Source organism: Pseudomonas quasicaspiana, assembly GCF_021147825.1.
GTDB lineage: Bacteria > Pseudomonadota > Gammaproteobacteria > Pseudomonadales > Pseudomonadaceae > Aquipseudomonas > Aquipseudomonas quasicaspiana.
Genome location: NZ_JAGTPI010000043.1, coordinates 1 through 51807 on the forward strand (window position 1 = coordinate 1; position 51807 = coordinate 51807).

53 protein-coding genes and 4 tRNA genes are annotated in these 51807 nt (G+C 55.2%); 5 read left to right on the forward strand and 52 right to left on the reverse strand.

The window, feature by feature from the left end; all coding sequences use genetic code 11:
• Positions 1–175 precede the first annotated feature (175 nt).
• Entirely contained in the window at positions 176–4498 is a 4323-nt protein-coding gene (locus KDX30_RS21010) for a DEAD/DEAH box helicase (RefSeq protein WP_231677417.1), read from the forward strand.
• A gap of 391 nt (positions 4499–4889) precedes the next feature.
• Here KDX30_RS21010 and KDX30_RS21015 read toward each other — a convergent pair whose 3' ends face one another.
• Positions 4890–7028 (reverse strand): mechanosensitive ion channel family protein, encoded by a 2139-nt coding sequence (locus tag KDX30_RS21015; RefSeq protein WP_319946096.1) that lies wholly within the window; start codon positions 7026–7028, stop codon positions 4890–4892.
• A 229-nt stretch (positions 7029–7257) separates the two neighbouring features.
• Here KDX30_RS21015 and KDX30_RS21020 point away from each other — a divergent pair, with 229 nt between their 5' ends.
• From KDX30_RS21020 to KDX30_RS21030, 3 genes are read left to right on the forward strand one after another with little or no spacing between them, the layout of a single operon-like run.
• Positions 7258–9609: an FdhF/YdeP family oxidoreductase gene (locus KDX30_RS21020; RefSeq protein ID WP_231677418.1), complete on the forward strand. Its 2352-nt coding sequence runs from the start codon at positions 7258–7260 to the stop codon at positions 9607–9609.
• Between the two features lie 44 nt (positions 9610–9653).
• Positions 9654–10247 carry a TetR/AcrR family transcriptional regulator gene (locus tag KDX30_RS21025; protein WP_122398080.1) on the forward strand — a complete coding sequence of 198 codons (594 nt, stop codon included), beginning with the start codon at positions 9654–9656 and terminating at the stop codon, positions 10245–10247.
• Between the two features lie 30 nt (positions 10248–10277).
• Positions 10278–10757 carry a nuclear transport factor 2 family protein gene (locus tag KDX30_RS21030; RefSeq protein WP_027902657.1) on the forward strand — a complete coding sequence of 160 codons (480 nt, stop codon included), beginning with the start codon at positions 10278–10280 and terminating at the stop codon, positions 10755–10757.
• A gap of 214 nt (positions 10758–10971) precedes the next feature.
• Here KDX30_RS21030 and KDX30_RS21035 read toward each other — a convergent pair whose 3' ends face one another.
• Both KDX30_RS21035 and KDX30_RS21040 read right to left on the reverse strand, forming a co-directional pair.
• Positions 10972–11508 (reverse strand): single-stranded DNA-binding protein, encoded by a 537-nt coding sequence (locus tag KDX30_RS21035; protein ID WP_027898315.1) that lies wholly within the window; start codon positions 11506–11508, stop codon positions 10972–10974.
• Between the two features lie 9 nt (positions 11509–11517).
• On the reverse strand, positions 11518–12912 hold the full coding sequence (locus tag KDX30_RS21040; RefSeq protein WP_027898314.1) for an MFS transporter: 1395 nt from the start codon (positions 12910–12912) through the stop codon (positions 11518–11520).
• Positions 12913–13103: 191 nt separating this feature from the next.
• Here KDX30_RS21040 and uvrA point away from each other — a divergent pair, with 191 nt between their 5' ends.
• A complete protein-coding gene (gene uvrA, locus KDX30_RS21045) occupies positions 13104–15938 on the forward strand; it encodes an excinuclease ABC subunit UvrA (protein WP_099268178.1) in 2835 nt (944 codons plus the stop codon).
• A gap of 82 nt (positions 15939–16020) precedes the next feature.
• On the opposite strand, the gene bfr is transcribed toward uvrA, so the two are convergent.
• From bfr to birA, 49 genes are all read right to left on the reverse strand, one after another.
• Positions 16021–16485 (reverse strand): bacterioferritin, encoded by a 465-nt coding sequence (gene bfr / locus KDX30_RS21050; RefSeq protein ID WP_027898312.1) that lies wholly within the window; start codon positions 16483–16485, stop codon positions 16021–16023.
• Between the two features lie 154 nt (positions 16486–16639).
• On the reverse strand, positions 16640–18088 hold the full coding sequence (locus KDX30_RS21055; protein ID WP_231677419.1) for a catalase: 1449 nt from the start codon (positions 18086–18088) through the stop codon (positions 16640–16642).
• 181 nt (positions 18089–18269) lie between these two features.
• A complete protein-coding gene (rplQ, locus tag KDX30_RS21060) occupies positions 18270–18656 on the reverse strand; it encodes a 50S ribosomal protein L17 (RefSeq protein ID WP_008145500.1) in 387 nt (128 codons plus the stop codon).
• A 42-nt stretch (positions 18657–18698) separates the two neighbouring features.
• Complete coding sequence (locus tag KDX30_RS21065; protein WP_003176403.1) at positions 18699–19700, reverse strand: DNA-directed RNA polymerase subunit alpha; 1002 nt, start codon at positions 19698–19700, stop codon at positions 18699–18701.
• Between the two features lie 22 nt (positions 19701–19722).
• On the reverse strand, positions 19723–20343 hold the full coding sequence (gene rpsD, locus KDX30_RS21070; RefSeq protein ID WP_025262045.1) for a 30S ribosomal protein S4: 621 nt from the start codon (positions 20341–20343) through the stop codon (positions 19723–19725).
• An 18-nt stretch (positions 20344–20361) separates the two neighbouring features.
• A complete protein-coding gene (gene rpsK, locus KDX30_RS21075; protein WP_002555466.1) occupies positions 20362–20751 on the reverse strand; it encodes a 30S ribosomal protein S11 in 390 nt (129 codons plus the stop codon).
• Positions 20752–20781: 30 nt separating this feature from the next.
• Complete coding sequence (rpsM, locus tag KDX30_RS21080; RefSeq protein ID WP_027898310.1) at positions 20782–21138, reverse strand: 30S ribosomal protein S13; 357 nt, start codon at positions 21136–21138, stop codon at positions 20782–20784.
• Between the two features lie 130 nt (positions 21139–21268).
• Complete coding sequence (gene rpmJ / locus KDX30_RS21085) at positions 21269–21385, reverse strand: 50S ribosomal protein L36 (RefSeq protein WP_002555468.1); 117 nt, start codon at positions 21383–21385, stop codon at positions 21269–21271.
• 28 nt (positions 21386–21413) lie between these two features.
• The gene (secY, locus tag KDX30_RS21090) at positions 21414–22742 is read right to left on the reverse strand and encodes a preprotein translocase subunit SecY (protein ID WP_027898309.1); all 1329 of its coding nucleotides are present in this window, start codon (positions 22740–22742) and stop codon (positions 21414–21416) included.
• Positions 22743–23177: a 50S ribosomal protein L15 gene (rplO, locus tag KDX30_RS21095; protein ID WP_027898308.1), complete on the reverse strand. Its 435-nt coding sequence runs from the start codon at positions 23175–23177 to the stop codon at positions 22743–22745.
• A gap of 3 nt (positions 23178–23180) precedes the next feature.
• Positions 23181–23357, reverse strand: coding sequence for a 50S ribosomal protein L30 (rpmD, locus tag KDX30_RS21100; RefSeq protein WP_003186033.1), 177 nt, complete (start codon positions 23355–23357; stop codon positions 23181–23183).
• A gap of 2 nt (positions 23358–23359) precedes the next feature.
• Positions 23360–23860: a 30S ribosomal protein S5 gene (gene rpsE, locus KDX30_RS21105; protein WP_003186035.1), complete on the reverse strand. Its 501-nt coding sequence runs from the start codon at positions 23858–23860 to the stop codon at positions 23360–23362.
• A 3-nt stretch (positions 23861–23863) separates the two neighbouring features.
• Positions 23864–24214, reverse strand: a complete 351-nt coding sequence (rplR, locus tag KDX30_RS21110; RefSeq protein ID WP_027898307.1) for a 50S ribosomal protein L18 — start codon at positions 24212–24214, stop codon at positions 23864–23866.
• 10 nt (positions 24215–24224) lie between these two features.
• A complete protein-coding gene (gene rplF, locus KDX30_RS21115) occupies positions 24225–24758 on the reverse strand; it encodes a 50S ribosomal protein L6 (protein ID WP_027898306.1) in 534 nt (177 codons plus the stop codon).
• A gap of 12 nt (positions 24759–24770) precedes the next feature.
• A complete protein-coding gene (gene rpsH / locus KDX30_RS21120) occupies positions 24771–25163 on the reverse strand; it encodes a 30S ribosomal protein S8 (protein WP_027898305.1) in 393 nt (130 codons plus the stop codon).
• 213 nt (positions 25164–25376) lie between these two features.
• On the reverse strand, positions 25377–25682 hold the full coding sequence (gene rpsN, locus KDX30_RS21125; RefSeq protein WP_027898304.1) for a 30S ribosomal protein S14: 306 nt from the start codon (positions 25680–25682) through the stop codon (positions 25377–25379).
• Between the two features lie 13 nt (positions 25683–25695).
• Positions 25696–26235 carry a 50S ribosomal protein L5 gene (rplE, locus tag KDX30_RS21130; protein ID WP_004883677.1) on the reverse strand — a complete coding sequence of 180 codons (540 nt, stop codon included), beginning with the start codon at positions 26233–26235 and terminating at the stop codon, positions 25696–25698.
• A 20-nt stretch (positions 26236–26255) separates the two neighbouring features.
• Complete coding sequence (gene rplX, locus KDX30_RS21135; protein ID WP_002555478.1) at positions 26256–26570, reverse strand: 50S ribosomal protein L24; 315 nt, start codon at positions 26568–26570, stop codon at positions 26256–26258.
• An 11-nt stretch (positions 26571–26581) separates the two neighbouring features.
• Positions 26582–26950 carry a 50S ribosomal protein L14 gene (rplN, locus tag KDX30_RS21140; protein WP_002555479.1) on the reverse strand — a complete coding sequence of 123 codons (369 nt, stop codon included), beginning with the start codon at positions 26948–26950 and terminating at the stop codon, positions 26582–26584.
• 23 nt (positions 26951–26973) lie between these two features.
• Positions 26974–27240: a 30S ribosomal protein S17 gene (gene rpsQ / locus KDX30_RS21145; protein ID WP_002555480.1), complete on the reverse strand. Its 267-nt coding sequence runs from the start codon at positions 27238–27240 to the stop codon at positions 26974–26976.
• Between the two features lie 2 nt (positions 27241–27242).
• Positions 27243–27434 (reverse strand): 50S ribosomal protein L29, encoded by a 192-nt coding sequence (gene rpmC / locus KDX30_RS21150; protein ID WP_002555481.1) that lies wholly within the window; start codon positions 27432–27434, stop codon positions 27243–27245.
• Positions 27434–27847, reverse strand: a complete 414-nt coding sequence (gene rplP, locus KDX30_RS21155; protein WP_027898303.1) for a 50S ribosomal protein L16 — start codon at positions 27845–27847, stop codon at positions 27434–27436. The genes rpmC and rplP overlap by 1 nt, the downstream gene beginning before the upstream one ends.
• A gap of 12 nt (positions 27848–27859) precedes the next feature.
• Positions 27860–28546, reverse strand: coding sequence for a 30S ribosomal protein S3 (gene rpsC, locus KDX30_RS21160; protein ID WP_003176422.1), 687 nt, complete (start codon positions 28544–28546; stop codon positions 27860–27862).
• A 13-nt stretch (positions 28547–28559) separates the two neighbouring features.
• Positions 28560–28892 carry a 50S ribosomal protein L22 gene (rplV, locus tag KDX30_RS21165; RefSeq protein ID WP_027898302.1) on the reverse strand — a complete coding sequence of 111 codons (333 nt, stop codon included), beginning with the start codon at positions 28890–28892 and terminating at the stop codon, positions 28560–28562.
• A gap of 13 nt (positions 28893–28905) precedes the next feature.
• Positions 28906–29181, reverse strand: a complete 276-nt coding sequence (rpsS, locus tag KDX30_RS21170; protein ID WP_002555486.1) for a 30S ribosomal protein S19 — start codon at positions 29179–29181, stop codon at positions 28906–28908.
• A 16-nt stretch (positions 29182–29197) separates the two neighbouring features.
• Positions 29198–30022, reverse strand: coding sequence for a 50S ribosomal protein L2 (rplB, locus tag KDX30_RS21175; RefSeq protein WP_003317104.1), 825 nt, complete (start codon positions 30020–30022; stop codon positions 29198–29200).
• 14 nt (positions 30023–30036) lie between these two features.
• The gene (gene rplW, locus KDX30_RS21180; protein WP_002555488.1) at positions 30037–30336 is read right to left on the reverse strand and encodes a 50S ribosomal protein L23; all 300 of its coding nucleotides are present in this window, start codon (positions 30334–30336) and stop codon (positions 30037–30039) included.
• A complete protein-coding gene (rplD, locus tag KDX30_RS21185) occupies positions 30333–30935 on the reverse strand; it encodes a 50S ribosomal protein L4 (RefSeq protein WP_020290705.1) in 603 nt (200 codons plus the stop codon). The genes rplW and rplD overlap by 4 nt, the downstream gene beginning before the upstream one ends.
• A 12-nt stretch (positions 30936–30947) precedes the next feature.
• A complete protein-coding gene (rplC, locus tag KDX30_RS21190) occupies positions 30948–31583 on the reverse strand; it encodes a 50S ribosomal protein L3 (protein ID WP_027898301.1) in 636 nt (211 codons plus the stop codon).
• Positions 31584–31664: 81 nt separating this feature from the next.
• Positions 31665–31976 carry a 30S ribosomal protein S10 gene (gene rpsJ / locus KDX30_RS21195; RefSeq protein ID WP_003186070.1) on the reverse strand — a complete coding sequence of 104 codons (312 nt, stop codon included), beginning with the start codon at positions 31974–31976 and terminating at the stop codon, positions 31665–31667.
• A 140-nt stretch (positions 31977–32116) separates the two neighbouring features.
• On the reverse strand, positions 32117–33310 hold the full coding sequence (tuf, locus tag KDX30_RS21200) for an elongation factor Tu (RefSeq protein WP_027898300.1): 1194 nt from the start codon (positions 33308–33310) through the stop codon (positions 32117–32119).
• A gap of 32 nt (positions 33311–33342) precedes the next feature.
• Positions 33343–35445 (reverse strand): elongation factor G, encoded by a 2103-nt coding sequence (fusA, locus tag KDX30_RS21205; RefSeq protein ID WP_027898299.1) that lies wholly within the window; start codon positions 35443–35445, stop codon positions 33343–33345.
• 30 nt (positions 35446–35475) lie between these two features.
• Entirely contained in the window at positions 35476–35946 is a 471-nt protein-coding gene (rpsG, locus tag KDX30_RS21210) for a 30S ribosomal protein S7 (protein WP_002555493.1), read from the reverse strand.
• 122 nt (positions 35947–36068) lie between these two features.
• Positions 36069–36440: a 30S ribosomal protein S12 gene (rpsL, locus tag KDX30_RS21215; RefSeq protein WP_002555494.1), complete on the reverse strand. Its 372-nt coding sequence runs from the start codon at positions 36438–36440 to the stop codon at positions 36069–36071.
• A 204-nt stretch (positions 36441–36644) separates the two neighbouring features.
• Entirely contained in the window at positions 36645–40844 is a 4200-nt protein-coding gene (gene rpoC / locus KDX30_RS21220; protein WP_027898298.1) for a DNA-directed RNA polymerase subunit beta', read from the reverse strand.
• Between the two features lie 63 nt (positions 40845–40907).
• The gene (rpoB, locus tag KDX30_RS21225) at positions 40908–44981 is read right to left on the reverse strand and encodes a DNA-directed RNA polymerase subunit beta (RefSeq protein ID WP_027898297.1); all 4074 of its coding nucleotides are present in this window, start codon (positions 44979–44981) and stop codon (positions 40908–40910) included.
• Between the two features lie 219 nt (positions 44982–45200).
• Entirely contained in the window at positions 45201–45566 is a 366-nt protein-coding gene (gene rplL / locus KDX30_RS21230) for a 50S ribosomal protein L7/L12 (RefSeq protein WP_027898296.1), read from the reverse strand.
• 78 nt (positions 45567–45644) lie between these two features.
• Complete coding sequence (gene rplJ, locus KDX30_RS21235) at positions 45645–46145, reverse strand: 50S ribosomal protein L10 (protein ID WP_027898295.1); 501 nt, start codon at positions 46143–46145, stop codon at positions 45645–45647.
• A 195-nt stretch (positions 46146–46340) separates the two neighbouring features.
• Positions 46341–47036 carry a 50S ribosomal protein L1 gene (gene rplA, locus KDX30_RS21240; RefSeq protein WP_032626524.1) on the reverse strand — a complete coding sequence of 232 codons (696 nt, stop codon included), beginning with the start codon at positions 47034–47036 and terminating at the stop codon, positions 46341–46343.
• Positions 47036–47467 (reverse strand): 50S ribosomal protein L11, encoded by a 432-nt coding sequence (rplK, locus tag KDX30_RS21245; RefSeq protein WP_020290713.1) that lies wholly within the window; start codon positions 47465–47467, stop codon positions 47036–47038. Before rplK ends, rplA begins: the two co-directional genes overlap by 1 nt.
• 118 nt (positions 47468–47585) lie before the next feature.
• Positions 47586–48119, reverse strand: a complete 534-nt coding sequence (nusG, locus tag KDX30_RS21250; protein WP_020290714.1) for a transcription termination/antitermination protein NusG — start codon at positions 48117–48119, stop codon at positions 47586–47588.
• 9 nt (positions 48120–48128) lie between these two features.
• The gene (gene secE, locus KDX30_RS21255; RefSeq protein ID WP_027898161.1) at positions 48129–48497 is read right to left on the reverse strand and encodes a preprotein translocase subunit SecE; all 369 of its coding nucleotides are present in this window, start codon (positions 48495–48497) and stop codon (positions 48129–48131) included.
• Between the two features lie 46 nt (positions 48498–48543).
• A tRNA-Trp gene (locus KDX30_RS21260) sits at positions 48544–48619 on the reverse strand.
• 178 nt (positions 48620–48797) lie between these two features.
• Positions 48798–48873, reverse strand: a tRNA-Thr gene (locus tag KDX30_RS21265).
• A gap of 25 nt (positions 48874–48898) precedes the next feature.
• Positions 48899–48972 (reverse strand) — tRNA-Gly (locus KDX30_RS21270).
• 25 nt (positions 48973–48997) lie between these two features.
• Positions 48998–49082: transfer RNA gene (locus KDX30_RS21275), tRNA-Tyr, on the reverse strand.
• A gap of 143 nt (positions 49083–49225) precedes the next feature.
• A complete protein-coding gene (locus tag KDX30_RS21280; protein WP_099268176.1) occupies positions 49226–49663 on the reverse strand; it encodes a hypothetical protein in 438 nt (145 codons plus the stop codon).
• A gap of 7 nt (positions 49664–49670) precedes the next feature.
• Positions 49671–50420, reverse strand: a complete 750-nt coding sequence (locus tag KDX30_RS21285) for a pantothenate kinase (protein ID WP_231677420.1) — start codon at positions 50418–50420, stop codon at positions 49671–49673.
• Complete coding sequence (birA, locus tag KDX30_RS21290) at positions 50410–51372, reverse strand: bifunctional biotin--[acetyl-CoA-carboxylase] ligase/biotin operon repressor BirA (protein ID WP_231677421.1); 963 nt, start codon at positions 51370–51372, stop codon at positions 50410–50412. The genes KDX30_RS21285 and birA overlap by 11 nt, the downstream gene beginning before the upstream one ends.
• Positions 51373–51807: the final 435 nt, after the last annotated feature.

A 51807-nucleotide genomic window follows, 5' to 3' on the forward strand; every position in this document is an offset into this window, starting at 1 on the left:
CGATGAAGCTGGACGCGATTCACTTTCGATCGCGTCCAGCTTCATCGCGGGCAAGCCCAGCTCCCACAGGCGCAGCATTCCAGCTCAAAATGCCAGGGTTATAATTCTCGGCGCTCCCCCAGCCACCGATCAAAGGCGCTTGCATCTTCCCCGTGCCACCCTCATTAATTTGCCCATGAACCTCCCGCTTATTCCCGACCCGGCACTCGACGGTTTTCATCCGGCGGTCAGTGCCTGGTTCCGCAATACCTTCCCCGCGGTGACGCCCGCGCAGGCGCAGGCGTGGCCGTTGATCAAGGCCCGGCGCTCGACGCTGATTGCCGCGCCCACCGGCTCCGGGAAAACCCTGACGGCGTTTCTGGCTGTGCTTGATGATCTTGTGCATCGAGGCCTTGAGCACGGCGGCGAGTTACCCGAGCAGACCTTCGTGGTTTACGTCTCGCCGCTCAAGGCCTTGTCGAACGACATTCAGATCAATCTGCAAAACCCGCTGGCAGGCATCACGGAACAACTGCAGCGCATGAATCTGCCGCCGCTGCGTATCAGCACTGCCGTGCGAACCGGGGATACGCCGCAGAAAGATCGCGCCGCCATGCGCAAGACCGCGCCGCACATTCTGGTGACTACGCCAGAATCGCTTTACGTATTGCTCGGCTCCGACTCTGGCAGACGCATGCTGGCCAGCACGCGCACGGTAATTGTCGACGAGATCCACGCCATCGCGGCCAGCAAGCGCGGCAGCCACCTGGCGCTGACACTGGAGCGGCTGCAAGCCCTGTGCAGTGAACCGTTGCTGCGCATCGGATTATCGGCGACGCAAAAACCCATCGAGCAGGTGTCGCGCTTTCTGGTGGGCGCGGACCCGATAGAGCGTCCGTGCACCATCGTCGATATCGGCCATGCACGGCCGCGGGACCTGGGGATCGAAGTACCGCCCGTGCCCTTGGGGCCGGTCATGTCCAATGATGTCTGGGAGCTGGTGTACGACCGCCTTGCCGAATTGGCACGTGAGCACCGGACCACGCTGATTTTCGTCAACACCCGGCGCATGGCTGAACGCATGGCGCGACACTTGAGTGATCGCCTGAGCCGAGAAGCAGTGGCTGCGCATCATGGCAGCCTTGCCAAGGAGCAACGGCTCGATGCCGAGCAACGCCTCAAGCGCGGCGATTTGCAGGTGCTGATTGCGACGGCATCCCTTGAGCTGGGCATCGATATCGGCGATGTGGATCTGGTGTGTCAGATTGCTTCGCCGCGCTCCATCTCCGCCTTTCTGCAACGGGTCGGACGCTCCGGGCACCACGTTGGTGGCACGCCCAAAGGTCGGCTGTTTGCGACCTCCCGCGACGACCTGATCGAATGCACCGCGCTGCTCGATTGCGTGCGGCGTGGTGAGCTGGATATTTTGCAGATCCCCAAAGCGCCGCTGGACGTGCTCGCCCAACAGATCGTCGCTGAAGTCAGCTTGCAGGAATGGCACGAAGACGCGCTGCTGGAAATGTTTCGTCGAGCGTCGCCCTACGCCGGGCTGGACGCTGATCACTATCAGGCATTGTTGAGCATGTTGGCCGAAGGCTATAACGGAAGTCAGGGCGTGCGCGGCGCTTACCTGCATCGCGATGCCATGACCCGCACCTTACGGGGTCGACGCGGCAGCAAGCTGACCGCTGTCACCAGTGGCGGCACGATCCCGGACAACGCCGACTACAGCGTGATTCTTGAGCCGCAGGCGTTGAACATCGGCACCGTCAACGAAGACTTCGCGGTCGAAAGCATCGCCGGGGACATCTTCCAGCTGGGTAACACTTCGTACCGCATCCTGCGCATCGAGAGCGGCCGCGTGCGGGTTGAAGACGCACAGGGCCAGCCGCCCAACATTCCATTCTGGATGGGCGAAGCACCGGGCAGAAGCGATGAGTTGTCGTTTGCTGTGGCACGCCTGCAAGGTCAGATTGACGAACTGCTAGGCGCCCACCCCGGCGATCTACAGCCGTCCACTGACTGGTTGATCGACACACTCGGGTTGAATCTGGCGAGTGCCGAGCAACTGGTGGATTACCTGGCGCGAACTCGCTCGGTGCTGACTGCGCTGCCGTCGCAAGACACGTTGATCATGGAGCGTTTTTTCGACGAGTCCGGCGGTACTCAACTGATCATCCATACGCCGTTCGGCAGCCGAGTCAATCGTGCCTGGGGCCTGGCGTTACGCAAACGCTTCTGCCGCACGTTCAATTTCGAGCTTCAAGCAGCCGCCAGCGAAGACGCGATTGTGCTGTCGCTGTCCACCAGCCATAGCTTTGAGCTGGATGAAGTCTGGCGTTATCTGAGCGCCAACACAGCGGAACATCTGCTGATTCAGGCCGTACTCGATGCGCCGCTGTTCGGCGTGCGCTGGCGCTGGAATGCCGGAACTGCGTTGGCGCTGCCCCGCTACACCGGCGGACGTAAAGTCGCGCCACAATTGCAGCGTATGAAAAGCGAAGACCTGATCGCAACGGTTTTCCCCGATCAGATTGCCTGCCTGGAAAACATCGTCGGCGAGCGTGAAGTGCCGAACCATCCACTGGTGGAGCAAACCCTCGACGATTGCCTGCACGAGGCGATGGACGCTGAAGGATGGCTGACGCTGCTGCAGCGCATGGAAAAAGGCGAAGTCCGGCTGATTGCGCGCGACTTGCCCGCACCGTCACCGCTGGCTGCCGAAATTCTCAACGCGCGGCCCTACGCCTTTCTCGACGACGCCCCCTTGGAGGAGCGTCGCACTCAAGCCGTGCTCAATCGGCGCTGGAGTGATCCGCAATCTTCGGACGATCTCGGCGCGCTGGATGCCGACGCTATTGCAGCAGTCAACGAAGAGGCCTGGCCTCAACCACAGAACATCGACGAGATGCATGAAGCGTTGATGAGCCTGAGTTGTGTCAGCAACACGGAAGCCAGCGCGAATGGGAGTTGGCTGAAATGGCTTGAATCCTTGGCCCGCTCCGGCCGTGCCACGCGTTTCGAGGTCGGTGCCGATGAAGGGTTGTGGGTGCCCTTGGAACGCCTCACATGCCTGCGGGCCATTTATCCACAGTCGAACATGCACCCACCGCTAAGTGCCCTGCCCGGCTTTGATGATGCGTGGGACGCCGATGAGGCGATCGTTGAAGTGGTGCGCGCCCGCCTGAGCGGCTTTGGCCCGATGCCAACGCGGGACATCGCCGAGCCGTTGGCGTTGAGCGCCAGCAGCGTGGCTCAGGCGCTGGCTCGGCTGGAGAGCGAAGGCTACGTGCTGCGCGGACGCTTCAGCCCCGGAGCCACTGAGGACCAGTGGTGCGAACGGCATTTGCTGGCGAGGATTCATCGCTATACCGTCAAGCGACTGCGCGGGGAAATCGAGCCGGTCTCGTTACAAGACTTCATGCGCTTTCTATTCGACTGGCAGCATTTGTCCACAGCCACGCGCAGCCAGGGCCGAGCAGCGCTGCCGGAAATCATCAGTCAACTTGAGGGCTTCAGCGCTGCCGCAGGGGCCTGGGACAGCGACTTGCTGTCAGCCCGGATCAAGGATTACTCGTCACTCTGGCTCGATGAAATCTGCCGCTCGGGCAAGGTGGTCTGGACGCGACTGGCCGCCCACACTAAAACCGGCGCGGTGGCGTTGCGCAGCACTCCGATTGTTTTGCTGCCCCGCAGCCAGGTCAGCGTATGGAGCGGCTTGACCGAGCAGCCTGAGCCCGACGATTTGTCGCCCAAGGCGCAGAAAGTACATGCGGCACTGACCCAGCACGGCGCGATGTTTTTTGATGAACTGGTAAGCGAAGCGCATCTATTGCGCGCGGAACTTGAAATCGCGCTGCAAGAGTTGGTGGCTGCCGGGTTGGTGAATGCCGACAGCTTTGCCGGGCTCCGCGCCTTGATCACTCCGGCCAGCAAGCGCTCGGCGCACACCAGCCGACGTAATCGCGGAGCGTTTATTGGCGGCATGGACGATGCCGGGCGTTGGGCGTTACTGAAGCGTTCGACGCGTCCGCCTACTGTCGCCAGCAAGCGTCCGCAACCTGTAGACCCGCAAGTGCTGGAGCATGTCGCGATGACTCTGTTGCGCCGGTATGGCGTAGTGTTCTGGCGTCTGCTGGAGCGCGAAGCCGACTGGCTGCCGAGTTGGCGAGAATTGCTGCGCACCTTTCATCGGCTTGAAGCACGGGGTGAAATTCGCGGCGGGCGCTTCGTCAGTGGTCTGGCGGGCGAGCAATTCGCACTGCCTGAAGCCATCCCGGTGCTGCGCGAGATTCGCAAACGGCCACTGGACGGCAGCCTGATCAGCCTGAGCGCCGTTGATCCGCTGAATCTGCAAGGCACGCTGCTGCCAGGCAGTAAAGTGCCCGCGCTGGTGGGGAATCGGCTGGTGTATCGCGATGGTATTCCGGCTGCGGCAGTTATTGCAGGTAAACCACAGTATTGGCTGGCGCTGGAACCGGAAGCGATGGCGCAGGTGCGGGACAGGTTGTTGCGCTGACTTTGAAAAGCACCGATTGCCGTGGGAGCCAGGCTTGCCCGCGATGAAGTATGCCTCGTCAGGCAGCTACACCGCGGAGCCCTAATCGCGAGCAAGCTCTGCTTTCATCAAACATCACGTCAATAATGGATTTGAAACGCAGACATGGTAGGAGCCAACTTGTTGGCGAAGCGGAATTTCTGACGATGCAGGTCCGACGTATCGCCAACAAGTTGGCTCCTACAGGGTTATCCGTTTGTAGGAGCTCACGAGCACCGCGAGGCAGCGATGGCGGTGTATCAGGCAAACCGCCATCGCGACCTCGCGGTGCTCGTGCGCTCCTACAGGTCCACTGTTTGGCGCGAGACAGCGCGGTGTGATGAACACCTGGGCTGCTCACACAAGTCAGGGGTCAGCCGGGTTTCACCGGCGGGCTCTCCGAGCCATCAACGTTCACCACATTGCCTTTACCTGACGCCGGCTGCGCATCTCTGTCGACAGAAAGCTGCTGCACATGCCCCGCATTCGGGCTGATCACCGTCTGTGGATACGTTTGCGCGAAGCGAACGTCATCGGATTTATCCACAAGCTTTTTCAAACGCTCGTTGAACGCACGGCCCACGCTGTACTGCCCGCCTGAAGAGGTCCGGAACTGCGCCGTGAGCACCACGCCGTTGAGGTCCATGCGATCCACACCGAAAACTTCCAGCGGCCCTTGCAGATTGCTCTTGAGCAGTATGTCTTCGCTAATCGACTGGCCGGCTTCACGAATCAGGGACAGCGCGCTGTCGATGTCGGAATCGTAGGTGAACTGCACCGAGAAGAACGCGTAAGCAAATTGCCGGGACTGGTTAGTCACTGCCTTTATCTGGCCGAACGGCACAGAATGTACAAAGCCTTTGCCGTCACGCAGACGCACGGTGCGAATAGTCAGGCTTTCAACCGTTCCCGAATGGCCGGTGCTGAGTACCACCCAGTCGCCAATGGAGAAGGTGTCTTCAATGATGATGAACAGACCGGTGATGACATCCTGCACCAATTGCTGAGAGCCAAAACCAATCGCCAGGCCGACCACCCCCGCACCCGCCAGCAGTGGCGCGACGTTGATGCCCAGGTTGGCCATGGTGGTGATGGCGCAGATCACCACCAAAATGATTTTTATCGCATTACGCAACAGCGGCAGAATCGTCTTGATTCGCGTACTCGGCTGACGAGACGACCGATGATTGATCGGAGTTTTCAGTGCTTCCTGAATCGCGGTGTCGAGCACCACCCACAGCATCCAGGTGACCATGAAGATCAGACCAATGCTGCTCAGCGATTCACCGATGGCTCGTCCCAGGCTGTTGCTCTGGGCAAACTCGAACAGCGAAAAACCCCAGATCTGACCGAGGATCTCGATAAACGCGACCGCCAGAACAATCCGCGTCAGCCCGTGGGCCAGATTCAGCAACCGCGCCTTGTAGATATGCCCACCACGCCCTTCAACCGTCGTGGGTTTGAACAGGTGCTGGAAAACCGTACTCAAAAACACCGTAGCAATCAGCAATACCGTTGTGAACAACGCGCAACGCAAAGCCTTCTGACTGTCTTCCCCTGCACCAATCAGATTCACCGCGGAAACCAGAATCATCAGCAGAATCGGCAGATACCAAAGGTTTGAGAACACCTTCAGAGACTCTTGCAGTGCGGGTCGTGCCAGGCGGCTGCTTAGCGAGCGATTGCGTATGAGATGCGCGATAGGGCGACGCACCTTGATTACCAACATGCAGAACACGACTGATGCAAACAACCCGGTAAACACCGCAACGCTGGTAGTGACGTTATTGCCGATCTGGCGAGCGATCTGCGGACTGGTCAAGGCGTCGCTGAGGGCCGCCATGAAACCGATAACGAACAACGGCTTCGGGCTGAAGCGGCGAATCATTCGCACTGCGGCACGCTTGTGCCCGTAGTTGAACATGACGATCACGCACAACAACACTGACGTGGAGACAATGCCGCTACTGGTGGAGTAAGCCAGACACAGCGCCAAGGCACGCCCTACCGAAGCCGTCAGGAAGTGACTGGCATATAGCGTGAGCGGCAAGCTGATCAACGCGGGCAAGGTGTAGGGCAATACATAGCCAAGCAACGCCTGACTGCGTTCACGCACCTGGAAAAACGGGCGGCGGCTGAGACGCATGGCGACGAAACTGCCGAGCGTGGTCAATGCTGCGAAACCGCCGATCCACACCACCGAGAGCATCAGGAAGTCGCCGACAACGCCCCACTTGGAACGCGAGGTCGGCTTGTTGACCAGCTTGTCGAGCTCATCGGCCGCCCGGTCTGCGCGCAGGCGCCAGCTGTCGAGCAGTCGGCCATCCAGCGACAGGGTTTCCTGCACATCATCAATGCTGGAACTGAGGACGCCAAGCAAACCGCCCTGCACGAGAATTTCCGGTGCAGCAGGTGTCTCGGGAGTATCAGGTGCGGCATCTGCAGACGCAGCAGGAGCGGCAGCCGCTTGCTCGGCAGCCTGCACGTTGAAGCTGCCAGCAACGAGCAGCATGCAAAGCAGGACGATGGACTTGAAGTTCAACAAAACGCGGGGCACTCCTCGATGGTCAGGGCTCTGCCTGTCAGGCAATAGGAACTGATTCATATACGGCGGACAAGTTCGGTTTTCGCCTGTCAATCCCATGACAACCACTGGAGAAAGCACAGCGAACCTTCCATAGGCCCCCACGTCAGAGTTGCATAAGACGTTCAGCGCGGCTGTTCGGCAAGAGGAAACCCTGATGCTCATTCATCCCCGGACACGCTATAAACCTTACGAAATGGCAGCAGGCGGCTGGGGCTCCGCCATGTCGGTCATGCGTATTCTCTGGCGTGAACAGACACTGCTCAAAGCGACGGGTGCACTGACCCGGCAAAACAAGTCAGGTGGCTTCGCCTGTGTCAGCTGTGCGTGGGCCAAACCCGGCAAACCTCACGCGCTGGAGTTCTGCGAAAACGGAGCGAAAGCCACAGCCTGGGAATTGACCTCGCTGAAAACCGGCCCTGAGTTCTTCGCCCACCACTCAGTCACAGAGCTGCTGCAATTGCCCGATTACGACCTCGAGCAGCATGGCCGCCTGACCCACCCGATGCGCTATGACCCCAAAACTGACCATTACCGCGAGACCACCTGGGAGCAGGCTTATCTCGAGATAGGCACGCAGCTAAAAAACCTGGACCCGGACAGCGTCGCGTTTTATGCCTCAGGGCGCGCCTCCCTTGAGACCTCCTTCATGTACCAGCTCTTCGCCAGAGCTTACGGGACAAACAACCTGCCAGACAGCTCCAACATGTGCCACGAAAGCACCTCGGTGGGATTGCAGGAAAGCATTGGCGTCCCCGTAGGGACTGTGACGCTAGAGGACTTCAAGCAGACCGAGTGCATCTTTTTCTTTGGGCAGAATGTAGGCAGCAACAGCCCGCGCATGCTTCATGATCTGCAAGAGGCACGCAGTCGAAATGTGCCGATCATCACGTTCAACCCCATCCGGGAACGAGGACTGGAACGCTTCGTCAATCCGCAATCACCTGTCCAGATGCTCGGTCCAGACTCGACAGTGATCAGCACCCAGTACCATCAGGTAGCGATAGGCGGTGACATTGCAGCCGTCATGGGCATAGCCAAGGCATTGCTGGAAATCGACAAGACCGCACTGATCAAGGGCGAGCCTCCAGTGATTGATCAAACGTTCATCGGCCAACATACCGAAGGCTTCGCCGAATTTATCAATGCGGTACGTAACTGCGGATGGGACACTCTGAAGGAACGCTCAGGGCTCACTCGTGAGGCCATGGAGGCGGCGGCGACAGTTTATGCCGCCAGCGAACGGACCATCGTTGTTTACGGCATGGGCATCACTCAACACCGTAAAGGGGTTGAAGCCGTACAGATGCTGGTCAACCTGCTGATGCTGCGCGGTAACATCGGCAAACCCGGTGCTGGTATCTGCCCGGTGCGCGGTCATTCCAATGTGCAAGGTCAGCGAACCGTCGGCATCACTGAAGACCCAGGCAAGGTGCCTGTGGATAACATTGAGAAGTCGTTCGGGTTTCAGGTCCCGAAAAACAAAGGGCGTGCGACCGTGGAAACCTGCGAAGGCATCGTTGACGGCAGCGTGCGCGGTTTCATCGGTCTGGGCGGTAATTTTCTCCGGGCGATTCCCGATACCTCACGCATGGAACCTGCCTGGAAAAATCTGCAACTGAGCGTACAAATTGCCACCAAACTCAACCGCACCCATCTGGTTACGGCGAAAAACACTTGGCTGCTACCGTGCCTCGGCAAGATTGAGATCGACCGCCAGAACGGTCACGCACAAAGCTATAGCACCGAAGACAGCACTGGCTGCATTCATGGCTGGAAAGGCACCAGCGAACCGGCGAGCGAACAATTGCGCGCCGAGACCGCGATCATTGCGGGCCTGGCAGAAGCGACACTGACGGGAACAGAGCACATCGACTGGGATGCCTGGCGCAGTGACTACAGCAAGATTCGCCAAGCCATCGCGACCGTGTACCCGGAAATTTTTCATGATATGGAAACCCGGATGTGGCAAACCGGTGGCTTTCATAAACCGATACCGGCCATTCAGCGTGAATGGAAAACCGAGAGCGGGCGTGCCCATTTCATCACTCCACAATCCCTTGATGAAGACAGTGACGTCAGCCCGGGATCTGATTGCCATGATGTTCTGCAACTGATGACGCTACGCAGCAATGACCAATTCAACACCACGATCTATGGCTATGAAGATCGCTTTCGGGGCGTCAGCGGTACACGTTCGGTGATTTTCATGAATCGTAACGACATCGTGCGGCTCGGCTTTACCGCCGGTGACTGGGTTTTGCTAAAGACAGCAGTGGAACCGGAAACGCCACGAGAAGCCGGGCCAATGCAAATCATTGCCTACGACATTCCCGAAGGCTGCAGCGCGGCGTATTACCCGGAATGTAATCCGTTAGTGCCGCTTTGGCACTACGCGGAACGTAGCAAGGTCCCCGCCGCCAAATCCATCCCAATCACCCTTAGCCGTGCAGAGCCAGACTCTGTACAACGCAAACGGGCGATCCCGAAAACGGATCAGGTGGTTTAAGCGATACGTTTGACAGGGTAGAACGATCGTTCTACTCTTCAACCATGAATAAGACACCGACCACTGCTGTTCAGGACAAAATCCTGCAAACCGCCGAGCAACTGATCTACACCAACGGGATTCATGCCATGGGCATGGACTTGCTGGTACGTACTTCCGGCGTGGCACGCAAAAGCATCTACCGATATTACGCGACCAAGGAAGACGTGGCCGTGAACGCGCTTAGCGCGCGCGATGTTCGCTGGATGCATTGGTTTCGCACTGAGACCGATAAGGCCGCTAGCCCTGAAGCGCGCATTCTCGAAATGTTCACCGTGCTCAAAGGCTGGTTTGAATCAGAAGGCTTTCGTGGCTGCGCATTTATCAATACGGCGGGTGAGATCGGCGACGCTGAGGATCCAATCCGTCAGTTGGCAAAAGCCCACAAGCAGAAGCTGTTTGATTACGCACTGGAGCTCTGCCAGCAATTGAACATCGAACAGCCCGATGTGCTGGCCAAACAACTGCTGATCCTCATCGACGGCGCCATCACCCTCGCCTTGGTCATGGGCGACCACAACGCCGCAGACAGCGCCAGGGACATGGCGCAACTGCTCTTGAACGCCGTAACGAAAAACCCCGCGCCTACTGCAAGCTGATCCCCCCACTGTCCGTCCAGAGGTTTTGCCATGTCATCCAGCACTGAAACCCGCCCGCCTTTGCCGCCCTTCACCCGGGAATCTGCAATCCAGAAAGTCCGCCTGGCCGAAGATGGCTGGAATGGTCGCGATCCCGAAAAAGTCGCATTGGCTTACACACTGGATACTAAATGGCGCAACCGCACAGAGTTCGCGACCAACCGGGACGAAGCCAAAGCCTTCCTGACTCGCAAATGGGCGAAGGAACTGGACTACCGGCTGATCAAAGAATTATGGGCCTTCACCGATAACCGTATCGCCGTGCGCTACGCCTACGAATGGCACGATGACTCGGGCAACTGGTTCCGCTCATACGGCAACGAGAACTGGGAGTTCGACGCGAATGGCTTGATGGCCAACCGCTTCGCCTGCATCAACGACATGCCGATCAAAGAGTCGGAGCGCAAGTTTCACTGGCCGTTGGGTCGACGTCCGGATGATCATCCGGGGTTGTCTGAGTTGGGGTTGTAACAGAAAGCTCCGTTGCCCATGGCACCGCGCTGACTCTCCGCAAACATTGGACCTGTAGGAGCTGCCGAAAGCTGCGAAGCAGTTATCCTGAGACACCGCAATCGCAGCCTTCGGCAGCTCCTACAAGGTCGAATCTGTCATGAGCGCCCCAACAAAAAGCCCGCAGCGAATGAACGCTGCGGGCTTTTTCGTTTAGCCGGATGAAGCGAATTGGCTAGAACGGGATATCGTCATCAAAGCTGTCGAAATCGGCGGCCGGCTGTGGCGCTTGTTGCTGCGGAGCCGGACGGGATTCGCGCTGTGGCTGCTGCTGTGGCGCGGACTGCTGTGGACGCGACTGCTGAGGACGTGGAGCGGAATTCTGATAATTGCCGCCACCTTGCCCTTGAGGAGCGCCGTCGTTTTGTGGACGGCCGCCCAGCAGTTGCATGGTGCCTTGCATGTCCACGACGATTTCAGTCGTATAACGCTTGATACCGTCTTTTTCCCACTCGCGGGTCTGCAGCTTGCCTTCAATGTAGACCTGGGAACCCTTGCGCAGGTATTCGCCAGCGATTTCGGCGACTTTGCCGAACATCGACACACGGTGCCATTCAGTCTTTTCGACTTTCTGACCGGTCTGTTTGTCAGTCCACTGTTCGCTGGTCGCCAGACTCAGGTTGGTCACGGCATTACCGTTAGGCAGGTAGCGAACTTCGGGATCCTGGCCGCATGTGCCGACCAATATAACTTTGTTAACCCCACGGGCCATAACGTTCTCCTAGGCTTCGCACGCTTGGGTGGCTGGGTTGACCATCCGTTCCAGAGACGCGCGATCCAATAGTTTTGTATCCAATTTGATATAGATGGCTGCCTCCTCGGCAACCACCACTGCATCCGTTACGCCTTCCACGGCCTTCAGTCTGTCCGCCAGGCCCGCATCACGCAGGGCTTCAGGCGACAAGGGCAGACGCAGGCTCGTCACGTAAGGCGGTTCACGCATGGTCACTGCAACCGCTAGCCAGATGGCGGCCATCGCAGCCCCGCCAAGGAACACCACGTCGAGCCCGCCATGCTGGAACAACCAGCCGCCGAGTATCCCACCTGCGGCCGAACCAAGGAACTGGCTGGTGGAATAAACCCCCATCGCCGTACCTTTTCCGCCAGCCGGTGAGACTTTGCTGATCAATGACGGCAAAGACGCTTCCAGCAGGTTGAACGCGACGAAGAATACCACTGTCCCGATGACCAGTGCTCGTAACGTGTTCCCAAACTCCCAGAAGAATAGTTCAGTGAGCATCAATACGGTGACTGCACCGATGAGCACACGCTTCATCTGACGCTTTTTCTCACCATAAATAATGAATGGGATCATTGCGAAAAATGAAATCAACAGTGCCGTGAGATAGACCCACCAGTGCTCTTCTTTGGGCAAACCGGCTTTTGTCACCAGTGCCAGCGGCAAGGCCACAAAGCTTGACATGAGCATCGCGTGCAACACGAAGATACCCAAATCCAGTCGAAGAAGATCAGGATGACGCAAGGTCGGCCCTAACGCCTGACGCGCAACGCCCGATTCGCGGTGCTGCAAGGTGACGGTATTTTTTGGCACCACGAACGCGACAATGAAAATCCCCACCAAGGCCATCGCACCGGTTGCGAGAAACAGACCGGACAAGCCAAAGGCGCTGGTCAGGATCGGCCCGACCACCATGGCGATCGCAAACGAAAGACCAATAGTCATGCCGATCATGGCCATTGCCTTGGTGCGATGCTGCTCCCGGGTCAGATCCGAGAGCAAGGCCATGACCGCTGCGGAGATGGCACCGGCACCCTGCAGAATACGTCCGGCAATGATGCCCCAGATCGAATCTGCACTCGCTGCCAGGACGCTGCCCAAGGCGAAAATGATCAAGCCGAAATAGATAACCGGACGCCGTCCGATACGGTCGGAAATAATCCCGAAGGGAATCTGCAGGAACGCCTGGGTCAGGCCATAAGCGCCGATTGCGAGACCGATCAACGCCGGGCTGGCTCCCGCCAGGTCCATGCCATAGGTCGCAAGCACAGGCAGAACCATGAACATGCCAAGCATGCGAAACGCAAATACCAGCGCAAGACCGCCTGCTGCGCGGGTCTCGCCGCCGCTCATTCTCTCGCTGTGGGGATCGTGCATGGAAAAACCTCGTGTGAACCGGCGGCGATTCTACCAGTCCCATCGATTGACGGGGTATATCGCGACGCTATGACACGCCTAGATGACACAGTCTTCATTTACGGCTAAGACAGCTATTCATATAGTGTGCATCCATCCAGTGTTTTTTCCGTATACTCCTACGTTTTCGACGCCCGCCGTGCGAGGCCATTTTGGACAAGATCCTGATTCGTGGGGCTCGAACCCACAACCTGAAGAACATTGACCTGACCCTGCCACGCGACAAGCTGATCGTCATTACCGGGCTTTCCGGTTCTGGCAAGTCATCGCTGGCATTCGACACCCTGTACGCCGAAGGGCAACGGCGCTATGTCGAATCGCTTTCCGCGTATGCCCGGCAATTCCTTTCCATGATGGAAAAGCCGGACGTCGATACCATCGAAGGCCTGTCGCCGGCCATTTCCATCGAGCAGAAATCGACTTCACACAACCCGCGTTCGACCGTGGGCACGATCACCGAGATCTACGACTACCTGCGCCTGCTTTATGCTCGCGTTGGTCAGCCTCGCTGCCCGGATCACGACATTCCACTGGAAGCGCAAACCGTCAGCCAGATGGTTGACCTGGTAATGGCGCAACCTGAGGGCAGCAAATTGATGCTGCTGGCCCCGGTGATCCGTGAGCGCAAGGGCGAGCACTTGTCAGTGTTCGAAGAGCTGCGCGCACAAGGCTTCGTCCGCGCCCGGGTAGATGGCCGTCTGTGCGAACTCGACGAGTTGCCAAAGCTGGATAAACAGAAGAAGCATTCCATCGATGTGGTGGTCGACCGTTTCAAGGTGCGTGCCGATCTGCAACAGCGTTTGGCGGAGTCCTTTGAGACCGCGCTGAAACTGGCTGACGGTATCGCTTGGGTTGCGCCAATGGATGACGAGCCCGGTGAAGAGATGATTTTCTCTGCCCGCTTCGCCTGTCCGATCTGCGGCCACGCGATCAGCGAGCTTGAACCCAAACTGTTTTCCTTCAACAACCCGGCCGGCGCATGTCCGACGTGCGATGGCTTGGGCGTTAAGCAGTTTTTCGACATCAAGCGTCTGGTAAACGCAGAGCTAACCCTGGCTGAAGGCGCTATACGCGGCTGGGACAGGCGCAACGTGTATTACTTCCAGATGCTCGGTTCGCTGGCCAAGCACTACGATTTCAGCCTGGAAGTACCGTTCAAGGAACTGCCAGGTGATATTCAGAAAACCTTGCTCAATGGCAGCGGCTCGCAGAATGTCGACTTCCGCTATTTGAACGATCGCGGTGACATCGTCAAACGTGCTCACCCGTTCGAAGGCATCGTGCCCAATCTGGAGCGTCGTTACCGGGAAACCGAGTCGGCGACCGTTCGCGAAGAGCTGGCGAAGTTTCTCGGCACGCAGCCTTGCCCGGATTGCCGCGGCACACGCCTGCGTCGCGAGGCTCGTCACGTTTGGGTTGGCGAGAAGACACTGCCTGCCGTTACGAACATGCCAATCGGTGATGCGACCGACTATTTCGGTGAGCTGAAGCTGACAGGACGTCGTGGTGAAATCGCTGACAAGATTCTTAAGGAGATTCGCGAGCGTCTCGAGTTCCTCGTCAACGTCGGTCTTGATTACCTGACGCTGGATCGCAGCGCTGACACGCTCTCGGGCGGTGAAGCGCAGCGTATCCGGCTCGCCAGCCAGATTGGTGCGGGTCTCGTCGGTGTCATGTACATCCTCGACGAACCCTCGATTGGCCTGCACCAGCGGGACAATGACCGGTTGCTAGGAACGCTCAAACACCTTCGCGATATTGGTAACACCGTTATCGTGGTCGAGCACGATGAAGATGCGATTCGCCTTGCAGACTATGTGGTCGACATCGGCCCAGGCGCTGGCGTGCATGGCGGGCACATTGTCGCCGAGGGAACGCCGGACGAGGTCATGGCGCACCCTGACTCGCTCACGGGCAAGTACCTGTCAGGTCGGGTGAAGATCGCCGTCCCGGCCAAACGCACACCCCGCAACAAGAAGCTGTCACTGACCCTCAAGGGTGCTCGCGGCAACAACTTGCGCAACGTTGATCTGGAAATCCCCATTGGCTTGCTGACCTGCGTGACCGGTGTTTCAGGTTCGGGCAAATCGACGCTGATCAACAACACGCTGTTCCCGCTCAGTGCAACCGCACTGAACGGCGCCACGACGCTGGAAGCTGCGACCCACGACAGCATCAAAGGTCTGGAACATCTGGACAAGGTCGTGGACATCGATCAAAGCCCGATTGGTCGTACCCCTCGCTCCAACCCGGCAACTTACACCGGTCTGTTCACGCCGATTCGCGAGCTGTTCTCAGGGGTACCTGAGTCGCGCTCCCGCGGATACGGACCAGGGCGTTTCTCTTTCAACGTCAAGGGCGGCCGCTGCGAGGCGTGTCAGGGTGATGGCCTGATCAAGGTCGAGATGCACTTCCTGCCGGATATCTACGTACCGTGCGATGTGTGCAAGAGCAAGCGCTACAACCGCGAAACCCTTGAGATCAAATACAAGGGCAAGAGCATTCACGAAGTGCTTGAAATGACCATCGAAGAAGCACGCGAGTTCTTCGATGCGGTTCCAGCGCTGGCGCGCAAGCTACAGACCCTGATGGATGTGGGCCTGTCTTACATCAAGCTGGGTCAATCTGCGACTACGTTGTCTGGCGGCGAAGCTCAACGGGTGAAGCTGTCACGCGAGCTGTCCAAGCGCGATACCGGCAAAACGCTGTATATCCTTGATGAGCCGACCACAGGCCTGCACTTCGCAGATATCCAACAACTGCTGGACGTTCTGCATCGTTTACGCGACCACGGTAATACCGTGGTAGTCATCGAGCACAACCTTGATGTGATCAAGACTGCCGACTGGCTTGTGGACCTTGGTCCGGAAGGCGGCTCCAAAGGCGGACAGATCATTGCCGTAGGTACGCCGGAGCAGGTGTCTGAAATGGAGCAATCCTACACAGGTCACTATCTCAAGCCTCTGCTGCTCAGGGACAAAGCCTGACATTGTCAGGCCGCTAGAATCAAAAAGCCCCTGTCACGTAAAAGTGCAGGGGCTTTTTTATGCGGCTTGTCTGGCTACGAAATCAGAATTGCGACTGCAGGTAGTTTTCCAGGCCGATGGTCTTGATCAGACCCAACTGCTTTTCGAGCCAGTAGGTGTGATCTTCTTCGGTATCGTTCAACTGAACACGGAGGATTTCACGCGTTACGTAATCCTTGTGCAGCTCGCAGAGCTCAATGCCCTTGCACAGCGCAGCACGGACCTTGTACTCAAGACGCAGATCAGCAGCGAACATCTCTGGGACCGTAGTACCGACATCCAGATCATCCGGACGCATGCGCGGAGTGCCTTCGAGCATCAATATACGACGCATCAGAGCATCGGCGTGCTGTGCCTCTTCTTCCATCTCGTGATTGATACGCTCGTAGAGCTTGGTGAAGCCCCAGTCTTCGTACATACGCGAATGAACGAAATATTGGTCACGCGCTGCCAATTCGCCCACCAGCAGCGTATTGAGATAATCGATTACTTCCGGGTGGCCTAGCATCGCCCACGTCTCCTGCCTGAAAGTGCATAGTCTGAACCAACCGCTTGCGAAGGTCACTGTCCAAAGTGATAAAAATCGACAAAAAGCAGCGAAAAATCGGTGATCAGATACGAAAAACCGCCCAAATGAGGGCGGTTCCGTTTATCACTTAGACTTACATCAGCGATACGCTCAACGCTTTCGCAATACCCTCGCCGTAAGCAGCATCGGCTTTGCAGAAATGCTGCAACTGACGCTGCACCACATCGCTGGAAACATCGGCCATCGTGCCCGCAATATTGTTGATCAGCAGTGCTTTCTGGTCGGCACTCATCAGGTTGAACAACTTACCCGCCTGGCTGTAGTAATCGCCATCTTCACGATGATCATAACGATCAGCTGCGCCGCTAAGAGCCAGCGATGGCTCAGCATAATGCGGAGCCTGCTTCGGCGCATCTGAGTAGCTGTTAGGCTCGTAGTTTGGCCCTGAACCACCGTTAGTACCGAAAGCCATCGCACCATCACGCTGGTAGCTATGAACCGGATTCCGGGGTGCGTTGATTGGCAAGTGCTGGTGATTGGTGCCCACCCGGTAGCGGTGCGCATCGGCGTATGCGAAAACGCGCCCTTGCAGCATGCGATCCGGAGACAGGCCTACACCCGGAACCATGTTGCTTGGACCAAATGCCGCTTGCTCAACTTCAGCAAAATAGTTAAGCGGATTGCGATTGAGCTCAATCTCACCGACTTCAATCAGGGGGTACTCTTTCTGCGACCAGGTTTTGGTCACGTCGAAAGGATTCTCGTGATGGGCTGCCGCTTGAGCTTCGGTCATCAATTGAATGCAGACGGTCCACTTCGGGAAGTCGCCTTTTTCAATGGCGGTGAACAAGTCACGTTGAGCGTAATCAGGATCCGTTCCCGCAATGCGCGCAGCATCGGCAGGCGTAAGGTTCTTGATGCCTTGCTGGGTCTTGTAGTGCCATTTAACCCAGTGACGCTCACCAGCAGCGCTGATCAGGCTGTAAGTGTGGCTACCGAAGCCGTGCATGTGGCGATAACCATCCGGGATACCGCGATCCGAAAACAGGATGGTGACCTGGTGCAGCGCCTCAGGGGAATGAGACCAGAAGTCCCACATCATTTGCGCATTCTTCAGGTTGGTCTGCGGCTGGCGTTTTTGCGTGTGGATAAAGTCCGGGAATTTCAGCGGGTCACGGATAAAGAAAACCGGTGTGTTGTTGCCAACGATGTCCCAGTTACCTTCTTCTGTGTAGAACTTCAGTGCGAAGCCGCGAGGATCGCGCTCAGTGTCAGCAGAACCACGTTCACCACCGACAGTAGAGAAGCGCAGAAAAATCGGGGTCTGTTTACCCACGGTATTGAACAGATTAGCACTGGTGTATTGGGTGATATCGCGGGTGAGAGTAAAGGTGCCGTGAGCGCCAGAACCTTTCGCGTGCACACGACGCTCAGGGATGTTTTCACGATTGAAGTGGGCAAGCTTCTCAATCAGATGAAAATCATCAAGCAGTAACGGGCCACGAGGACCAGCGGAACGGGAATTCTGGTTATCAGCTACAGGTGCGCCGCTGGCGGTGGTGAGAGTCTTGGGTTGGCTCATTAATAATTCCTCTGGCATAAACGACCGGCTAATCGGCATGGCAGGGATTATTGTCCACTTCTGTTACACAGCGAAATTTATTAAATCTTAGTCTTCGATAGCCATAGACAATACGAAATCACCGAATCCTGAAAACAAAAAACCGGGCACTAGGCCCGGTTCTTCGTTTCAGACTGACGTCTTACTCAGCGGATACAGCTTCGCCGCCAGCAGGACGATCAACCAGCTCGACATACGCCATTGGCGCGTTGTCGCCAGTGCGGAAACCGCACTTCAGGATGCGCAGATAGCCACCCTCGCGGGTTGCATAACGCTTGCCCAGATCGTTGAACAGCTTACCAACGATTGCTTTCGAACGAGTACGGTCGAAAGCCAGACGGCGGTTAGCCAGACTGTCTGTTTTAGCCAAAGTGATCAGCGGCTCAGCAACGCGACGCAGTTCTTTAGCTTTCGGCAATGTAGTTTTGATCAGTTCGTGCTCGAACAGCGACACCGCCATGTTTTGAAACATGGCCTTACGGTGGGAGCTAGTCCGGCTCAGGTGACGACCACTTTTACGATGACGCATGGTTCATTCCTTACCAAACACAACGTTCGGTGATTACGACGATCAGGCAGTCGCCTTGTCGTCCTTCTTAAGACTTGCCGGCGGCCAGTTGTCGAGGCGCATGCCGAGGGACAGACCACGGGAGGCCAGGACGTCCTTGATCTCAGTCAAGGATTTCTTGCCAAGGTTTGGAGTCTTCAACAGTTCTACTTCGGTGCGCTGAATCAGGTCGCCGATGTAGTAAATGTTCTCCGCCTTGAGGCAGTTGGCCGAACGTACAGTCAATTCCAAATCGTCAACCGGACGGAGCAGGATCGGATCGATCTCGTCTTCCTGTTCGATTACCACTGGCTCACTGTCACCTTTGAGGTCGACGAACGCAGCCAACTGCTGTTGCAGAATGGTTGCAGCGCGGCGGATAGCCTCTTCAGGATCCAGAGTACCGTTGGTTTCCAGATCAATAACCAGCTTGTCCAGGTTAGTACGCTGCTCGACACGGGCGTTTTCCACCACGTATGCGATACGGCGAACCGGGCTGAACGAAGAGTCAAGCTGCAAGCGACCAATGCTGCGGCTTTCATCTTCATCGCTCTGACGCGAGTCTGCCGGTTCATAACCACGACCACGAGCTACGGTGAGCTTCATGTTCAGGGCGCCGTTAGACGCCAGGTTAGCGATTACGTGATCGGGGTTAACGATCTCGACATCATGATCCAGCTGAATATCGGCAGCGGTAACCACCCCCGAACCCTTCTTCGACAAGGTCAGCGTAACTTCGTCTCGACCGTGCAGCTTGATAGCCAGACCTTTAAGGTTCAACAGGATTTCAATTACATCTTCCTGTACACCTTCGATGGCGCTGTACTCATGGAGTACACCGTCAATCTCGGCCTCGACTACTGCACAGCCGGGCATGGAGGACAACAGGATGCGGCGCAGCGCGTTGCCCAGGGTATGGCCAAAACCACGCTCGAGAGGCTCGAGAGTAATCTTGGCGCGGGTTGGACTGACAACCTGCACATCAATGTGGCGGGGTGTCAGGAACTCATTTACCGAAATCTGCATGGATGCACCTATTTTCTAGCCCTTACTTGGAGTAGAGCTCGACAATCAGGCTTTCGTTGATGTCGGCGGACAGATCACTGCGAGCTGGAACGTTCTTGAAAACGCCCGATTTCTTCTCAGTGTCTACTTCTACCCATTCTACGCGGCCACGTTGGGCACACAGATCGAGAGCCTGGACGATGCGCAGTTGGTTCTTGGCTTTCTCGCGGATAGCAACCACGTCACCGGCACGAACCTGATACGACGGAACGTTTACGGTTTTGCCGTTCACGCTGATCGACTTGTGCGAAACCAATTGACGGGATTCAGCACGAGTCGAGCCGAAGCCCATACGGTATACAACGTTATCCAGACGGCATTCGAGCAGTTGCAACAGGTTCTCACCAGTAGCGCCTTTCTTGCCGGCAGCTTCTTTGTAGTAACCGCTGAATTGACGCTCGAGTACGCCATAGATACGACGAACTTTTTGTTTCTCACGCAGCTGGGTGCCGTAGTCGGACTGACGGCCACGGCGCTGGCCGTGGATACCTGGAGCTGCTTCGATGTTGCACTTGGATTCGATCGCGCGAACGCCGCTCTTCAGAAAGAGATCGGTGCCTTCACGACGAGCAAGTTTGCATTTTGGACCAATGTAACGAGCCATTTTCTACAGTCTCCTGGATTACACGCGGCGCTTCTTCGGCGGACGGCACCCGTTGTGCGGGATTGGCGTCACGTCGGTGATGCTGGCGATCTTATAGCCACAGCCGTTCAATGCACGGACAGCAGACTCACGACCTGGACCTGGACCTTTGACGTTAACGTCGAGGTTCTTCAGACCATATTCCAGCGCAGCTTGACCAGCACGTTCAGCAGCTACTTGAGCAGCGAACGGCGTGGACTTGCGAGAACCGCGGAAACCCGAACCGCCGGAGGTAGCCCAGGACAGCGCGTTACCTTGACGATCGGTGATGGTGACGATTGTGTTGTTAAAAGAAGCGTGGATGTGGGCGATGCCATCAACCACCGTCTTTTTAACTTTTTTACGAGGACGAGCAGCAGGTTTTGCCATGACTAAATTCCTGTCGTTGCGCTAATGCGATTACTTGCGGATCGGCTTACGCGGACCTTTGCGAGTACGCGCGTTAGTCTTGGTACGCTGACCGCGTACTGGAAGACCACGACGATGGCGCAGACCGCGGTAGCAGCCCAAGTCCATCAAGCGCTTGATTTTCATGTTGATTTCGCGACGCAGGTCACCTTCAGTGGTGAACTTCGCCACTTCGCCACGCAGTAGTTCAATCTGCTCGTCGCTCAGATCTTTGATCTTTGCCGCTGGGTTAACCCCAGTGGTTGCACAGATCTTGTGTGCAGTGGTGCGACCAACACCATAGATGTAGGTCAGCGAGATAACAGTATGCTTGTTATCTGGAATGTTAACGCCTGCAATACGGGCCATTCAGTGGGACTCCAATTGACAGCTACCTACGCCCCGGAAGCCAAGAAATAGGGCGCGAGATAATATCGCTGTAATAACAAATAATCAACCCAGCAGCGCACTAGCTGCTGGGCTTAAGCACAGATCACACTCAGCCTTGGCGCTGTTTGTGACGTGGTTCCGCGCTGCAAATTACTCGAACAACACCTTCGCGGCGAATAATCTTGCAGTTGCGGCACAGCTTTTTCACCGATGCACGAACTTTCATTACCAGCTCCTCGAACCTTATGGGTACATCAGCGCAACATGCCGCTGCCGTAGCCCTTCAGGTTGGCTTTCTTCATCAGGGATTCGTACTGGTGCGAAACGAGGTGCGATTGTACTTGGGACATGAAGTCCATCACAACCACTACCACGATCAGCAACGAGGTCCCGCCAAGGTAGAACGGTACGTTTGCTGCAACCACCAGGAACTGGGGCAACAAGCAGACGGCCGTCATATATAGAGCACCGAACATGGTCAAGCGGGTCAGAACGCCATCAATATAGCGCGCAGACTGCTCACCTGGACGGATACCCGGAATAAAGGCACCGGACTTCTTCAGGTTTTCCGCTACGTCTTTCGGATTGAACATCAACGCCGTATAGAAGAAGCAGAAGAAAATAATCCCTGCACTAAACAGCAGAATATTCAACGGCTGACCAGGAGCGATCGACTGCGAGATGTCCTGCAACCAGCCCATACCTTCAGACTGACCAAACCAGGCACCCAACGACGCCGGAAACAGCAAAATGCTGCTCGCGAAAATAGCCGGAATAACGCCAGCCATGTTCACTTTCAGCGGCAAGTGGCTAGTCTGCGCAGCAAAAACCTTACGGCCCTGCTGACGCTTGGCGTAGTGAACAGCAATACGACGCTGACCACGCTCAATGAACACCACGAAACCGATAATCGCTACTGCCAGCAAACCGATAGCAACCAGGGCGAAGATATTGATGTCACCCATGCGAGCAGACTCGAAAGACTGCCCGATTGCTCTCGGAAGACCGGCGACGATACCTGCGAAGATCAACATCGAGATACCGTTACCAACACCGCGCTCGGTAATCTGCTCGCCTAGCCACATCATGAACATCGCACCAGCCACAAAGGTGGTGACAGCAACGAAGTGGAAGCCTATGTCTGCAGAGAACGCGACGCCCTGACCGGCCAGACCAACGGACATGCCGATAGCTTGAACCAAGGCCAGGACAACGGTGCCGTAGCGGGTGTACTGGCTGATCTTGCGACGGCCAGCTTCCCCTTCCTTCTTCAACTGCTCCAGCTGTGGGCTGACGGCTGTCATCAATTGCATGATGATCGATGCCGAAATGTACGGCATGATCCCCAGTGCAAAAATACTCATCCGCTCCAGCGCACCGCCGGAAAACATGTTGAACAAGCTAAGAATGGTCCCCTCATTCTGTCGAAACAGGTCTGCGAGTCGCTCCGGGTTAATACCTGGAACCGGGATGTGTGCGCCTATTCGGTAGACGATAATCGCCAGGAACAGAAAACGCAGACGAGCCCAGAGTTCAGACATACCGCCTTTGCCGAGCGCAGAGAGAGCACCTTGCTTAGCCATTTATTCCTCGAACTTGCCGCCAGCTGCTTCGATAGCCGCACGCGCACCTTTGGTGGCTGCGATACCTTTGATGGTGACAGCGCGATTAACTTCGCCGGACAGCATGATTTTCACACGCTGTACGTTTTGGTTGATCACGTTGGCATCCTTCAGGGACTGCACAGTTACAACGTCGCCTTCCACTTTAGCCAGCTCGGACAAACGCACTTCTGCGCGATCCATGGCCTTCAGGGAAACGAAGCCGAATTTTGGCAGGCGACGATGCAGCGGCTGTTGGCCGCCTTCAAAGCCCGGAGCAATAGTGCCACCGGAGCGGGAGGTTTGACCTTTGTGGCCACGGCCACCAGTCTTACCCAAACCACTACCGATACCACGGCCCGGACGATGCTTTTCGCGACGGGAACCCGGCGCTGGACTCAGATCATTGAGTTTCATCGATTAACCCTCGACTCGCAGCATGTAGTAAGCCTTGTTGATCATCCCGCGATTCTCAGGAGTATCCAGCACTTCTACAGTGTGACCGATGCGACGCAGACCCAGACCTTTAACACACAGTTTGTGGTTAGGAATGCGACCGGTCATGCTTTTGATCAGCGTTACTTTAACGGTAGCCATGATCAGAAGATCTCCTTGACACTTTTGCCGCGCTTGGCAGCAATAGACTCAGGAGATTGCATAGCTTTCAAACCCTTGAAAGTGGCGTGAACCACGTTTACAGGGTTAGTCGAGCCGTAGCACTTGGCCAATACGTTCTGAACACCAGCAACTTCCAACACTGCGCGCATAGCGCCGCCAGCGATGATACCGGTACCTTCAGAGGCAGGCTGCATGTACACCTTCGAAGCGCCATGGGCAGACTTCATTGCGTACTGCAGAGTAGTGCCATTCAGATCAACCTGGATCATGTTGCGGCGAGCAGCTTCCATCGCCTTCTGGATCGCAGCAGGCACTTCACGTGACTTGCCACGGCCAAAACCAACACGCCCTTTACCATCACCAACCACGGTCAACGCGGTGAAAGTGAAGATACGGCCGCCTTTTACAGTCTTTGCAACGCGGTTAACTTGAACCAGCTTCTCAATGTAGCCTTCGTCGCGTTTTTGGTCGTTATTTGACATAACTTAGAACTCCAGCCCGCCTTCACGAGCAGCATCAGCCAGCGCCTTGACGCGGCCGTGGTACTTGAAGCCAGAACGGTCGAAAGCCACTTGTGATACGCCGGCGGCTTTCGCACGCTCAGCAACCAGCTGGCCAACCTTAGTGGCCGCGTCGATGTTGCCAGTGGCACCATCACGCAGTTCTTTGTCCAAAGTCGAGGCGCTCGCCAGGACTTTGCTGCCGTCGGCCGAAATGACCTGGGCATAAATGTGCTGCGAAGAGCGGTGCACGCAGAGACGCACGACTTCTAGCTCGTGCATTTTCAGGCGTGCTTTGCGAGCGCGACGCAGTCGGGTAACTTTTTTGACGGTCATTTGCTATGCCCTACTTCTTCTTGGCTTCTTTACGGCGGACGACTTCGTCTGCGTAACGCACACCTTTGCCTTTGTACGGCTCAGGACGGCGGAAGTCGCGGATCTCAGCGGCCACTTGACCAACCAACTGCTTGTCGATACCTCGGATGAAGATATCGGTCTGGTTGGGAGTCTCAGCGGTGATGCCTTCCGGCAGGTCGTAATCCACTGGGTGCGAGAAGCCAAGAGCCAGGTTCAGCACTGTGCCTTTTGCTTGCGCTTTGTAACCAACACCGACCAGCTGGAGCTTACGCTCGAAGCCTTGGCTTACGCCCTGGACCATGTTGTTAACCAGTGCACGAGTGGTGCCGGCCATTGCGCGAGTCTGTTGATCGCCATTGCGAGCAGCGAAACGCAGCTCACCAGCTTCTTCAACAATCTCAACGGACGAATGGATGTTCAGATCTAGAGTGCCTTTGGCGCCCTTCACCGAAAGCTGCTGGCCGACGAGTTTAACTTCGACGCCTGCTGGCAACTTAACGGGGTTCTTAGCTACGCGTGACATGCTTATCCCCCCTTAGAACACTGTGCAAAGCACTTCGCCGCCGACACCGGCAGCGCGCGCAGCACGATCCGTCATCACACCTTTGCTGGTGGAGACGATAGACACACCGAGACCGCCACGAACTTTTGGCAGATCATCGACGGACTTGTACTGACGCAGGCCTGGACGGCTTACGCGCTTCACTTCTTCGATGACTGGACGGCCTTCGAAGTACTTCAGCTCGATAGACAACAGCGGTTTTGTTTCGCTGCTGATCTGATAACCCGCAATGTAACCTTCGTCTTTCAGGACTTTGGCTACAGCAACCTTCACAGTGGAAGATGGCATGCTTACGACGGGCTTTTCAGCCATCTGGGCATTACGGATACGAGTTAGCATGTCCGCTAACGGGTCCTGCATACTCATGGGCTAGACGCTCCTAATACAAAATAATTAGCCTTGCGGCTACAGCTTATCGCCGAGAATTCCGGGCAAATGAAAAACACGGGCTCAGGCGAGCCGGCAATTCTAGGCGTACCCCGGAAATGAATCAAGCCCCAATAGGGGCTTGATTCAAATTCAGGCTTGATTCCGACCAATCGCTTGCACGATAAGCCGGAACTTCGCGTGAAAGGCGTATTACCAGCTGGCTTTAACCAGACCTGGCACATCACCACGCATTGCAGCTTCACGCAGCTTGTTACGGCCAAGGCCGAACTTGCGGTAAACGCCGTGCGGACGACCAGTGATGCGGCAGCGGTTACGCATGCGCGAAGCGCTTGCGTCACGTGGCTGCTTCTGCAGAGCTACGGTAGCTTCCCAACGCGCTTCTGGACTTGCGTTCAGATCAACGATGATTGCTTTGAGCGCTGCACGCTTGGTGGCGTACTTGGCAACGGTGAGCTGACGCTTCAGCTCACGGTTCTTCATGCTCTTCTTGGCCATTTTCCTACTCCAATCAGTTGCGGAACGGGAATTTGAAAGCACGCAGCAGAGCGCGGCCTTCGTCATCGTTCTTGGCAGTGGTGGTCAGGGTAATGTCCAGACCGCGGAGAGCATCGATCTTGTCGTAATCGATTTCCGGGAAAATGATCTGCTCTTTTACGCCCATGCTGTAGTTACCACGACCATCGAAGGACTTGGCATTCAGGCCGCGGAAGTCGCGAACCCGAGGCAGGGAGATCGAAAGCAGACGATCCAGGAATTCATACATACGATCGCGGCGCAGAGTCACTTTGACGCCGATCGGCCAACCTTCACGGACTTTAAAGCCAGCGATGGATTTCCGAGCGTAAGTCACAACGACTTTTTGACCGGTGATCTTTTCCAGGTCAGCAACAGCGTGCTCGATGACTTTTTTGTCGCCGATCGCTTCGCCCAGACCCATGTTCAGGGTGATTTTGGTAACGCGCGGAACTTCCATCACGTTCGCGAGCTTAAGTTCTTCCTTAAGCTTCGGAGCGATTTCCTTCCGGTAAATCTCTTTTAGTCGTGCCATGGTCTTCTACCTAGCAGTGTTCAAGCATCAACCGCTTTTTGGGTCGACTTGAAGACACGAATTTTCTTGCCATCTTCAACTTTGAAACCAACGCGGTCAGCCTTGTTGGTTGCGCCATTGAAAATAGCGACGTTAGAAGCGTGCAGTGGCGCTTCTTTCTCGACGATACCGCCCTGTACGCCCGACATCGGGTTTGGCTTGGTATGACGCTTTACCAGGTTGATCCCACCAACGACCAGACGGTCGTCAGCGAGAACCTTGAGCACCTTACCGCGCTTACCTTTGTCTTTGCCGGCGATCACGATGATCTCGTCGTCACGACGAATCTTTTGCATGTCGGATCTCCTTACAGCACTTCTGGGGCGAGCGAGACGATCTTCATGAACTTCTCAGTACGAAGTTCACGGGTCACTGGCCCAAAGATACGGGTGCCGATCGGCTCTTGCTTGTTGTTCAAAAGAACAGCAGCGTTGCCATCAAAGCGGATGATGGAGCCGTCAGCACGACGAACGCCATGGCGAGTGCGGACTACAACAGCAGTCATCACTTGGCCTTTCTTCACCTTACCGCGAGGAATTGCTTCCTTGACGGTAACTTTGATGATGTCACCGATACCAGCGTAACGACGATGGGAGCCACCCAGCACCTTGATGCACATAACGCGGCGTGCGCCGCTGTTATCGGCCACATCGAGCATGGATTGAGTCTGAATCATATAATTTCTCCGACCCCTAGTCCTTAGACTTCCACAGCGCGTTCGAGAATATCAACCAGTGCCCAAGACTTGGTCTTGGCTACAGGACGAGTTTCACGAATCGTGACTTTGTCGCCGATGTGGCATTGATTGGTTTCGTCGTGCGCGTGCAGCTTAGTCGAACGCTTAACATATTTACCGTAGATCGGGTGCTTAACGCGACGCTCGATCAGAACGGTGATGGTCTTGTCCATCTTGTCGCTGACAACACGGCCAGTCAGCGTACGGACGGTTTTTTCGGCTTCAGCCATGATTACTTACCTGCCTGCTGGTTGAGCACAGTCTTCACGCGAGCGATGTCACGCTTAACTTGCGAGAGCAGGTGAGACTGCCCCAACTGGCCAGTTGCTTTCTGCATACGCAGATTGAACTGGTCGCGCAGCAGGCCGAGCAGTTGCTCGTTCAGCTGCTGTGCTGATTTTTCACGAAGTTCATTCGCTTTCATCACATCACCGTCCGTTTAACAAAGGAGGTGGCGAGCGGCAGCTTTGCAGCAGCCAGGGCGAAAGCCTCACGCGCCAGCTCTTCAGAAACACCCTCGATTTCATACAGGACTTTGCCTGGCTGAATCTGGGCAACCCAGTACTCCACGTTACCCTTACCTTTACCCATACGAACTTCGAGGGGCTTTTTGGTTACAGGCTTGTCCGGGAATACACGGATCCAGATTTTACCGCCACGTTTAACGTGACGGGTCAGAGCACGACGCGCTGACTCAATCTGACGGGCAGTGAGACGACCACGAGCAACAGACTTCAGCGCATATTCGCCGAAGCTGACTTTGCTACCGCGCAATGCCAAGCCACGGTTGTGGCCAGTCATCTGCTTGCGGAACTTCGTACGCTTTGGTTGCAACATTTGGCGTACCCCTTACTTAGCAGCTTTTTTACGAGGCGCAGGTGCTTGTGGTTTCAGTTCTTCTTGGCGACCACCAATTACTTCGCCTTTGAAGATCCAAACCTTTACACCGATCACACCGTAAGTGGTGTGAGCTTCGTAGTTGGCATAGTCGATGTCGGCACGCAGGGTGTGCAAAGGCACACGACCTTCGCGATACCATTCAGTACGTGCGATTTCAGCACCGCCGAGACGACCGCTCACTTGGATTTTGATGCCTTTGGCACCAATGCGCATGGCGTTCTGTACAGCGCGCTTCATAGCGCGACGGAACATAACGCGACGCTCCAGCTGCTGAGCTACGCTCTGCGCAACCAACATACCGTCGAGCTCCGGCTTGCGGATTTCTTCGATATTGATGTGCACAGGCACACCCATTTGCTTGGTCAGGTCCTGACGCAGTTTCTCAACATCTTCACCTTTCTTCCCGATAACGATACCAGGACGAGCAGTGTGGATGGTGATACGTGCTGTCTGAGCCGGACGATGGATATCGATACGGCTTACGGACGCGCTTTTTAATTTGTCTTGGAGATACTCACGCACTTTCAGATCAGCGAACAAATAGTCCGCATAAGTCCGACCGTCTGCGTACCAGACGGAGGTGTGCTCCTTGACGATTCCCAGGCGAATGCCAATGGGATGTACTTTCTGACCCATCTCTTCGACTCCGTTACTTGTCAGCAACCTTGACAGTGATATGGCAAGACCGCTTGACGATGCGATCAGCACGGCCTTTGGCACGTGGCATGATGCGCTTCAGCGAACGCCCTTCGTTGACGAAAACGGTGGAGACCCGGAGGTCATCAACGTCTGCGCCTTCGTTATGCTCGGCGTTGGCTACAGCCGACTCCAGCACTTTCTTCAGGATCTCGGCAGCTTTCTTGTTGCTGAAAGCCAACAGGTTGAGCGCTTCGCCCACCTTCTTCCCGCGGATCTGGTCGGCGACCAAGCGGGTTTTCTGGGCGGAGATTCGAGCGCCCGACAACTTAGCGGCTACTTCCATCGTTCCTTACCCCTTAACGCTTGGCTTTCTTGTCTGCCACGTGCCCACGATAAGTGCGGGTACCGGCAAACTCGCCTAGTTTATGGCCGACCATGTCTTCGTTCACGAGAACTGGAACATGTTGGCGACCGTTATGCACAGCAATGGTCAGACCGACCATTTGTGGCAGGATCATCGAACGACGCGACCAGGTTTTCACCGGTTTGCGATCGTTCTTTTCCGCCGCCACTTCGATCTTCTTCAGTAGGTGAAGATCAATAAAAGGACCTTTTTTCAGAGAACGTGGCACTGTCGTATCCCTCTATTTACTTGCGACGACGGACGATCATTTTGTCGGTACGCTTATTACCACGAGTCTTCGCGCCCTTAGTCGGGAAGCCCCACGGCGATACCGGATGACGACCACCAGAGGTACGACCTTCACCACCACCATGTGGGTGATCAACCGGGTTCATGGCAACACCACGAACGGTTGGGCGAACGCCACGCCAGCGCTTAGCACCAGCTTTACCCAAGGAACGCAGGCTGTGCTCGGAGTTCGAGACTTCGCCCAGCGTTGCACGGCACTCGGAAAGCACTTTACGCATTTCACCGGAACGCAGACGCAGGGTCACGTAGACACCTTCACGAGCGATCAGCTGAGCCGAAGCACCAGCGGAACGAGCGATCTGTGCACCTTTACCTGGCTTCAATTCGATACCGTGAACGGTGCTACCAACTGGAATGTTACGCAGTTGAAGAGCGTTGCCCGGTTTGATTGGAGCCAAAGCGCCTGCAATCAGCTGATCGCCAGCACTCACGCCTTTAGGGGCGATGATGTAGCGACGCTCGCCGTCTGCGTAAAGCAGCAATGCGATGTGAGCAGTACGGTTTGGATCGTATTCGATACGCTCGACAGTGGCAGCGATGCCATCTTTGTCGTTGCGACGGAAATCGACCAGACGATAATGCTGCTTATGACCACCACCGATATGACGGGTAGTAATACGGCCATTGTTGTTACGACCACCAGACTTCGATTTTTTCTCGAGCAGCGGTGCGTGAGGAGCGCCTTTATGCAGCTCCTGGTTGACCACCTTGACCACAAAACGGCGGCCAGGGGAAGTCGGTTTGCATTTAACGATTGCCATGATGCACCCCTTCCTTACTCAGCACTGCTGCTGAAATCGAGATCTTGGCCTGGCTGAAGGGAGATAACTGCCTTCTTCCAGTCATTACGCTTGCCCAGACCGCGAGCAGTGCGCTTGCTCTTACCCAGAACATTCAGGGTAGTAACACGCTCTACTTTCACGCTGAACAGGCTTTCGACGGCCTTCTTGATTTCCAGCTTGGTTGCGTCAGTAGCAACCTTGAAAACGAACTGACCTTTTTTATCTGCGAGAACCGTAGCCTTTTCGGAAACATGCGGGCCAAGCAGAACTTTAAATACGCGTTCCTGGTTCATCCCAGCAGCTCCTCGAATTTCTTCACGGCCGACACAGTGATCAACACTTTGTCGTATGCGATCAGACTAACTGGATCGGAACCTTGTACGTCACGTACATCTACGTGCGGCAGGTTGCGAGCAGCCAGGTACAGATTCTGGTCAACAGCATCAGACACGATCAGGACGTCAGTCAGGCCCATGCCAGTCAGCTTGTTCAGCAGATCTTTGGTTTTCGGTGCTTCAACAGCGAAGTCCTGAACCACGACCAGACGATCAGTACGAACCAGTTCAGCAAGGATGGAGCGCAAAGCTGCGCGATACATCTTCTTGTTGAGCTTCTGAGAGTGGTCCTGAGGACGTGCTGCGAAAGTGGTACCGCCGCCACGCCAGATTGGGCTACGGATAGTACCGGCACGAGCACGGCCAGTACCCTTCTGACGCCATGGACGCTTACCGCCACCACGAACATCGGAACGGGTCTTTTGCTGCTTGGTGCCCTGACGACCGCCAGCCATGTAGGCTACGACTGCCTGGTGAACCAGTGTCTCGTTGAACTCGCCGCCAAATGTCAGTTCGGAAACTTCGATTGCTTGAGCGTCATTTACATTTAATTGCATGTCAGCTTCCCCTTAACCGCGAGCCTTGGCTGCTGGACGTACAACCAGGTTGCCGCCAGTAGCGCCAGGAACAGCGCCCTTGACCAACAACAGATTGCGTTCAGCGTCCACGCGCACTACTTCCAGGGACTGCACGGTCACGCGCTCAGCGCCCATATGACCGGACATTTTTTTGCCCTTGAATACACGACCAGGAGTCTGGCACTGGCCGATAGAGCCTGGGACGCGGTGGGATACGGAGTTACCGTGGGTGTTATCTTGCCCGCGGAAATTCCAACGCTTGATCGTACCCTGGAAGCCTTTACCCTTGGACTGACCGGTTACATCAACCAGTTGACCAGCAGCGAAGATTTCAGCGTTGATCAGGTCGCCTGCTTGGTACTCGCCTTCTTCAAGACGGAATTCCATGACGGCACGACCAGCGGCAACGTTCGCTTTAGCGAAGTGGCCAGCTTGAGCAGCTGTAACACGCGAAGCACGACGCTCGCCTACAGTGACTTGCACTGCACGATAGCCATCGGTCTCTTCAGTTTTGAACTGGGTGACGCGATTCGGCTCGATCTCAATGACCGTAACCGGAATGGAGACACCTTCTTCGGTGAAAATACGGGTCATACCGCATTTACGACCGACTACACCAATAGTCATGTTGTAAACCTCATGAGTGTACGGGGCTTTCACCCGCTATGGCCGCCCATTTCAGAGCGTTACACGACTAAGACCCAAGTCTTAGCCGAGGCTGATCTGCACTTCCACACCGGCTGCAAGATCAAGCTTCATAAGCGCGTCAACGGTTTTATCCGTTGGCTGGACGATATCCAGAACGCGTTTATGAGTACGGATCTCGTACTGGTCGCGCGCGTCTTTGTTGACGTGCGGGGAAACCAGAACGGTGAACCGCTCTTTACGTGTCGGCAGTGGGATTGGACCACGCACCTGAGCACCAGTACGTTTCGCGGTTTCCACGATTTCCTGGGTGGATTGGTCGATCAGGCGATGGTCAAAAGCCTTCAACCTGATACGGATTTGCTGGTTTTGCATTGGATTCAGACTCCAGATTGCTGTTCCCACCGAGCGCAATACGCCCGTTAAAAGGAGGCGCAATTCTATAGACGAGGTAACGGGGTGTCAACCCAATAAAAAAAGCCCCCGCAAGCGGAGGCTTTTTTTCAAATCATTGCTTACGCGATGATTTTGGCTACGACGCCAGCGCCGACGGTACGACCGCCTTCACGAATTGCGAAACGCAGACCATCTTCCATTGCGATTGGCTTGATCAGGGTAACGCTAACTTTCACGTTATCACCTGGCATAACCATCTCAACGCCTTCCGGCAGTTCGCAGCTACCAGTTACGTCGGTAGTACGGAAGTAGAACTGTGGACGGTAGCCTTTGAAGAAAGGAGTGTGACGACCGCCTTCTTCTTTGCTCAGAACGTAGATTTCAGCTTCGAACTGAGTGTGCGGCTTAACAGTGCCTGGCTTAACCAGAACCTGACCACGCTCAACGTCGTCACGCTTGGTGCCACGCAGCAGAACGCCACAGTTCTCACCAGCACGACCTTCGTCCAGCAGCTTGCGGAACATCTCAACGCCAGTGCAAGTAGTTTTAGTGGTATCACGCAGACCCACGATCTCTACTTCTTCCTGGATTTTGACGATACCACGCTCAACACGACCAGTAACAACAGTACCGCGACCCGAGATCGAGAATACGTCTTCGATTGGCATCAGGAACGGCTTGTCGATAGCACGAACTGGTTCTGGGATGTAGCTGTCCAGAGTCTCAACCAGTTTCTTGACGGCAGTGGTGCCCATCTCGTTGTCGTCTTGGCCGTTCAGAGCCATCAGAGCAGAACCGATGATGATCGGGGTGTCGTCGCCCGGGAAGTCGTAAGTGCTCAGCAGATCGCGCACTTCCATCTCAACCAGTTCCAGCAGCTCTGCGTCGTCAACCATGTCAGCCTTGTTCAGGAAGACAACGATGTACGGAACGCCAACCTGACGGGACAGCAGGATGTGCTCGCGAGTCTGAGGCATCGGGCCGTCAGCAGCCGAACAAACCAGGATAGCGCCGTCCATCTGAGCAGCACCAGTGATCATGTTTTTTACGTAGTCGGCGTGACCTGGGCAGTCAACGTGCGCGTAGTGGCGAACGGCCGAATCGTATTCAACGTGAGCGGTGTTGATGGTGATACCACGTGCTTTTTCTTCTGGCGCGCTGTCGATTTTATCGAAATCGACTTTAGCCGAACCGAAAACTTCGGAGCAAACGCGAGTCAGAGCAGCAGTCAGAGTGGTTTTACCGTGGTCAACGTGACCGATGGTGCCAACGTTGACGTGCGGTTTGTTACGTTCAAATTTTTCTTTAGCCACGACAGTGAACTCCTAGCCTAAAGGGGCTGAAATCAGCCTTGTTTTTTAACGATAGCTTCGACGACATTCGACGGAGCTTCGGAGTATTTGGAGAATTCCATGGAGTAGCTCGCGCGACCCTGAGACATGGAGCGAACGTCGGTCGCATAACCGAACATCTCACCCAACGGTACTTCGGCGCGAATCACTTTGCCAGAAACCGTATCTTCCATACCCTGGATCAGACCGCGACGACGGTTCAGGTCACCCATCACGTCGCCCATGTAGTCCTCAGGTGTAACAACTTCAACCTTCATGATCGGCTCAAGTACAACACCGCCACCTTTGGTAGCCAGTTGCTTGGTCGCCATGGAGGCTGCCACCTTAAACGCCATCTCGTTGGAGTCGACGTCGTGGTAAGAACCATCGAAAACGGTAGCCTTCAGGCCGATCAGCGGATAGCCGGCAACAACACCGTTCTTCATCTGCTCTTCGATACCCTTCTGGATAGCAGGGATGTATTCCTTAGGAACAACACCACCCACTACTTCGTTTACGAATTGCAGACCTTCCTGACCTTCGTCAGCAGGAGCAAAACGGATCCAGCAATGGCCGAACTGACCACGACCGCCGGACTGACGAACGAACTTGCCTTCGATCTCACAAGCCTTCGTGATTTTCTCACGATAGGAAACCTGTGGTTTACCGATGTTGGCTTCAACGTTGAACTCACGGCGCATCCGGTCAACCAGGATGTCCAAGTGCAACTCGCCCATGCCAGAGATGATCGTTTGACCAGTCTCTTCATCAGTTTTTACGCGGAAAGACGGGTCTTCCTGAGCAAGTTTGCCCAGAGCGATACCCATTTTTTCCTGGTCATCCTTGGTCTTAGGCTCAACGGCAACCGAAATAACCGGCTCCGGGAAGTCCATACGAACCAGAATGATTGGCTTGTCAGCCGAGCAGAGGGTATCACCAGTGGTGACGTCCTTCATGCCGATCAGAGCCGCGATGTCACCAGCGCGAACTTCTTTGATCTCTTCACGTGTGTTCGCGTGCATTTGCACCATACGACCAACACGCTCTTTCTTGCCTTTAACCGAGTTGATCACGCCGTCGCCGGAGCTCAACACGCCCGAATAAACACGAGCAAAGGTCAAAGTACCCACGAATGGGTCAGTAGCGATCTTGAACGCCAGAGCCGAGAACGGCTCGTTGTCGTCTGCGTGACGCTCCATTTCAACAGTCTCGTCATCCGGGTCGGAACCCTTGATGGCAGGAATGTCTACAGGCGCAGGCAGGTACTTGATCACTGCGTCGAGAACCAGGGGAACACCCTTGTTCTTGAAGGAAGAACCGCAAACTGCCAGAACGATTTCGCCAGCGATAGTACGCTGACGCAAAGCGCCTTCGATTTCCGCGATGGTGAGCTCTTCACCTTCGAGGTATTTGTTCATCAGCTCTTCGTTGGCTTCAGCGGCAGCCTCAACCATGTTGCTGCGCCACTCGTCAGCCAGCTCTTGCAGCTCAGCCGGGATAGCTTCGCGACGAGGGGCCATGCCCTTGTCAGCGTCATCCCAGTAAACAGCTTCCATGGTCATCAGATCGATCTGACCCTGGAAATTGTCTTCAGAGCCGATAGCCAACTGGATTGGCACCGGAGTGTGACCCAGACGCTGTTTGATCTGACCGATCACGCGCAGGAAGTTCGCACCAGCACGGTCCATCTTGTTCACATAAACAAGACGTGGAACGCCGTATTTGTTGGCTTGACGCCATACGGTTTCCGACTGAGGCTCAACACCCGAAGTACCGCAGAACACAACGACCGCGCCATCGAGTACGCGCAGAGAGCGCTCTACTTCAATAGTGAAGTCAACGTGACCCGGGGTATCGATGATGTTGAAGCGATGTTTTTCGAACTGCTTGACGGAGCCAGCCCAGAATGCCGTCGTAGCAGCGGAAGTAATGGTAATACCCCGCTCCTGCTCTTGCACCATCCAGTCCATGGTCGCGGCGCCATCATGCACCTCGCCCATTTTGTGGTTTACGCCAGTGTAAAAAAGGACGCGCTCGGTGGTGGTGGTTTTACCAGCATCCACGTGAGCAACGATACCGATGTTACGGTAGCGGTTAATCGGAGTAGTACGAGCCATAAAGCCCTCGCAAAATTAGTGACGCTGAAATTAGAAGCGGTAGTGCGAGAAAGCTTTGTTAGCTTCAGCCATACGATGCACGTCTTCACGCTTCTTAACTGCAGCACCTTTACCTTCAGCGGCGTCCAGCAGTTCGCCAGCCAAACGCAGAGCCATAGACTTCTCACCGCGCTTGCGCGCGAAGTCTACCAGCCAGCGCATTGCCAATGCATTACGACGGGACGGACGAACTTCGACCGGAACCTGGTAAGTAGCACCGCCTACACGGCGCGACTTCACTTCGACCAGCGGAGCGATGGCGTCGAGAGCTTTCTCGAAGATTTCCAGGGGATCGCTGTTCTTGCGTTCTTTAACCTTTTCCAGCGCGCCATAAACGATACGCTCGGCAACGGCTTTTTTGCCGCTTTCCATCACGTGGTTCATGAACTTGGCCAGAATTTGGCTTCCGTATTTTGGATCGTCAAGCACTTCGCGCTTGGCTGCTACGCGTCTTCTTGGCATGGATAAGCCCTCAAACGGTCTTCAGGTAGCTCGGGACCACCACTCACTCTGGAGTGCGCCCGACCTTACTCTTATCGACTCAGAAAAATAGAAATCTGCAATTTGTCACAGGAAGCCAAATACTACTTAGGCTTCTTGGTACCGTACTTCGAACGACCCTGGTTACGACCTTTAACGCCGGAAGTATCCAAAGAACCGCGAACGGTGTGATAACGAACACCTGGCAAGTCTTTTACACGACCGCCACGAATCAGTACCACGCTGTGCTCTTGCAGGTTGTGACCTTCACCACCGATGTACGAGGAAACCTCGAAACCGTTGGTCAGGCGCACGCGGCATACTTTACGCAGTGCCGAGTTAGGTTTTTTCGGCGTGGTGGTATACACACGAGTGCATACGCCACGACGTTGCGGGCAGTTCTGCAGCGCAGGTACGTCGGATTTCTCGACGATACGCTTACGCGGCTGACGTACCAGCTGGTTGATAGTTGCCATCTACTAGCTCCACTGTTGTCTTGCGACGCTATTGTCTTGCAAGAAAAGCAAAATGGCAGAACGCGAGTCCCGCCAAATTTAGGGGTACAAGAGTCTAAAGAGGATCCTGTCCCCAGTCAAGACAAAGCCCCGACGTCCTTTCTCGTCAAGCGACAGAATTTACCTGCCACTTGATGAGATTGGAGGCCGAGGCCTTACTCTTTTTTAGTTACCGCTTGAGTTCAACGCTTCAGTCAATGCTGCTTCGACTTCGCTAGCGCTCACACGCAACGGTTTGTCGACTTCACGGCGACGCTTGCGCTCGCTGTGATAAGCCAGACCTGTACCAGCCGGGATCAAACGACCCACAACCACGTTTTCCTTCAGACCGCGCAGATAATCGCGCTTGCCTGTTACTGCTGCTTCGGTCAGTACACGGGTTGTCTCTTGGAAAGACGCCGCGGAGATGAACGACTCAGTGGACAACGAAGCCTTGGTGATACCAAGCAGTACACGGGTGAACTTGGAAACGAATTTCTCTTCCGCGTTCAGACGCTCGTTCTCGACCAGTACGTGAGTCAGCTCCATCTGATCACCTTTGATGAAGGTGGAATCGCCAGACTCGGAGATTTCAACTTTACGCAACATCTGACGCAGAATGGTCTCGATGTGCTTATCGTTGATCTTCACGCCCTGCAGACGGTAAACGTCCTGGATCTCGTTAACGATGTACTTGGCCAGCGCACTTACACCCAGCAGACGCAGGATGTCGTGTGGATCGCTAGGACCGTCGGAGATAACTTCGCCGCGGTTAACCTGTTCGCCTTCGAAGACGTTCAGGTGGCGCCACTTCGGAATCAGCTCTTCGTACGGATCGCTACCATCGTTCGGGGTAATAACCAGACGACGCTTGCCTTTGGTTTCCTTACCGAACGCAATGGTACCGCTGACTTCTGCAAGGATCGACGCCTCCTTCGGACGACGAGCTTCGAACAAGTCGGCAACACGCGGCAGACCACCGGTGATGTCTCGAGTTTTCGAAGTTTCCTGCGGGATACGAGCGATAACATCACCGATCGCAACCTGCACACCATCCGCCACACCAACGAGTGCGTTAGCTGGCAGGAAGTACTGAGCAGGAACGTCAGTACCTGGAAGCAACAGATCCTTGCCATCAACACCAACCATTTTCACAGCCGGGCGAATATCTTTGCCCGCTGCCGGACGGTCTTTGGCATCCAGAACTTCAATGTTGGTCATACCGGTCAATTCGTCTGTCTGACGCTTGATCGTGATGCCCTCTTCCATGCCCACGTAGGTCACGGTACCTTTCATTTCGGTGACGATTGGGTGAGTGTGCGGATCCCACTTGGCCACGATCGAACCTGCGTCGACCTTGTCGCCTTCCTTCACCGAAATCACTGCACCGTAAGGCAGTTTGTAACGCTCACGCTCACGACCGTAGTCATCAGCGATGGCCAGCTCGCCCGAACGGGACACAGCTACCAGGTGGCCGTCTACTCGCTCAACGTGCTTCAGGTTGTGCAGACGGACTGTACCGCCATTTTTCACCTGAACGCTGTCAGCAGCAGAGGTCCGGCTTGCCGCACCACCGATGTGGAATGTACGCATGGTCAGCTGGGTACCCGGCTCACCGATGGACTGGGCAGCAATAACGCCGACCGCTTCACCGATGTTTACCTGGTGACCACGAGCCAGATCACGGCCGTAGCACTTGGCGCAGATGCCGTAACGGGTTTCACAGCTGATCGGCGAACGAACGATTACTTCGTCGATGCTGTTCAGCTCGATGAACTCAACCCACTTCTCGTCTACCAGCGTACCGGCAGGCACGATGACTTCGTCGGTGCCAGGCTTGAATACGTCACGGGCGATTACTCGACCCAGTACGCGCTCACCCAATGGCTCAACAACGTCGCCGCCTTCAATGTGTGGAGTCATCAGCAGACCGTGTTCGGTACCGCAGTCGACTTCGGTAACAACCAGATCCTGAGCAACGTCAACCAGACGACGAGTCAGGTAACCGGAGTTAGCTGTCTTCAAGGCGGTATCCGCAAGACCCTTACGAGCACCGTGAGTCGAGATGAAGTACTGAAGTACGCTCAAACCTTCACGGAAGTTCGCGGTGATAGGCGTCTCGATGATCGAGCCGTCCGGCTTGGCCATCAGACCACGCATACCCGCCAACTGACGAATCTGTGCAGCCGAACCCCGTGCACCGGAGTCAGCCATCATGTACATCGAGTTGAAGGATTCCTGATCAACTTCGACGCCGTGACGGTCAATAACGCGCTCTTTGGACAGGTTCGACATCATCGCTTTCGAGACTTCGTCGTTCGCCTTGGACCAAAGGTCGATTACCTTGTTGTACTTCTCGCCCTGAGTTACCAGGCCCGAGGCGTACTGACTTTCGATCTCTTTAACTTCTTCGGTAGCTGCGTCGATGATGCGAGCTTTCTCATCAGGGATAACGAAGTCGTTAACACCAATGGAAACACCCGAAATAGTCGAGTAGGCAAAACCGGTATACATCAACTGGTCAGCGAAGATAACGGTCTCTTTCAGACCAACCACGCGGTAGCACTGGTTGATCAGCTTGGAGATCGCCTTTTTCTTCATTGGCTGGTTGACCACGTCATAAGACAGGCCGGCCGGAACCACCTGGAACAGCAGCGCACGGCCGACAGTGGTGTCGACAATACGGGTGTTCTTGACGCTGCCACCATCACGATCATTGATCGTTTCGTGGATCCGGACTTTAACCTTGGCATGCAGCGCGGCTTCGCCGGCACGGAATACGCGGTCAACTTCCTGCAGATCCGCGAACACACGACCTTCGCCTTTGGCGTTGATCGCTTCACGAGTCATGTAGTACAGACCCAATACAACGTCCTGCGAAGGAACGATGATTGGCTCACCGTTAGCTGGCGACAGAATGTTGTTGGTCGACATCATCAACGCACGCGCTTCAAGCTGGGCTTCCAGCGTCAGCGGTACGTGTACGGCCATCTGGTCGCCGTCGAAGTCGGCGTTGTACGCAGCACAGACCAGAGGGTGCAGCTGAATAGCCTTACCTTCGATCAGTACCGGTTCAAAAGCCTGGATGCCCAGACGGTGAAGCGTTGGCGCACGGTTCAGAAGCACCGGGTGTTCGCGGATGACTTCTGCGAGAACGTCCCAGACTTCCGGCAGCTCGCGCTCAACCATCTTCTTGGCAGCTTTGATAGTCGTGGCAAGGCCACGCATTTCCAGCTTGCCGAAAATGAAAGGCTTGAACAGCTCGAGAGCCATTTTCTTCGGCAGACCGCACTGGTGCAGACGCAGGGTCGGACCAACGGTAATTACCGAACGACCCGAGTAGTCAACACGCTTACCGAGCAAGTTCTGACGGAAACGACCCTGCTTACCCTTGATCATGTCAGCCAGGGACTTCAGAGGACGCTTGTTCGAGCCAGTAATGGCGCGACCGCGACGGCCGTTGTCGAGCAGAGCATCGACAGCTTCCTGCAACATACGCTTTTCGTTGCGCACGATGATGTCCGGAGCAGACAGATCAAGCAGGCGCTTCAAACGGTTGTTACGGTTGATCACTCGACGATACAGATCGTTGAGGTCAGAAGTCGCAAAGCGACCGCCGTCCAGCGGAACCAATGGACGCAGATCTGGCGGCAGAACCGGCAGAACGGTCAAAACCATCCACTCAGGCAGGTTGCCCGAACCCTGGAAGGCTTCCATCAGCTTCAAACGCTTGGACAGCTTCTTGATCTTGGTTTCGGAGTTGGTTTGCGGAATTTCTTCGCGCAGACGACCAATCTCGTGTTCAAGATCGATAGCGTGCAGGAGCTCGCGAACAGCTTCAGCACCCATGCGGGCGTCGAAGTCATCACCGAACTCTTCCAGAGCTTCGAAGTACTGCTCATCATTCAGCAGCTGACCTTTTTCAAGGGTGGTCATGCCTGGATCGATTACGACATAGCTCTCGAAATAGAGAACACGTTCGATATCACGCAGGGTCATGTCCATCAGCAAGCCGATACGGGACGGCAGCGACTTCAGGAACCAGATGTGGGCAACAGGCGATGCCAGTTCGATGTGAGCCATACGCTCACGACGGACCTTGGCCAGTGCAACTTCAACGCCGCACTTCTCGCAGATCACACCACGGTGTTTCAGGCGCTTGTACTTACCGCACAGGCACTCGTAATCCTTGACCGGACCAAAGATCTTGGCGCAGAACAAGCCGTCACGTTCAGGTTTGAACGTACGGTAGTTGATGGTTTCCGGCTTTTTAACTTCACCGAACGACCACGAACGGATCATCTCAGGCGATGCCAATCCAATACGGATTGCATCGAACTCTTCGACTTGACCCTGGTTTTTCAGCAAATTCAGTAGGTCTTTCAAGGCCTTTCCTCCTGGCGGAGCAGAGGGCAGTCATACCGACCCACCCTCGATTCGCGTCACGTGTTATTCGGTTTCCAGATCGATATCGATGCCGAGCGAACGGATTTCTTTGATCAACACGTTGAAGGACTCGGGCATGCCCGGCTCCATACGGTGATCGCCATCCACGATGTTTTTGTACATCTTGGTGCGGCCGTTCACATCGTCCGACTTCACTGTGAGCATTTCCTGCAGAGTGTAGGCCGCGCCGTATGCTTCCAGCGCCCACACCTCCATCTCCCCGAAACGCTGACCACCGAACTGAGCCTTACCACCCAGCGGCTGCTGGGTAACGAGGCTGTAAGAACCAGTGGAACGCGCATGCATCTTGTCGTCCACCAAGTGGTTCAGCTTCAGCATGTACATGTAGCCAACGGTAACCGGACGCTCGAACTTGTTGCCGGTGCGACCATCGAACAGCTGCATCTGGCCGCTCTCTGGCATATCTGCCAGTTTGAGCATTGCCTTGATTTCAACTTCCTTGGCGCCGTCGAACACAGGCGTAGCCATTGGCACACCATTACGCAGGTTCTTCGCCAGATCCAGGATTTCTTTATCGCTAAAGTCTTCCAGCTTCTCTTGACGGCCACCGATCTCGTTATAGATCTCGGTCAGGAACTTACGCAGTTCAGCAACTTTACGCTGCTCTTCGAGCATGCGGTTGATCTTCTCGCCCAAGCCCTTGGCCGCCAAGCCCAGGTGAGTTTCGAGAATCTGACCAACGTTCATACGCGAAGGAACGCCCAACGGGTTGAGAACGATGTCGACCGGGGTGCCATTGGCATCGTGCGGCATGTCTTCAACCGGCATGATCACAGAGACCACACCTTTGTTACCGTGACGACCGGCCATCTTGTCGCCCGGCTGGATGCGACGACGGATTGCCAGGTAAACCTTGACGATTTTCAGAACGCCTGGAGCCAGGTCATCGCCCTGCTGCAGTTTGCGTTTCTTGTCTTCGAACTTGTCATCCAGAAGACGGCGACGGTCAACGATGTAAGCCTGAGCCTTCTCGAGCTGCTCGTTCAGAGCATCTTCAGCCATGCGCAGTTTGAACCACTGGCCGTGCTCAAGACCGTCGAGAACTTCGTCGGTGATGTCCTGACCTTTCTTCAAGCCAGCGCCGCCTTCGACCTTACGGCCAACCAGAGCGGAACGCAGACGTTCGAAAGTAGCGCCTTCAACGATACGGAACTCTTCGTTCAAGTCCTTGCGGATCTCGTCCAACTGAGTTTTCTCGATAGAGAGTGCGCGAGCGTCACGCTCCACACCATCACGGGTGAAGACCTGAACGTCAATGACAGTACCCTTGGTACCGGTAGGTACACGCAGGGAGGTGTCTTTAACGTCGCTTGCCTTCTCACCGAAGATAGCACGCAGCAGTTTTTCTTCTGGAGTGAGTTGGGTCTCGCCTTTAGGCGTGACCTTACCTACCAGAATGTCGCCAGCACCAACCTCAGCACCTACGTAAACGATACCGGCTTCGTCCAGTTTGTTCAGTGCAGCTTCACCCACGTTCGGGATGTCTGCAGTGATTTCTTCAGGGCCAAGCTTGGTGTCACGCGCCACACAGGTCAGTTCCTGAATGTGGATCGTGGTGAAACGATCTTCCTGAACAACACGCTCGGACAGGCAGATGGAGTCTTCGAAGTTGAAGCCGTTCCATGCCATGAACGCGATGCGCATGTTCTGACCCAGAGCCAGCTCACCCATATCGGTGGACGGACCATCAGCCATGATGTCGCTACGCTCAACACGATCACCCTTGCTCACCAGCGGACGCTGGTTGATGCAGGTGTTCTGGTTGGAGCGGGTGTACTTGGTCAGGTTGTAGATGTCGACACCAGCTTCACCGGTTTCAACTTCATCATCAGCAACACGAACCACGATACGGCTTGCATCAACAGAGTCGATCACGCCGCCACGACGAGCCACGACGCAAACGCCGGAGTCGCGAGCCACGTTGCGCTCCATGCCAGTACCTACCAGCGGCTTGTCAGCACGCAGAGTAGGAACAGCCTGACGCTGCATGTTGGAACCCATCAACGCACGGTTGGCGTCGTCGTGCTCGAGGAACGGGATCAGCGAGGCCGCAACCGAAACTACCTGCTTCGGCGATACGTCCATCAATGTCACGTCTTCTGGAGCCTTGACGGTGAACTCGTTCAAGTGACGTACGGCAACCAGCTCGTCGATCAGGACCTTCTTGTCGTTCATTGCCGCAGAAGCCTGAGCAATGACGTGATCGGCTTCTTCAATAGCTGAGAGGAAAACGATTTCGTCAGTTACCAGAGCGTCTTTAACAACACGGTACGGACTTTCAAGGAAGCCGTACTGGTTGGTGCGCGCATAAGCAGCCAAGGAGTTGATCAGACCGATGTTCGGACCTTCCGGCGTTTCAATCGGGCATACACGACCGTAGTGAGTCGGGTGTACGTCACGAACTTCAAAGCCAGCACGCTCACGAGTCAAACCACCAGGGCCGAGTGCAGAGACACGACGCTTGTGAGTGATCTCGGAAAGCGGGTTGTTCTGGTCCATGAACTGCGAAAGCTGGCTGGAACCGAAGAACTCTTTAACAGCAGCGGCAACTGGCTTGGCGTTGATCAGGTCCTGAGGCATCAGGCCTTCGCTTTCTGCCATAGACAGACGCTCTTTGACTGCACGCTCAACACGCACCAGGCCAACGCGGAACTGGTTTTCAGCCATCTCGCCAACACAACGAACACGACGGTTACCCAAGTGGTCGATGTCGTCGACGATGCCTTTGCCGTTACGGATATCAACCAGCGTCTTGAGAACGGCGACGATATCTTCTTTGCACAGAACACCCGAACCTTCGATCTCGGTACGACCGATACGACGGTTGAACTTCATCCGGCCAACAGCAGAGAGGTCATAGCGCTCTGGACTGAAGAACAGGTTGTTGAACAGAGTCTCTGCTGCGTCCTTGGTAGGCGGCTCGCCTGGACGCATCATGCGGTAGATCTCAACCAGCGCTTCGAGTTGATTGCTGGTGGAATCGATCTTCAGCGTGTCGGATACAAACGGACCACAGTCGATATCGTTGGTGTACAACGTTTCGATGCGAACAACCTGAGCCTTGGCGATTTTTGCCAGGATTTCAGTGTTCAGCTCGGTGTTGCACTCAGCAATGATTTCGCCAGTAGCCGGATGCACGATGACCTTGGCAGTGGTGCGACCCAGGACGTAGTCCAGAGGCACTTCCAGTTGCTTGATACCGGCTTTTTCCAGCTGGTTGATATGACGAGCCGTGATACGGCGACCTTGCTCGACAATAACCTTGCCTTTGTCATCCAGAATATCCAGGACGGCAATTTCACCGCGCAGGCGCTGAGGAACCAGCTCCAGACTGAGGTTCTCACCATGAACGTGGAACACGTTGGTGGTGTAGAACGCATCCAGAACCTGTTCTGTCGTGTAGCCGAGCGCGCGAAGCAATACCGACGCAGGCAGCTTGCGACGACGGTCGATACGGACGAATACACAGTCCTTTGGATCGAACTCGAAGTCCAGCCACGAACCGCGGTAAGGAATGATGCGAGCGGAATAAAGCAGCTTGCCGGAGCTGTGCGTCTTGCCGCGGTCGTGGTCGAAGAACACGCCCGGGGAACGGTGCAGCTGGGAAACGATAACGCGCTCGGTACCATTGATAACAAAGGTACCGTTCTCAGTCATCAGGGGGATTTCACCCATGTAGACTTCTTGCTCTTTGATGTCCTTGATCGCTTTGTTCGACGATTCTTTGTCGAAAATGATCAAACGGACTTTTACTCGCAGAGGTACAGCGTAAGTCACACCGCGCAGCACGCACTCTTTGACATCAAATGCCGGTTCGCCCAAGCGATAACCTACATACTCCAGCGCAGCATTGCCGGAGTAGCTGATGATCGGGAAAACGGATTTGAAGGCTGCATGCAGACCGACGTCGCGGAACTGATCTTTGGTAGCTCCCGCTTGCAGGAATTCGCGATACGAATCCAGCTGGATGGCCAGGAGATACGGCACATCCATTACGTCCGGCAACTTGCTAAAGTCCTTGCGGATACGTTTTTTCTCAGTATATGAGTAAGCCATCAGCGTTCCCCAGCTTGGTCACCTGCTTGTTTGGCTCCTCCCGACGGGAGCAGCCAGAAAATCGTGCAAACCCCTTGGTTTGCGCCACCATTACCGGTGGTTTTACACGCTATGAATGCCGGCCGAGCCAGTCATCTATAACGGAAAAAGGCCGGTGGCAAGAGCCACCAGCCATCAGCCTTTCGCTTAACGCTTGGGCTGGACACTCAAAGTCGATACTTACTTCAGCTCGACTTTAGCGCCTGCTTCTTCCAGCGTAGCTTTGGCTTTGTCAGCAGCGTCTTTCGCAACTGCTTCCAGAACCAGAGCTGGTGCGCCGTCAACTACAGCCTTGGCTTCTTTCAAGCCCAGACCGGTCAGCTCACGTACAGCCTTGATGACGTTAACTTTCTTCTCGCCAGCTTCCAGCAGCATGACGTTGAATTCAGTTTGCTCTTCAACAACAGCGGCAGCAGCAGCTGGACCAGCAGAAGCAGCAGCGGCAGTAACACCGAACTTTTCTTCGAATGCTTTGATCAGCTCAACAACCTGCAGAACGGACATTTCGCCAACTGCGTTGAGGATATCGTCTTGAGAGATAGACATGAATCTAATTCCTGAATTGGGGGACGGCCTACGCGACCATCGAAATAAACAAAAATACGCGAAAGGAGGTACGGAGCCTTAGGCTGCGGTAGCTTCTTTTTGGTCGCGAATAGCCGCCAGAGTACGAGCCAACTTGCTGGTAGCGCCTTGAATCACGCTCATCAGCTGGGAAATTGCTTCGTCACGGGTCGGCAAGGTTGCCAGTACGTCGATCTGATTAGCTGCGAGGAACTTGCCCTCGAACGCAGCTGCCTTGATCTCGAACTTATCCTGACCCTTGGCGAACTCTTTGAACAAACGGGCAGCAGCGCCAGGATGTTCGTTGGAGAACGCAATCAGGGTCGGGCCGGTGAACGCATCGTTGAGGACACTGAAATCAGTACCTTCAACAGCGCGCTTGAGCAGGGTGTTACGTACAACACGTACGTAAACGCCAGCTTCACGAGCCTCTTTACGGAGTCCGGTCATTGCGCCTACTGTCACGCCACGGGCATCAGCCACGACAGCAGACAGAGCGACTTTGGCAGCCTCGTTGACTTCAGCGACGATGGCCTTCTTGTCTTCGAGTTTAATTGCCACGGGTTTAACTCCTGCTTGTTACCGTTTCATCTGACCTGAGCCAAATGTCGTTTTGGTGTCTGATTCGGTAAGGAACCGGGAGCACCATCTGCGTAGGCTTGTATTTTAAGACTTGCGCCGCCTACGGTCTTGGATAGCCCCCGCCAGGCAGGGACCCCAATTTTTTCATTGGTGCGGCGCGCGCACCAATTTGTCTTACGCGTCCAGGGAACCCTGGTCGATCACCAGGCCTGGGCCCATAGTGGTGCTCAAGGTTACGCGCTTAACGTAGATGCCTTTCGAAGAAGCAGGCTTGATACGCTTAAGATCAGCGATCAGAGCTTCAACGTTTTCTTTCAGTTTGACTGCGTCGAAACCGACCTTGCCAACTGAAGTGTGGATGATGCCGTTTTTGTCGGTGCGATAACGAACCTGACCAGCCTTGGCATTCTTGACGGCGTTAGCAACGTCAGGAGTAACAGTGCCGACTTTAGGGTTAGGCATCAGGCCGCGAGGACCGAGGATCTGACCCAACTGACCAACAACACGCATCGCGTCCGGGGAAGCGATAACGACGTCATAGTTCAGGTCGCCGCCTTTCATTTCGGCAGCCAGATCGTCCATACCAACGCGATCAGCGCCAGCAGCCAGAGCGGCTTCTGCAGCAGGACCCTGGGTGAACACAGCAACGCGAACAGTCTTGCCAGTGCCGTGCGGCAGCACAGTAGCGCTACGAACAACCTGGTCAGATTTACGCGGGTCTACGCCGAGGTTTACAGCAACGTCAACGGACTCGCTGAACTTGACGGTCGACAGCTCGGCCAGCAGGGTAGCTGCGTCGGTGAAGCTGTAAGATTTGCCCGGCTCGATTTTAGCCGCGATAGCTTTTTGGCGCTTAGTCAGCTTAGCCATTACACACCCTCCACGTTAAGGCCCATGCTACGAGCGGAACCGGCGATGGTACGCACGGCCGCTTCCATGTCAGCAGCAGTCAGATCCGCATTTTTTGCTTTAGCGATATCTTCCAGCTGTGCACGAGTCACGGTGCCAACTTTAACGGTGTTCGGACGTGCCGAACCGCTAGTCAGACCAGCAGCTTTCTTCAGCAGAACCGAAGCAGGGGTGCTCTTTGTTTCGAAAGTGAAGCTACGGTCGCTATAGACAGTGATGATCACTGGAGTCGGCAGACCTGGCTCAAGACCCTGAGTACGGGCGTTGAAGGCCTTGCAGAATTCCATGATGTTCACGCCGTGCTGACCCAGGGCCGGACCAACTGGCGGGCTTGGGTTAGCTTGAGCAGCTTTCACTTGCAGCTTGATGTAAGCGGTAATTTTCTTGGCCATGAGGCACTCCAATTACGGGTTCAAACGCCAATAAAGGCTCCCCGGTTACTTGCACGTTTATCCCAGTGACGAAAAAACCCCACAGCCTACGGCTACGGGGTATGGGATTCTCGCTCAGCTAGACCTTTTCGACCTGACTGAACTCCAGCTCCACCGGAGTAGAGCGACCGAAAATGAGCACTGCAACTTGAATGCGGCTCTTCTCGTAATTAACTTCTTCGACAGTGCCATTAAAATCTGCGAACGGACCGTCTGTGACGCGAACGACTTCACCCGGCTCAAACAGAGTCTTGGGTTTAGGCTTGTCACTACCATCAGCCACGCGACGAAGAATCGCGTCAGCTTCTTTATCTGTGATTGGAGCAGGCTTGTCAGCCGTGCCGCCAATGAAGCCCATGACACGAGGGGTATCCTTGACCAAGTGCCAAGTACCTTCATTCATGTCCATTTGGACCAGCACATAACCTGGGAAGAATTTACGCTCGCTTTTGCGCTTCTGGCCGTTACGCATCTCCACCACTTCTTCAGTGGGAACCAGAATTTCGCCGAAGCCATCTTCCATGCCAGCCAGCTTCACACGCTCGATCAACGAGCGCATTACATGCTTTTCGTAACCCGAATAAGCATGCACTACGTACCAACGCTTAGCCACGGGACACCCTTAGCCAACAATCAAGGAAACAAGCCAACCGAGCAGGGAATCAAGCCCCCACAACAGCAACGCCATAACCAGAACAACAGCCACAACAATCAACGTGGTCTGAGTGGTTTCTTGGCGAGTCGGCCAAACGACTTTGCGAATTTCAGCACGAGCCTCCTTTGCCAAAACAAAGAAAGCCTTGCCTCTAGCAGTCTGCAAACCAACAAATGCAGCAACCCCAGCCAGCACAAGCAGGACCAGGACGCGATACAAAATAGGTTGAGCTGAGTAGTATTGATTACCGACAACTCCAACCACTATCAGAGCGACCACAACCAGCCACTTGAGCAGATCGAAGCGAGATTCTTGGGCTTCAGCCTTGAGAGTCATCTACGGTAATCCTGTGAAAAGAAAGCCAGATACAATCTAGTGAATCTGGCAGGTCAGGAGGGAATCGAACCCCCAACCTACGGTTTTGGAGACCGTCGCTCTGCCAATTGAGCTACTGACCTAAAAGCAAAATCAGGCCGACCAATATGCCAGCCCAACAAGAATTTTTCAACAGCCTTTTGGCTTTGCCTTCACACCCAACAGGGATAAGCAGTGAACACCAAACCAACTGATCGCCTTGAAATGACAGCAAACCGATCAGTAAAACAAAGGCAGATATTTGCATATCTGCCTTTATAATGGAGCTCTTGAGCGGATTTGAACCGCTGACCTCACCCTTACCAAGGGTGTGCTCTACCAACTGAGCTACAAGAGCAAACTCTTTGGACATACAACAAATCTGGAGCGGGTAGCGGGAATCGAACCCGCATCATCAGCTTGGAAGGCTGAGGTTCTACCACTAAACTATACCCGCCTAACTTGCTGCACAGCCTGAAATATGGTGGAGGGAGAAGGATTCGAACCTTCGAAGTCGTAGACGTCAGATTTACAGTCTGATCCCTTTGGCCGCTCGGGAACCCCTCCTGAACGAGGCAGCATTCTCAACTCATGCTACCCTTCTGTCAACCTTTTTCTCAGTAAAAACCTGAGGTTACATGCGTTGACTAACGCTTTGCACTCCCTGACAAATTATCAAGCACTGCGAAGCGGGCGCCATTCTATGCAAACTACTCTCCGGTTGCAATGCCTTCGCACAACATAATTTTGCTTTTTAGCTCAGGGAAATCTTTTGACAGCGCCTCCAGGAGACTATCCCCCACAAGTCGGCGACTGGCAGGATCTATTTTGACCCAGTACGTATTAACACCTCCAAGATGCTGTACGTGAGATTGCGTCTGAACATCCAGGCTTATGAGCCTCTGTTCAATCGTACGAGCCTCATCCTGTCGCAAGAAGCCACCAAGGTAGAGGCACTTGTCTTGCGCCTCTCGATCTGACACTTGATCACTCTCAACTCCGGACTCACTTAGCAGATGTATATTCTGCTGCTCAGCCCGATGCAGGGATAACGGCAAAATCTCTTTGGCTCTTAACGGAGCTTCCTGCTGATGCCACACGTAGTAAAAGCCATTCAACATCAGCAGCAAAAGAAATAACCACCGCATAGAAACCTCAGAGCAATGGACAGGCTAATGCAAGCCCGACAAACACCAGGTCAGGCACAAGCCTCGCGCCGGGCGTAACCCCCGTGACCAACTCTGCATCTCCCCCGGTTACAAAGACAACAAAGTCATCCCCCCAGTATTGATGTGCAAGCTCCAGTTGAGACACAGCAAAGCCTCTCAACATAAGGGCGCAGCCTCGCTCTACCGCCTCTGCAGTCGAACGCCCGGGAGCAAAGCTCGAGTGCGCCTCTTCAGCCGCCGCATCGTCATATCGAATACGACGAGTATGAGTTCGCAACTGCCCGCGCATCAACGGCATGCCTGGGCAGATAAACCCCCCAAGGTGCTCACCCTGAGCATTAACGAAATCCGAGGTGACCGCGGTACCTAGATCAATGACAAGACAGGACGTACCTACAGTTGCATAAGCACCAACCAGCGCCAACCACCTATCAAGGCCCAGGCGCTCATAGGCCTCATAACCATTCTTGACACCCGCTAGCACCTTGGCCGAGCTCGCGCACTGAGTTTGAAGGCCAAATGACTCCTCAATCCTGAGAGTCAGCTTCTGCGTCTCCTCCGCACTACGGACACTTACCATACGACTATGCTGAAGACTCAACCCGGAGGTAGAAGCGATAGCCTCAACGAGCCCATCATCAGAGTCCACAACACCACCAGCTAGCACGACGGGTAGATCCTGGCGAAGAACACGCCATTTTATGAAGCTATTCCCACAATCCAGCTCAAGTATCATCACGCAACCTCAAGCTGAGCTCTCCACCACTGAACACTTTCTCGTCACTCCCAACCTTCAATCGCAAGGCACCCTGCGAATCGATGCCGAGGACGACGCCGTCGACTGCCTGGCTACCCGCAAGCAAACTCACAGCACAGCCTTGCCATAGATGATTTGCCTCCCACTCAGACCTGAATACCTCAAAGCCCGATGCCTGATGCACCGACAGATACTCTTCGATATTGCAGGTTAATTTACCCGCGAGCTCATTACGGTTCGCCATGGACCCGACCTCCAACCTCAAAGAGGTCCACAACTGATCAACCTCTTCCGTGACACGCATATTCACGTTAATGCCAATGCCAATAATCACGTGACAGACATCTGCAGGATCCCCCACTAACTCCAGCAGTATTCCGGCAATCTTGCGACGCCCTACCAGGACATCGTTTGGCCATTTCAAACCAGCGCCATGGACACCCATCTCGCGTAACGTTTTCAAAACCGCGAGACCAATCAACAAGCTCAATCCTTCTAACTGACGCATTCCACCATCAATGCGCAGCGCCAGGCTGTAGTAGATATTCTCACCAAAGGGGCTGACCCACTTGCGCCCTCGACGACCTCGGCCAGCAGTCTGGCGCTCTGCCAAAACCACAAAGGGCGGTGGGGAATTCTCAGCAATCAGCTTTACGGCCGCCCCATTGGTCGAGCCTATTGAGTCGTAGACGACAACAGGCCATGCACTTGCCCTGCCAGCGACAGCAGATATTTCGCCAGCATCCAGAAGGGATATAGGGCTTTCGAGCCTGTAGCCACGCCCCTTAACCTTGTGAACATCAATATCCAGCTCAGACTCCAACTGCTGGAGTTGCTTCCACACAGAAGTACGACTAACTCCGAGAGCCTCACCCAGAGCCTGCCCTGAATGAAATTTCCCATCCTTGAGGAGCTTTAACAACGTCAGCATTTAAAGGTCGCCATTCAATAAGGCTCGCATCATAGCCACGCAAACCGAAGATGCATAGAAACTGCTTGTGGTTAATTTTGGATCTGAACGTGCTGCTGGAGGATGCGCGAGACAGGAGACCGGATTATCCGGAAGGGCAACATATCAGCCGGTATATCCGCAGCTTGTGTATCGCCTGACATATAGCCTTCCCGAATGAATTCGGTCCTACCGAGGTTCGCGCATGGACGGTAGGAGCGAACTTGTTCGCGAGGGGCGGTACACCCGCAGCTTTTGTATCGCCTGACATATAGCCTTCCCGAATGAATTCGGTCCTACCCGGTAGCGAGTGGTGTGCCAGGTTCAACGCGTGGTTGTCCATCGCGGGCAAGCGCGCTCCTACGGCTAATCCTTTTTCTTCGCGCACAAACAAAACCCCTGAACGCGTAAGCGATC

Excerpts from the sequence above, each read along its gene's own strand:
- KDX30_RS21030 (WP_027902657.1), top strand. The coding sequence starts at position 10,278 with ATGTCATCCAGCACTGAAACCCGCCCGCCTTTGCCGCCCTTCACCCGG.
- birA (WP_231677421.1), bottom strand. The coding sequence starts at position 51,372 with ATGCTGACGTTGTTAAAGCTCCTCAAGGATGGGAAATTTCATTCAGGG.
- rpmD (WP_003186033.1), bottom strand. The coding sequence starts at position 23,357 with ATGGCTACCGTTAAAGTAACGCTGATCAAAAGCATGACCGGTCGCATT.
- rpsL (WP_002555494.1), bottom strand. The coding sequence starts at position 36,440 with ATGGCAACTATCAACCAGCTGGTACGTCAGCCGCGTAAGCGTATCGTC.
- rplF (WP_027898306.1), bottom strand. The coding sequence starts at position 24,758 with ATGTCACGCGTAGCTAAGAACCCCGTTAAGTTGCCAGCAGGCGTCGAA.
- rpoB (WP_027898297.1), bottom strand. The coding sequence starts at position 44,981 with ATGGCTTACTCATATACTGAGAAAAAACGTATCCGCAAGGACTTTAGC.
- rplP (WP_027898303.1), bottom strand. The coding sequence starts at position 27,847 with ATGTTGCAACCAAAGCGTACGAAGTTCCGCAAGCAGATGACTGGCCAC.
- rpsM (WP_027898310.1), bottom strand. The coding sequence starts at position 21,138 with ATGGCCCGTATTGCAGGCGTTAACATTCCAGATAACAAGCATACTGTT.
- rpmJ (WP_002555468.1), bottom strand. The coding sequence starts at position 21,385 with ATGAAAGTTCGTGCATCGGTGAAAAAGCTGTGCCGCAACTGCAAGATT.
- rpsN (WP_027898304.1), bottom strand. The coding sequence starts at position 25,682 with ATGGCCAAGAAGAGCATGAAGAACCGTGAGCTGAAGCGTCAGCTCACC.
- rpsC (WP_003176422.1), bottom strand. The coding sequence starts at position 28,546 with ATGGGTCAGAAAGTACATCCCATTGGCATTCGCCTGGGAATCGTCAAG.
- secE (WP_027898161.1), bottom strand. The coding sequence starts at position 48,497 with ATGACTCTCAAGGCTGAAGCCCAAGAATCTCGCTTCGATCTGCTCAAG.
- rpsG (WP_002555493.1), bottom strand. The coding sequence starts at position 35,946 with ATGCCAAGAAGACGCGTAGCAGCCAAGCGCGAAGTGCTTGACGATCCA.
- KDX30_RS21285 (WP_231677420.1), bottom strand. The coding sequence starts at position 50,420 with ATGATACTTGAGCTGGATTGTGGGAATAGCTTCATAAAATGGCGTGTT.
- rpsQ (WP_002555480.1), bottom strand. The coding sequence starts at position 27,240 with ATGGCTGAAGCCGAAAAAACCGTCCGTACGCTGACTGGCCGTGTTGTC.
- fusA (WP_027898299.1), bottom strand. The coding sequence starts at position 35,445 with ATGGCTCGTACTACTCCGATTAACCGCTACCGTAACATCGGTATCGTT.
- rplW (WP_002555488.1), bottom strand. The coding sequence starts at position 30,336 with ATGAACCAGGAACGCGTATTTAAAGTTCTGCTTGGCCCGCATGTTTCC.
- rplE (WP_004883677.1), bottom strand. The coding sequence starts at position 26,235 with ATGGCACGACTAAAAGAGATTTACCGGAAGGAAATCGCTCCGAAGCTT.
- rplN (WP_002555479.1), bottom strand. The coding sequence starts at position 26,950 with ATGATTCAGACTCAATCCATGCTCGATGTGGCCGATAACAGCGGCGCA.
- secY (WP_027898309.1), bottom strand. The coding sequence starts at position 22,742 with ATGGCTAAGCAAGGTGCTCTCTCTGCGCTCGGCAAAGGCGGTATGTCT.
- rpsE (WP_003186035.1), bottom strand. The coding sequence starts at position 23,860 with ATGTCAAATAACGACCAAAAACGCGACGAAGGCTACATTGAGAAGCTG.
- KDX30_RS21055 (WP_231677419.1), bottom strand. The coding sequence starts at position 18,088 with ATGAGCCAACCCAAGACTCTCACCACCGCCAGCGGCGCACCTGTAGCT.
- rplX (WP_002555478.1), bottom strand. The coding sequence starts at position 26,570 with ATGCAAAAGATTCGTCGTGACGACGAGATCATCGTGATCGCCGGCAAA.
- rplA (WP_032626524.1), bottom strand. The coding sequence starts at position 47,036 with ATGGCTAAGCTGACTAAGCGCCAAAAAGCTATCGCGGCTAAAATCGAG.
- rplB (WP_003317104.1), bottom strand. The coding sequence starts at position 30,022 with ATGGCAATCGTTAAATGCAAACCGACTTCCCCTGGCCGCCGTTTTGTG.
- rpsJ (WP_003186070.1), bottom strand. The coding sequence starts at position 31,976 with ATGCAAAACCAGCAAATCCGTATCAGGTTGAAGGCTTTTGACCATCGC.
- KDX30_RS21010 (WP_231677417.1), top strand. The coding sequence starts at position 176 with ATGAACCTCCCGCTTATTCCCGACCCGGCACTCGACGGTTTTCATCCG.
- rplD (WP_020290705.1), bottom strand. The coding sequence starts at position 30,935 with ATGCAATTAAATGTAAATGACGCTCAAGCAATCGAAGTTTCCGAACTG.
- KDX30_RS21015 (WP_319946096.1), bottom strand. The coding sequence starts at position 7,028 with ATGCTGCTCGTTGCTGGCAGCTTCAACGTGCAGGCTGCCGAGCAAGCG.
- rpsD (WP_025262045.1), bottom strand. The coding sequence starts at position 20,343 with ATGGCTCGTTACATTGGTCCAAAATGCAAACTTGCTCGTCGTGAAGGC.
- rplC (WP_027898301.1), bottom strand. The coding sequence starts at position 31,583 with ATGACTATTGGTGTAGTCGGTCGTAAATGCGGTATGACCCGTATTTTC.
- KDX30_RS21035 (WP_027898315.1), bottom strand. The coding sequence starts at position 11,508 with ATGGCCCGTGGGGTTAACAAAGTTATATTGGTCGGCACATGCGGCCAG.
- rpmC (WP_002555481.1), bottom strand. The coding sequence starts at position 27,434 with ATGAAAGCGAATGAACTTCGTGAAAAATCAGCACAGCAGCTGAACGAG.
- rplQ (WP_008145500.1), bottom strand. The coding sequence starts at position 18,656 with ATGCGTCATCGTAAAAGTGGTCGTCACCTGAGCCGGACTAGCTCCCAC.
- rplO (WP_027898308.1), bottom strand. The coding sequence starts at position 23,177 with ATGAAACTCAATGATCTGAGTCCAGCGCCGGGTTCCCGTCGCGAAAAG.
- rplV (WP_027898302.1), bottom strand. The coding sequence starts at position 28,892 with ATGGAAGTAGCCGCTAAGTTGTCGGGCGCTCGAATCTCCGCCCAGAAA.
- bfr (WP_027898312.1), bottom strand. The coding sequence starts at position 16,485 with ATGCTAGGCCACCCGGAAGTAATCGATTATCTCAATACGCTGCTGGTG.
- rpsH (WP_027898305.1), bottom strand. The coding sequence starts at position 25,163 with ATGAGTATGCAGGACCCGTTAGCGGACATGCTAACTCGTATCCGTAAT.
- rpsK (WP_002555466.1), bottom strand. The coding sequence starts at position 20,751 with ATGGCAAAACCTGCTGCTCGTCCTCGTAAAAAAGTTAAAAAGACGGTG.
- KDX30_RS21020 (WP_231677418.1), top strand. The coding sequence starts at position 7,258 with ATGCTCATTCATCCCCGGACACGCTATAAACCTTACGAAATGGCAGCA.
- KDX30_RS21025 (WP_122398080.1), top strand. The coding sequence starts at position 9,654 with ATGAATAAGACACCGACCACTGCTGTTCAGGACAAAATCCTGCAAACC.
- rplL (WP_027898296.1), bottom strand. The coding sequence starts at position 45,566 with ATGTCTATCTCTCAAGACGATATCCTCAACGCAGTTGGCGAAATGTCC.
- KDX30_RS21040 (WP_027898314.1), bottom strand. The coding sequence starts at position 12,912 with ATGCACGATCCCCACAGCGAGAGAATGAGCGGCGGCGAGACCCGCGCA.
- KDX30_RS21280 (WP_099268176.1), bottom strand. The coding sequence starts at position 49,663 with ATGCGGTGGTTATTTCTTTTGCTGCTGATGTTGAATGGCTTTTACTAC.
- rplR (WP_027898307.1), bottom strand. The coding sequence starts at position 24,214 with ATGACCGTCAAAAAAGTTACCCGACTGCGTCGCGCTCGCAAAGCACGC.
- rplK (WP_020290713.1), bottom strand. The coding sequence starts at position 47,467 with ATGGCCAAGAAAATTACCGCTTACATCAAGCTGCAAGTGAAAGCTGCT.
- KDX30_RS21065 (WP_003176403.1), bottom strand. The coding sequence starts at position 19,700 with ATGCAGATTTCGGTAAATGAGTTCCTGACACCCCGCCACATTGATGTG.